General features: G+C 44.4%; 46 protein-coding genes and 2 rRNA genes (2 of these 48 only partly in view). 16 read left to right on the top strand and 32 right to left on the bottom strand.

The features are described 5' to 3' along the window. Together ON006_RS22020 and rrf are read left to right on the top strand one after the other, a co-directional pair. Nucleotides 1-614 (top strand): 23S ribosomal RNA (locus ON006_RS22020) (it extends 2,206 nt beyond the left edge of the window). A gap of 161 nt (nt 615-775) precedes the next feature. Further along, nucleotides 776-887 (top strand): 5S ribosomal RNA (gene rrf, locus ON006_RS22015). Between the two features lie 277 nt (nt 888-1,164). Here rrf and ON006_RS22010 read toward each other — a convergent pair. Beyond that, nucleotides 1,165-2,178, bottom strand: coding sequence for a LacI family DNA-binding transcriptional regulator (locus ON006_RS22010; RefSeq protein WP_244824868.1), 1,014 nt, complete (start codon nt 2,176-2,178; stop codon nt 1,165-1,167). Nucleotides 2,179-2,328: 150 nt separating this feature from the next. Here ON006_RS22010 and ON006_RS22005 point away from each other — a divergent pair, with 150 nt between their 5' ends. From ON006_RS22005 to ON006_RS21990, 4 genes are all read left to right on the top strand, one after another. Then, complete coding sequence (locus ON006_RS22005) at nt 2,329-3,744, top strand: Gfo/Idh/MocA family protein (RefSeq protein WP_244824870.1); 1,416 nt, start codon at nt 2,329-2,331, stop codon at nt 3,742-3,744. 53 nt (nt 3,745-3,797) lie between these two features. Next, nucleotides 3,798-4,565, top strand: a complete 768-nt coding sequence (locus ON006_RS22000; RefSeq protein ID WP_244824872.1) for a glucosamine-6-phosphate deaminase — start codon at nt 3,798-3,800, stop codon at nt 4,563-4,565. An 85-nt stretch (nt 4,566-4,650) separates the two neighbouring features. Beyond that, nucleotides 4,651-5,793 (top strand): acyltransferase family protein, encoded by a 1,143-nt coding sequence (locus ON006_RS21995; RefSeq protein WP_244824874.1) that lies wholly within the window; start codon nt 4,651-4,653, stop codon nt 5,791-5,793. Between the two features lie 164 nt (nt 5,794-5,957). Beyond that, nucleotides 5,958-7,112: a prolyl oligopeptidase family serine peptidase gene (locus ON006_RS21990; protein ID WP_244824876.1), complete on the top strand. Its 1,155-nt coding sequence runs from the start codon at nt 5,958-5,960 to the stop codon at nt 7,110-7,112. On the opposite strand, the gene ON006_RS21985 is transcribed toward ON006_RS21990, so the two are convergent. The 4 genes from ON006_RS21985 to accC all read right to left on the bottom strand — a co-directional run bounded on the left by ON006_RS21985 (nt 7,113) and on the right by accC (nt 11,701). After that, nucleotides 7,113-8,189, bottom strand: coding sequence for a winged helix DNA-binding domain-containing protein (locus ON006_RS21985; RefSeq protein ID WP_244824878.1), 1,077 nt, complete (start codon nt 8,187-8,189; stop codon nt 7,113-7,115). Next, nucleotides 8,186-8,857: a 2-C-methyl-D-erythritol 4-phosphate cytidylyltransferase gene (locus ON006_RS21980; protein WP_244824880.1), complete on the bottom strand. Its 672-nt coding sequence runs from the start codon at nt 8,855-8,857 to the stop codon at nt 8,186-8,188. Before ON006_RS21980 ends, ON006_RS21985 begins: the two co-directional genes overlap by 4 nt. A gap of 90 nt (nt 8,858-8,947) precedes the next feature. Beyond that, on the bottom strand, nt 8,948-9,997 hold the full coding sequence (queA, locus tag ON006_RS21975) for a tRNA preQ1(34) S-adenosylmethionine ribosyltransferase-isomerase QueA (protein ID WP_244824882.1): 1,050 nt from the start codon (nt 9,995-9,997) through the stop codon (nt 8,948-8,950). A gap of 198 nt (nt 9,998-10,195) precedes the next feature. After that, on the bottom strand, nt 10,196-11,701 hold the full coding sequence (gene accC / locus ON006_RS21970; protein ID WP_244824884.1) for an acetyl-CoA carboxylase biotin carboxylase subunit: 1,506 nt from the start codon (nt 11,699-11,701) through the stop codon (nt 10,196-10,198). Between the two features lie 186 nt (nt 11,702-11,887). Here accC and ON006_RS21965 point away from each other — a divergent pair, with 186 nt between their 5' ends. Both ON006_RS21965 and ON006_RS21960 read left to right on the top strand, forming a co-directional pair. After that, nucleotides 11,888-13,159 (top strand): aminotransferase class I/II-fold pyridoxal phosphate-dependent enzyme, encoded by a 1,272-nt coding sequence (locus tag ON006_RS21965; RefSeq protein WP_244824891.1) that lies wholly within the window; start codon nt 11,888-11,890, stop codon nt 13,157-13,159. Between the two features lie 257 nt (nt 13,160-13,416). Beyond that, nucleotides 13,417-13,596, top strand: a complete 180-nt coding sequence (locus tag ON006_RS21960) for a BF3379 family histone-like protein (protein WP_244824893.1) — start codon at nt 13,417-13,419, stop codon at nt 13,594-13,596. Between the two features lie 55 nt (nt 13,597-13,651). Here the strand turns inward: ON006_RS21960 and ON006_RS21955 are convergent, their stop codons facing one another. The 3 genes from ON006_RS21955 to ON006_RS21945 all read right to left on the bottom strand — a co-directional run bounded on the left by ON006_RS21955 (nt 13,652) and on the right by ON006_RS21945 (nt 15,114). After that, a complete protein-coding gene (locus tag ON006_RS21955; protein ID WP_244824895.1) occupies nt 13,652-14,065 on the bottom strand; it encodes a MaoC family dehydratase in 414 nt (137 codons plus the stop codon). A gap of 138 nt (nt 14,066-14,203) precedes the next feature. Beyond that, nucleotides 14,204-14,584, bottom strand: coding sequence for an HPF/RaiA family ribosome-associated protein (locus ON006_RS21950; protein WP_244824897.1), 381 nt, complete (start codon nt 14,582-14,584; stop codon nt 14,204-14,206). Nucleotides 14,585-14,811: 227 nt separating this feature from the next. Further along, nucleotides 14,812-15,114, bottom strand: coding sequence for a DUF4286 family protein (locus ON006_RS21945; RefSeq protein ID WP_244824898.1), 303 nt, complete (start codon nt 15,112-15,114; stop codon nt 14,812-14,814). 98 nt (nt 15,115-15,212) lie between these two features. On the opposite strand from ON006_RS21945, the gene ON006_RS21940 reads away from it, so the two are divergent. Continuing rightward, complete coding sequence (locus tag ON006_RS21940) at nt 15,213-15,632, top strand: cytochrome B (RefSeq protein ID WP_244824900.1); 420 nt, start codon at nt 15,213-15,215, stop codon at nt 15,630-15,632. A 110-nt stretch (nt 15,633-15,742) separates the two neighbouring features. Here ON006_RS21940 and cysM read toward each other — a convergent pair whose 3' ends face one another. The 13 genes from cysM to ON006_RS21875 form a co-directional block, all read right to left on the bottom strand. Next, a complete protein-coding gene (gene cysM / locus ON006_RS21935) occupies nt 15,743-16,615 on the bottom strand; it encodes a cysteine synthase CysM (protein WP_244824902.1) in 873 nt (290 codons plus the stop codon). Between the two features lie 59 nt (nt 16,616-16,674). Continuing rightward, complete coding sequence (locus tag ON006_RS21930; protein WP_244824903.1) at nt 16,675-17,883, bottom strand: alpha/beta hydrolase family protein; 1,209 nt, start codon at nt 17,881-17,883, stop codon at nt 16,675-16,677. 82 nt (nt 17,884-17,965) lie between these two features. Then, a complete protein-coding gene (locus ON006_RS21925) occupies nt 17,966-18,697 on the bottom strand; it encodes an alpha/beta fold hydrolase (RefSeq protein WP_244824905.1) in 732 nt (243 codons plus the stop codon). Nucleotides 18,698-18,764: 67 nt separating this feature from the next. Beyond that, nucleotides 18,765-20,483, bottom strand: a complete 1,719-nt coding sequence (locus ON006_RS21920; protein WP_244824907.1) for an AMP-binding protein — start codon at nt 20,481-20,483, stop codon at nt 18,765-18,767. A gap of 140 nt (nt 20,484-20,623) precedes the next feature. Next, nucleotides 20,624-21,070 carry a GNAT family N-acetyltransferase gene (locus ON006_RS21915; protein WP_267609905.1) on the bottom strand — a complete coding sequence of 149 codons (447 nt, stop codon included), beginning with the start codon at nt 21,068-21,070 and terminating at the stop codon, nt 20,624-20,626. Nucleotides 21,071-21,165: 95 nt separating this feature from the next. Beyond that, nucleotides 21,166-22,557, bottom strand: coding sequence for a hypothetical protein (locus tag ON006_RS21910; RefSeq protein ID WP_244824909.1), 1,392 nt, complete (start codon nt 22,555-22,557; stop codon nt 21,166-21,168). A gap of 79 nt (nt 22,558-22,636) precedes the next feature. Next, complete coding sequence (locus tag ON006_RS21905; protein ID WP_244824916.1) at nt 22,637-23,773, bottom strand: hypothetical protein; 1,137 nt, start codon at nt 23,771-23,773, stop codon at nt 22,637-22,639. A gap of 98 nt (nt 23,774-23,871) precedes the next feature. Continuing rightward, on the bottom strand, nt 23,872-24,486 hold the full coding sequence (locus tag ON006_RS21900; RefSeq protein ID WP_244824917.1) for a hypothetical protein: 615 nt from the start codon (nt 24,484-24,486) through the stop codon (nt 23,872-23,874). Between the two features lie 10 nt (nt 24,487-24,496). After that, nucleotides 24,497-25,066 (bottom strand): thermonuclease family protein, encoded by a 570-nt coding sequence (locus ON006_RS21895; protein ID WP_244824919.1) that lies wholly within the window; start codon nt 25,064-25,066, stop codon nt 24,497-24,499. A 48-nt stretch (nt 25,067-25,114) separates the two neighbouring features. Continuing rightward, nucleotides 25,115-25,516 carry a hypothetical protein gene (locus tag ON006_RS21890; RefSeq protein WP_244824958.1) on the bottom strand — a complete coding sequence of 134 codons (402 nt, stop codon included), beginning with the start codon at nt 25,514-25,516 and terminating at the stop codon, nt 25,115-25,117. A gap of 13 nt (nt 25,517-25,529) precedes the next feature. Next, on the bottom strand, nt 25,530-26,762 hold the full coding sequence (locus ON006_RS21885) for a sulfite oxidase (RefSeq protein WP_244824920.1): 1,233 nt from the start codon (nt 26,760-26,762) through the stop codon (nt 25,530-25,532). A 211-nt stretch (nt 26,763-26,973) separates the two neighbouring features. Continuing rightward, nucleotides 26,974-27,765, bottom strand: coding sequence for a ferritin-like domain-containing protein (locus ON006_RS21880; protein WP_244824922.1), 792 nt, complete (start codon nt 27,763-27,765; stop codon nt 26,974-26,976). Nucleotides 27,766-27,791: 26 nt separating this feature from the next. Beyond that, on the bottom strand, nt 27,792-28,502 hold the full coding sequence (locus ON006_RS21875) for a ferritin-like domain-containing protein (protein ID WP_374760253.1): 711 nt from the start codon (nt 28,500-28,502) through the stop codon (nt 27,792-27,794). A gap of 610 nt (nt 28,503-29,112) precedes the next feature. Here ON006_RS21875 and ON006_RS21870 point away from each other — a divergent pair. Continuing rightward, complete coding sequence (locus ON006_RS21870; RefSeq protein WP_244824926.1) at nt 29,113-29,418, top strand: hypothetical protein; 306 nt, start codon at nt 29,113-29,115, stop codon at nt 29,416-29,418. 134 nt (nt 29,419-29,552) lie between these two features. Next, nucleotides 29,553-30,926, top strand: coding sequence for a sigma-54-dependent transcriptional regulator (locus ON006_RS21865; protein WP_244824928.1), 1,374 nt, complete (start codon nt 29,553-29,555; stop codon nt 30,924-30,926). Here ON006_RS21865 and ON006_RS21860 read toward each other — a convergent pair. The 3 genes from ON006_RS21860 to ON006_RS21850 form a co-directional block, all read right to left on the bottom strand. After that, nucleotides 30,914-33,439, bottom strand: coding sequence for a hybrid sensor histidine kinase/response regulator (locus ON006_RS21860; protein WP_244824930.1), 2,526 nt, complete (start codon nt 33,437-33,439; stop codon nt 30,914-30,916). The genes ON006_RS21865 and ON006_RS21860 overlap by 13 nt on opposite strands. Before the next feature lie 210 nt (nt 33,440-33,649). Continuing rightward, on the bottom strand, nt 33,650-35,608 hold the full coding sequence (locus tag ON006_RS21855; protein ID WP_244824932.1) for a c-type cytochrome: 1,959 nt from the start codon (nt 35,606-35,608) through the stop codon (nt 33,650-33,652). Between the two features lie 28 nt (nt 35,609-35,636). Further along, nucleotides 35,637-37,424, bottom strand: a complete 1,788-nt coding sequence (locus ON006_RS21850) for a 3-keto-alpha-glucoside-1,2-lyase-like domain-containing protein (protein ID WP_244824934.1) — start codon at nt 37,422-37,424, stop codon at nt 35,637-35,639. A 240-nt stretch (nt 37,425-37,664) separates the two neighbouring features. Between ON006_RS21850 and ON006_RS21845 the strand changes: the two genes are divergently transcribed. The 5 genes from ON006_RS21845 (at nt 37,665) to ON006_RS21825 (ending at nt 42,506) form a co-directional block, all read left to right on the top strand. Further along, complete coding sequence (locus tag ON006_RS21845; protein ID WP_244824936.1) at nt 37,665-38,429, top strand: 3-keto-disaccharide hydrolase; 765 nt, start codon at nt 37,665-37,667, stop codon at nt 38,427-38,429. A 120-nt stretch (nt 38,430-38,549) separates the two neighbouring features. After that, complete coding sequence (locus tag ON006_RS21840) at nt 38,550-39,116, top strand: hypothetical protein (protein WP_244824937.1); 567 nt, start codon at nt 38,550-38,552, stop codon at nt 39,114-39,116. A 94-nt stretch (nt 39,117-39,210) separates the two neighbouring features. Then, nucleotides 39,211-40,044 (top strand): hypothetical protein, encoded by an 834-nt coding sequence (locus ON006_RS21835; protein ID WP_244824939.1) that lies wholly within the window; start codon nt 39,211-39,213, stop codon nt 40,042-40,044. A 137-nt stretch (nt 40,045-40,181) separates the two neighbouring features. After that, nucleotides 40,182-41,828: an alpha-glucan family phosphorylase gene (glgP, locus tag ON006_RS21830; protein ID WP_244824941.1), complete on the top strand. Its 1,647-nt coding sequence runs from the start codon at nt 40,182-40,184 to the stop codon at nt 41,826-41,828. A gap of 93 nt (nt 41,829-41,921) precedes the next feature. Continuing rightward, nucleotides 41,922-42,506 carry a Uma2 family endonuclease gene (locus tag ON006_RS21825; RefSeq protein WP_244824943.1) on the top strand — a complete coding sequence of 195 codons (585 nt, stop codon included), beginning with the start codon at nt 41,922-41,924 and terminating at the stop codon, nt 42,504-42,506. A gap of 4 nt (nt 42,507-42,510) precedes the next feature. On the opposite strand, the gene ON006_RS21820 is transcribed toward ON006_RS21825, so the two are convergent. The 8 genes from ON006_RS21820 to ON006_RS21785 all read right to left on the bottom strand — a co-directional run. After that, a complete protein-coding gene (locus tag ON006_RS21820) occupies nt 42,511-43,416 on the bottom strand; it encodes an SDR family oxidoreductase (protein WP_244824945.1) in 906 nt (301 codons plus the stop codon). Between the two features lie 13 nt (nt 43,417-43,429). Beyond that, nucleotides 43,430-44,137, bottom strand: coding sequence for a peptidylprolyl isomerase (locus ON006_RS21815; RefSeq protein ID WP_244824947.1), 708 nt, complete (start codon nt 44,135-44,137; stop codon nt 43,430-43,432). Between the two features lie 5 nt (nt 44,138-44,142). Next, nucleotides 44,143-44,739, bottom strand: coding sequence for a hypothetical protein (locus ON006_RS21810; RefSeq protein WP_244824949.1), 597 nt, complete (start codon nt 44,737-44,739; stop codon nt 44,143-44,145). A gap of 123 nt (nt 44,740-44,862) precedes the next feature. Further along, nucleotides 44,863-46,287, bottom strand: coding sequence for a BamA/TamA family outer membrane protein (locus tag ON006_RS21805; protein ID WP_244824951.1), 1,425 nt, complete (start codon nt 46,285-46,287; stop codon nt 44,863-44,865). Between the two features lie 188 nt (nt 46,288-46,475). Beyond that, on the bottom strand, nt 46,476-46,829 hold the full coding sequence (locus ON006_RS21800) for a hypothetical protein (protein ID WP_244824953.1): 354 nt from the start codon (nt 46,827-46,829) through the stop codon (nt 46,476-46,478). 214 nt (nt 46,830-47,043) lie between these two features. Next, complete coding sequence (locus ON006_RS21795; RefSeq protein ID WP_244824954.1) at nt 47,044-48,186, bottom strand: RHS repeat domain-containing protein; 1,143 nt, start codon at nt 48,184-48,186, stop codon at nt 47,044-47,046. 183 nt (nt 48,187-48,369) lie between these two features. Further along, nucleotides 48,370-48,663 carry a hypothetical protein gene (locus ON006_RS21790; RefSeq protein WP_244824956.1) on the bottom strand — a complete coding sequence of 98 codons (294 nt, stop codon included), beginning with the start codon at nt 48,661-48,663 and terminating at the stop codon, nt 48,370-48,372. 11 nt (nt 48,664-48,674) lie between these two features. Further along, nucleotides 48,675-49,054: the end of an RHS repeat domain-containing protein gene (locus tag ON006_RS21785; protein ID WP_267609904.1), read on the bottom strand. It continues 679 nt past the right edge of the window; 380 of the gene's 1,059 nt are visible here — the last part of the coding sequence; its start codon lies beyond the right edge, outside the window; its stop codon occupies nt 48,675-48,677.

Below are 49,054 nucleotides of genomic sequence, written 5' to 3'. Positions count from 1 at the left end.
ACGGAGGCTTCCAAAGGTCTGCTCAACACGCTTGGTAACCGTGTGTGGAGTGCAATAGTACAAGCAGGCTTGACTGTGAGACCGACGGGTCGAGCAGGTGGGAAACCAGGGTATAGTGATCCGGTGGTTCTGTATGGAAGGGCCATCGCTCAAAGGATAAAAGGTACGCCGGGGATAACAGGCTGATCTCCCCCAAGAGCTCACATCGACGGGGAGGTTTGGCACCTCGATGTCGGCTCGTCACATCCTGGGGCTGGAGAAGGTCCCAAGGGTTCGGCTGTTCGCCGATTAAAGTGGCACGCGAGCTGGGTTCAGAACGTCGTGAGACAGTTCGGTCCCTATCTGTGGTGGGCGTAGGAAGATTGACGGGGGCTGCCTTTAGTACGAGAGGACCGAGGTGGACCCACCGCTGGTGAACCGGTTGTCACGCCAGTGGCATGGCCGGGTAGCTATGTGGGGAATAGATAAGCGCTGAAAGCATCTAAGTGCGAAACTAGCCCGAAGATGAATCTTCCACATAAGGGTCGTTGTAGACTACGACGTTGATAGGCTGCAGGTGTACGTGTAGAAATACATTCAGCTGAGCAGTACTAATTACCCAACAGCTTGCACATTACACTTCTTATTTTTCTCTTCTACTTCCAATATGACATGAAATGAGCCTATAAGTTTATTAGTTCATGAGTCAATGAGTAAAGAATACTCATAAACTTTAAACTCATAGACTTTAAACTCTAACTCAAAGATATTGTTGCTAATAACCAACAAAGACCTTGTTGGTGGCTATTGGCCTGGTGTTCACCTCTTCCCATCCCGAACAGAGAAGTTAAGCCCAGAACCGCCGATGATACTTGGATCAAACCTGGTAAAGTAGGTAGCCGCCACAATACCATTATACTAAGACCATCTCACAAGGATGGTCTTTTTTTGTGTTTACCTCTTTCCACTCGCCCGCGAGCCCGGCCCGGACAGAGAAGTTAAGCGGGGCTGCCTAAGCCGGGGGCGCCCAGCCAGCGTGGCCCGACCCAGAACCGCCGATGATACTTGGACTGGGCGTCCCCGATCAAACCTGGTGAAGTAGGTCGGGCCGCGTAGGTAGCCGCCACAATACCATCTCAAAAACCGTCTCATAAGAATGGTCTTTTTTTGTATGTTTAAAGCTTATCAGAGTCTCATAGTCGATTCTCTTACAATTAGCTCTGTAGGGAGGATCAGTTCCTGAATAGGGAAACTGCTCTTTTGAATATGTCTGATAAGTAGTTCGCAACTCTTTTTCCCGATTTCGTAGGCGGGTTCCGCAATGGTTGTGAGCGTTGGAGAGATGATTTCTGAAATGGGATCATTAGTGAATCCAATAATCCCGATGTCTTTTCCAACTATAACTCCCCTTTTTCTAAGCTCCAACATTGCGCCTATGGCTTTGCGGTCATTTACGGCAAAGATAGCGTCGGGCAATTCTTCATTTGTCGAAAATAGTTGATCCAGGTCTTTTTCACCATCTGCTCGGCTAAATCCTGAGTGTATAATCCCAAATGAAGTAAGGTTATGCTTTTCAAGAGTGTCATGATAACCACGAAGCCGATTTTGTGTTAAGCCAAGTCCCGACGGTCCGGTGATGTGGGCAATTTTTTTATAGCCACATTTTATCAGATGTTCGGTTGCTATGCGGGCACCCTGATAGTCATCTTGAACCACTTTGGAGGTAAGGATGGAACTCGCGGCCCGATCAAAGAAGACCATTGGCAGGCCATCATCAATAAGCTCCTGAAAATGGCCCAAATCGTCAGTTTCGGAACTTATACAGGCCAAAATACCATCAATGCTTGTGAGTGACAATTCCCGGACAATTTTCGTTTCCCATTCAGCGGAGTCATTAGTGAGATGTAAAATGATGTTATACCTCTTTTCAAGGGCGAATTCCTGAATGCCCGTTATAACCGTGGAGAAATAGTAGTTGGTTATCGCCGGAATAATGACTCCGATCTTATGAGTGCTGCTTTTTACCAGGCCCGTTGCATTAAAATTGGGACGATACTTCATAATTGAAGCAGCTTCCAGAACTTGTCTTCTTGTTTCCGGACTCACATCATACGCGTCTCTCATTGCACGTGATACCGTTGCCACGGATATTCCGAGAGCCTTTGCAATGTCTTTAATCGTTGTATATTTTTTAGCCATCAAAATCCCAGTCGTATTTAATCGTAGCGTTTTGTTATCGATAACGTTCTCGCTACTATTTAATGTAAATATGTAGAATGGCGCTATAAAACATTGTAAAATTGTGAATGTAAGATATATATGTTTATGGCATGTAACTTAAAACGTACAATGAAAAAGAGAGAATTCTTGAAAATAGCTGGTTTTAGTGGAATAGGGCTTGCTGGTAACGGTATCGCTGTCAATGCAGGATCAAAAGAACCAATGTCACCAAGTACATCTGCCGATCGTAAGCAATATTTTAATATGAGTGGTTATGCGGCACCTAAAATTGATACAATCAGAATTGGTTATATCGGCTTGGGGAATCGTGGCGGTGGGGCTATTAAAAGAATTGTTCATCTCGAAAATGTACAGGTTAAAGGCGTCGCAGACATTGTTCCTGAGAAGGCAAACAGTGCCAGAAAGCAGCTGGAAGAAGCGGGCCATAGCCCTCAGGTTTATACGGGTTCGGCTGATGCCTGGAAGAGATTGTGCGAAAGCAGCGATGTGGACCTTATATACATTTGCACTCCCTGGAATCTGCACGCGCCTATGGCACTATATGCAATGGAACATGGCAAGCACGTGGCAGTAGAGATCCCAGCGGCGACTACTGTTGACGATTGCTGGAAACTGGTGGAAACTTCTGAAAGAACGAAGAAGCATTGTATGATGCTTGAAAATTGTTGTTACGATTTTTTCGAATTGTTAACACTGAATATGGCCCGTCAAGGCTTTTTCGGGGAAATTGTCCATGTAGAAGGAGCCTATATTCATGATATTTTCGACTCACTTTTTCAAAAGGATAAAAGATATGATCTATGGCGTCTGAAAGAGAATCAACGGAATGGGAATTTGTATCCTACTCATGGATTGGGGCCGGTGGCTCAGATTCTTGATATTAACCGGGGTGACAAAATGGATTATCTGGTTTCGATGGCCAGTAATGATTTTATGCTGGAAGCGAAGGCAAATCAGCTTGCTGCTGACGATATTGCGTTTAAGCAATTTGCCGGTAAGAAGTTCAGAGGAAATATGAATACTACCACTATCAAAACCAGGAAAGGGAAAACTATCATGTTACAGCATGATGTATCTTCGCCCCGCCCCTATTCAAGATTGCATTTGATCAGTGGTACGAAAGGTACTGCTCAGAAATATCCATTGCCTGACAATGGTATGCCAGGCAGAATATCCCATGGACATGAATGGGTGAATGAAAGTGATTTCAAGGCACTCGAAGCGAAGTATCAGCCGGAAATAATTAAAAAAGTAGGAGAACTTGCCAAGAAAGTTGGTGGGCACGGAGGAATGGATTTTCTGATGGACTGGCGATTAATCGACTGTTTGAGAAACGGACTACCGCTGGATCAGGACGTTTATGATGCAGCTTCATGGAGCGTTATTTCACCACTGAGTGAATGGTCGGTCGCTAACAAATCTAACTCCATTGACATTCCGGACTTTACAAATGGTTCATGGAAGAACAATGTACCCGTTGACATCGCATTGAAAGCAGGTGGGAATACAGGAGTCAAGTCATAGTTTCTCGTTAGATACGAGATTTTGTTTCAGTTTTGATTAAAAATTTGTAGTAAATGAAAGTAGTAATTTCAGGTACCAGCGCGGAACTAGGCCGTGAGGCTGGACGCTACGCAGGAACATTGATACGAAATGTGATCAGTGAAAAAGGAGAAGCAAACATTATCCTTGCCACAGGAACAAGCCAGTTTGAAACCATCAATCAACTGATCGCGGAAGAAGGGATCGAATGGTCGAAGGTTACGATGTTCCATTTGGATGAGTATATTGGTCTACCGTTATCGCATCCTGCCAGTTTCAGGAAATATTTAAAAGAGCGTTTCCTTGCCAAAGTACCTCAGTTGAAAGCCAGTTATCTGATCAATGGAGAAAATGATCTTGTGACTGAAACAGCTCATTTAGGAAAAATTATCAGCGAGCACCCGATTGATGTTGCACTCGTAGGTGTTGGCGAAAACGGGCATTTGGCCTTTAATGATCCTCCTGCGGATTTTGACACCGAGGAACCGTATCTGGTAGTGAATCTGGATGAACCCTGCCGCAAGCAGCAGATGGGTGAAGGATGGTTCGCTTCATTGGACGAAGTTCCTTTGCAAGCGATAAGTATGTCTGTGAGGCAAATCATGAAATCAGCTCATATTATTTGTTCTGTACCTGACGCCAGAAAGGCACTAGCGGTAAAAAATAGTCTCGAAAATCAGGTTAGCAACCAGTTTCCGGCAAGCATCCTGCAATTGCATCCAAGCTGTACTTTTTTTCTTGATAAAAATTCAGCCCAATTTCTACCTGAGCAAACATTACAGAATGAGAACTATTCAAAGTGAGCAACGGGAATATCGCGAGATTGGAATGCTAACAGGTAAAAAACAGTAACTGAGGTACTTCTATTAAAAATAAAAAGGAGAAATCATGGAAGCCACACCTGCAACTGTTCAACCTGAGATCAAAGAATTATACAAGCCTTCAAGACTGGCATCCATCGATGCATTGCGTGGGTTTGATATGCTCATGATTTCGGGAGGCGGAGCATTCATTTTCCTTTTGGGAGGGAAAACTGGTATCTCGTTTATCGATGCGGTTTCAGCACAATTTGAGCATCCTGAATGGAATGGCTTTACCTTTTTTGATTTTATTTTCCCGTTATTTCTATTTCTCGCGGGTACTTCGCTCACATTCAGTATTTCCGGAGGATTGGCGAAAGGAATGCCGCCGGGGGAGATACGGAGCAAGATTTTCAAAAGAATGCTGATCCTGATTGCACTGGGTATTCTGGACAAGAATGCTCCTATGGACATTTTTGATCCGGCTCACATTCGCTATGGCAGCGTTTTGGGTCGAATAGGACTTGCTACCTTCATTGCGGCGCTGCTTTATATGAAATTCAACTGGACGCAAAGGCTCTACATTGGGATAGGCATTCTGGTATTATACTACCTTGCTTTGATCCTGATTCCCGTCCCTGGATTTGGGTCAGGAGATCTTTCTTTTGAAGGAAATCTGGTCGGCTGGATCGATAGAAATTTTATGCCAGGTAAATTGAAACAGGGTACCTACGACGAGCTGGCTCTTATTACTCAATTCCCAGCCCTTTGCCTGACCATTTTCGGTACACTTGCCGGCGATATTCTGATGAGAACTATTTCTTCAGGCGACAAACTCAAACGATTGTTGGCCCTGGGACTCACCGGAATTATAGCCGGATTGTTCTGGAATGCGCTTATTCCAATTAATAAACATCTGTGGTCCAGTTCATTCATTATGCTTACAAGCGGAATGGCCTTTACCATCCTATCGATTTTTTATTGGATCATTGATGTAAAGGGATTCAATAAATGGGCTTTTTTCTTTCGGGTAATTGGTATGAATTCATTGGTTATTTATCTGGCGGTCAGGTTCGTGGATTTTAATGCGTCTTCAAAATTACTTTTTGAAGGAATTTATAAGCATTCTCCGGATAAGTGGCATGAAGTGTTCAATGCATTGGGTGGGTTTGTGCTGGTGTGGCTCTTTCTTTATTTCTTATACCGGCACAAGATATTTGTCAAAGTTTAGTTAACCCTATGAAACAGGAGCCTTCAAAAAAAAAGGAAGATCGAATCGCCAGAAGGCAGTTTGTTAAATCTTCTGTCTTTTCAGCATCATTACCGTTTCTGTTTAGAACAGATTTATTGACAGAAGCTTTCTTACCAGATACGAACGTAACAAATATCCCTTCGATGGCATCAGATAAAAGTCTTATAGGAGGTTACGGGCAATGGGCCGCATCGCTGCAACCCAAAGTACCAGCGCTTTCATTCAGAAATAGTAAGTGGACAAATCAGGCTTCCTGGCAAAAGGAAGCAATAAGCAAGACGACAGAATTGATTTCGAGCCCGCCCAAAACGGCTGCTCCAAAAGTTACTGTTGAAAGAAAGTATGTTTACGATGGCCTGGAAATAGAAGAAATAACCTGGCAGCTGCCTTATGGAAGGCCTACCAGAGCGGTGGTATTGAAACCACAAGGCGTTACCAAGCCGTTGCCAGCCATTCTTGGGCTACACGACCACGCAGGAAAGAAATATTTTGGATACCGGAAAATCGTCAAAACTTCGGACGATCAGCATCCCCTTTTAAAAGAACATCAGGTCACCGATTATGGCGGAAAAGCTTGGGCGAATGAGATCGCAAAAAAGGGATATGTGGTACTTGTCCATGATACTTTTGCTTTTGGCAGTCGCAGGGTGTTTTTTGAAGATGTGAAAGGTTTGGACTGGGGCGGGGTCAATACGGCTGGTAAAAGTGATGCCGATCCCGAGAAAGCTGAGAATATTGAAACGTATAACAGCTGGTCGTCGGAACATGAGCACGTGATGAGCAAATCATTGTTCAGTGCGGGTACTACCTGGCCAGGGGTGTTTTTGTCAGAAGATCAGACTGCGCTGGATATTCTAAGCAGTAGAAAAGATGTTGATCCTAAACGTATAGGCTGTGGCGGCCTCTCCGGTGGTGGCTTACGGACTGTTTATCTGGCGGGTATGGATCCGAGGATCAAATGCGCTGTTTGTGTAGGCTTTATGACGACCTGGACGGATTTAATTCTGAACAAATCCTTTAATCATACCTGGATGACCTACACACCATTGCTTCCAAAATACCTTGACTTTCCGGAGATTTTAGGTCTCAGGGTTCCTTTGCCAACATTGGTTCAGAATAATAACCAAGACGAGCTTTATACTTTGGAAGAAATGAAAAAGGCAGATGCTGTTTTGGGAGAAGTATATAAAAAGGCAAATGCTTCAGATAAATATGCGGCCAAATTTTACGACGGTCCGCACAAATTTGACGAGGCAATGCAGAAAGATGCCTTTGAATGGTTTGACAAATGGCTCTGATCAAAAGATTACCGTAACATTTCGGGAGAGATATTTTCCGTATTTTTTGGCTTCTGTTTCTATGGATTTCTTTTTCGCAAGATTCAGTTTCCCAAATGGTATTATCTCAATTTGTACGGTGTCTTTCTTCAAAACGCGTTTCCAGGTTCCGCCCACTTTACCATTGATGACGATTGTGGGCATAAACATGCCATTATTACCTGGAACAATTTTGGGAGAATGCGCAACATTGAGGATTACGGAGCGATCCGTGTATCCCAGCATATACTCATCAAAACCGGGTAGGAGATAAGCCAGATTGGGTTTTGGAGACTCGGCTGTTTCGGCAGCAAACCAGTAGGTTTTACCACCTAAATCGAAACTTTCCAGTTGTGAAGAAACCTGGTTCAGACCTTCGCGGGCGTCCGAAAGTTTTAGCCCGGACCACCATTCAAAATCTTTGATCGTCGCAGGACCATGACCTTTGAAATAGCGCAATGCAAGTTCAGCCAGTGCTTCTTTCCCTTCAAGGTCTTTGGAAACCGCTATCCATTCATCAAATAGTGCGTAAGTAGGTTGCTTTTCATTATGCATGCCATGGCAAAGGACCTGTTTTTGCGCCAGATAATTAATGATGTGGATACCACGTTGGCCGGTAGTGGCGATTCCATTATTTTCCAGTAACTGATAGACCTCATTTCGCATCAGTTGCTTTCCGCCTTCCATGGCTTTAAGCAGCAAATCCATGCTTTTGTTAAAAACGGTATCATCCAGTTCCAGTTGCCTGTTACGACCTGCCGAGCCGCTGATAATGCGCGGGGTGAGCAATCTCAACATCCAGCGAGCATCCTCAGAAGCTACAAAATGTAGCGTTCCCCGCATTGGCCAGGTACGGACAATAGACTTGTCGGCAATGGCTTTATCAATGTCAGACTCTTTGAAACCCGGTAAACGTAAACCTAAGGACCATTTGGCGCCCAGATAATCCTGCGCCTGGATCGCCCCCAGCCACGAAACTACCTGAGCGGGAGTTTTGAGCCTGGTGTCAGAAATGAGCTGGTTTTGCAGCCGTCGCGTCGTGATATCGTCAATGTTCATGGATTAAGATATATTTCTGCCCAGCGTAAATCTTCCGGGGTTGTGATCTTAATGTTTTCATAGGCCCCATCGATCATTTGAATGGGATGGCCGGCCGATTCCAGTACGCTTGCACAGTCCGTGAATACTTCCTGGTAAGATTGCGAGAAAGCAGCGCGCATCCAATCCAGCCGAAAAGTTTGAGGAGTTTGGATCAGCCTGAACTTTGTTCGGTCCTCAGCTTTGTTGCTTGTTGCGGTTTCCACGGACCGGATGGAATCTTTAAGAGGAACACTTACTACCGCTGTTCCGTATCTGGCTGCTTTTTCAAAACTGTCCGCAATGATTTCTTTGCTGATAATGGGGCGAACACCATCGTGGACAGCGACTAGGCCGGCTTGGCTATCAATGCTTTCCAAACCATTTTTAACGGAATGAAACCTTGTTTCCCCACCAGGAATCAGACTATATTTTTCTGTAAAAGAATGCTCATAACAGAGCTGATACCAATATTCAAACTGATCTTCGGGGAGTACAACAATGATATTTAGGTTTTCCGAATAAGCTCTGAAAGCTTTGATCGTGTACATCAGAATGGGCTGATGCTTAATGAGCAGGAATTGTTTGGGAATGTCGCATTTCATTCGACTTCCGCTTCCACCGGCGACAATAATTGCGTATTCCTGCATATATCAACGGATTATTAAAAAAATGGTCATTTACGCATCAGGATATAAACCCTTGACCATAAATGACCGGAATCTTGTTTTGCGCGAATGCTAGATGATCAGCATTGCGTCACCGTATGTGAAAAATTTATATTTCTCTTTGATAGCAAGCTCGTATGCTTTCATAACCAGATCAAATCCTCCGAACGCACATGCCGACATCAACAGAATTGATTCAGGAAGCTGAAAATTCGACAAAAGCGCATTGGCAATTTTGAAATCGTAAGGAGGGAAAACGAATTTGTCCGTCCAGCCTTCAACAGCTTTCAAATGCCCGCTTGCAGAAACAGAAGATTCAACCGCTTTCAAAGAAGTAGTACCAACTGCACAAATGCGTTTTTTCGAGTCAATTGCGGCATTTACAATGTCGGCACTTCCTTGTGTGATCCTGTAATTCTCAGAATCTGTTTTGTGTTTTGTCAAATCTTCGACATCCACAGTACGGAAGGTACCCAGGCCTACATGCAAAGTAACCGGTGCAAAATTGACGCCTTTTATTTCAAGACGTTTCATAATCGCTTTGGTAAAGTGCATACCAGCCGTTGGAGCTGCTACTGCGCCGATATGTTCAGCGAAAATTGTCTGAAAACGTTCACGGTCAGCAGTTTCTACTTTACGGCGTGAAATGATTTCGGGAGGAAGCGGAGTTTCGCCCAACTCGTCTACCAATTTCATAAACGCGTCATTGTCTCCATCGTAAAGGAAACGGATCGTACGTCCACGTGAAGTAGTGTTATCGATTACCTCAGCAACCAGGTCACTATCTCCGAAATACAGCTTGTTTCCAACTCTTATTTTACGTGCAGGATCAACCAACACGTCCCAAAGCCGCATTTCACGGTTGAGTTCTCTCAAAAGGAATACTTCGATTTTAGCGCCGGTCTTTTCTTTTTGTCCGTATAAACGGGCTGGAAAAACCTTAGTGTCGTTAATGGCCATTACATCACCGTCGTCAAAATAATTGATCAGATCGGCGAATGTTTTATGTTCAATTTCTCCTGTTTTTCTGTGAACAACCATTAGGCGGGACTCGCCGCGGTCTGAAGGATGAAGTGCAATTAAACTTTGGGGAAGATCAAACTTAAATTCGGATAGCTTCATAGCTGGATAATCAGTGAATATCTTTAGTCGTAGGACAATATGTCAATCTGCAAGTCACTCTAATGAAAGAAAATGTAATACCAGGAATACTTGCATACGGGTTCCAAATTCTGTAATTTTTATATAATTGACATTACAAAAAATTAAGACCGCAAAAGTATGAAATTTTTCCTGAAAATCCAATAGTGCCGACGGGTTTTACTGCCCATGAAACCTGCGGTTTTTCCATTTCGACGCATTTTCTGCTATTGGCTCATTCAGAACGGGTTCTATTTCTTTTTTATTCTTTGTTAACATCGCTGAAATGACAGCTGCCAGCTGAATCTCGTCTTCATTTGCATTGTTTTTTAACTTTTCAGGATCAAAATAGCTGGCCACGAAATTGGTATCAAACCTCCCGGATGTAAATTCCTCATGATTCATTACAAACCGGCAAAAAGGAAGGGTAGTTTGAACACCTGAAATATGGTATTCGTCAATGGCACGGACCATTTTGGCGATAGCCTCCTCTCTGTTTTGACCATAGGTAATGAGCTTCGCGATCATGGGATCATAATATATAGGTATGTCCATGCCCTGTTCAAAGCCATCGTCGACCCTCACGCCATTCCCATCAGGCTTTACATAAGTATGCAATGTTCCTACATCTGGTAAAAAGTTATTGGTAGCATCCTCTGCGTATACCCTTATTTCAATGGCGTGGCCATTGATAGCCAGGTCGTCTTGCTGAATTTCCAGCGCATTGCCCTCTGCGATCAGGATCATTTGCTTCACCAGGTCTATGCCTGTAATTTGCTCGGTCACCGGATGCTCTACCTGTAATCGGGTATTCATTTCGAGAAAGTAAAAACCCCGGTTTTCGTCCATGATAAATTCCACCGTTCCCGCGCCATAGTAGCCGCACGATCTGGCAACATCGACGGCGCAACGGCCCATTTCCTTCCTGATTTCAGGACTGATGGAGATAGACGGAGCTTCTTCCACTACTTTCTGATGCCGCCGCTGGATCGAGCATTCCCGTTCGAATAAATGAATGATATTGCCGTGGTGATCTCCCAGAACTTGTATTTCAATGTGTTTTGGAGAAGAAATGTACTTTTCAATAAACACAGACCCGTCGCCAAAAGAAGACAATGCTTCACTGACAGCCCGGTCCATTTGTTCATCAAATTCGCGTTCATTGTTCACCACCCGCATTCCTTTTCCACCACCTCCGGCACTTGCCTTGATAAGGATCGGATAGCCTATTGCTCCGGCTATTTCCTTGGCCTGCTGCCGGTCTTCGATCGCTTCCGCAGTACCGGGTACCATCGGGATATTGTAGCGAGAGGCGGCTTGTTTGGCGGCCAGCTTGCTTCCCATTACTTCTATTGCTTCCGGTGATGGACCAATGAAAATAAGCCCTGCATCCTGTACCTTTTTTGCGAAAATAGCATTCTCGGACAGAAACCCATATCCGGGATGTATTGCGTCCACACCGAGGTCTTTGCATACCTGAAGAATCTTCGGCATATTCAGATAAGATTCTGACGAAGGCGCTGGGCCAATGCATACTGCCTCATCAGCATAGCGGACGTGTGGCGACTTCCGATCGGCTTCGCTGAAAACGGCTACCGTCGCAATATTCATCTCCCTGGCGGTACGCATAATACGCAAAGCAATTTCCCCGCGGTTCGCGACGAGTATTTTTTTGATTAAAGACATGAAATAAAATCCTGATTAGTGGTACACTGTCCAAATGATGTCCGATAGTAAAAGTGCTAATTTTATTATTTTACTAACTTACAACCAGGGGCAAGGGTAGGATTGTATTAAAGTAAGCTTATTTTTTTTAATTTTGCATTTATCTAACATTTATAACATTGGTTACCCAACATTAAATAAAAGAGAGTGGATATTTTCGAGAAATTGCGCAACAACTCAGGCCCGATCGGGACTCCTGCCAAAATGCTGAATAGTCATCACTATTTTTCTTTTCCTATGCTGGAAGGAGAGTTGGGGCCGCGCATGAGATTTATGGGTCGTGAGGTGTTGAATTGGAGCCTTAATAATTATCTGGGGTTAGCCAATCATCCGGAAATAAGACAAGTTGACGCTGAAGCTGCGGCGAAATGGGGACTGGCCTATCCAATGGGAGCCCGCATGATGTCAGGGAACTCTACTTTGCATGAGACATTTGAAAAGGAACTGGCGGAATTTGTCGGTAAAAAAGACGCCTTTTTGTTGAATTATGGCTATCAGGGAGTGATGTCGGCCATTGAGTGTCTTTGCGACCACCGCGATGTGATTGTTTATGATGCTGAGTCTCACGCATGTCTGATTGATGGTATCCGTCTGCACAAAGCCAAATTAGGGGAGTATTACAAGTTTAACCATAATGATATGGCTAGCCTTGAAAAGAACCTGATCCGCGCGACCAAGCTTGCCAATGAAAAGGGTGGAGGTGTACTGGTTATTACCGAAGGTGTTTTTGGTATGTCAGGTAAGGTGGGTGATCTGAAGGCGATTGTCGAATTAAAGAAAAAATATGAGTTCCGGTTATTAGTGGACGACGCACACGGTTTTGGGACGATGGGCGAAACAGGTGCGGGAGTTGGTGAGCTATTGGGCGTTCAGAAAGAGGTGGATCTTTATTTCTCCACTTTCGCGAAGTCAATGGCTGCTATTGGAGCATTCATTGCCTCCGATGATCCCGAGATCATCATGTTCCTAAAATATAATATGCGCTCTCAAACCTACGCAAAGGCTCTTCCGATGCCGTACGTAGAAGGATGCCGCAAACGTCTTGAGATGATCAAGACTATGCCGGAACTTCGCTCTAAGCTTTGGGAAAATGTAAAAGCAATGCAGGATGGTTTGCGCGGACGTGGATTTAACATCGGCGAAACCGAATCTCCAGTGACGCCTGTTTTCCTACATAGCGAGGGTGGTGTACCGGAAGTTACCCGCATGGTGCGCGATCTACGCGAGAACATGGGCGTTTTCTGTTCGATCGTTGTATATCCGGTCGTGCCTAAGGGGCAGATCATGTTAAGGATCATTCCGACAGCTTCTCATACATTGGAAGATGTAGAATATACATTGAATGCATTTACTACTTTGGCTGAAAAGTTGAAGAATCGTGTGTACCAGGCAGAGGATGTACAGGAAGAGGTAGAATAGCAATAATCGGCATTATGTGCTTTCAGAGGGCTTTTTCTAAAAAAGCCCTCTTTTTTTGCTTTCTTAATAACAAATTAAATTATTGTTAAATGTTTGATAATCAGTATTTTATGTATTTGCAAATAATTAATTGCATTTTAGGAGTGTTTTTTTTTGTTTTTTCGGTTGCGTAAATGCTTTTAATTACTAAATTTCGGTCAAAACATGCGTTTTTGGCGTGTTTGAGGCATTTTTAAACTAAAAAACTGATAACAAAAATGGCAAGATTTGATGAAGTTAAAGATTTGATCCTTTCGCTAGAAGGCGATTTCGATAAGTTTTATGCAAAAGGTAACCAAGCAGCTGGTACGCGTGTTCGCAAAGGCATGCAGGACCTTAAAACGTTGGCTCAGGATATTCGTGCGGAAGTTCAGAATAAGAAGAACACAGGCGAATAATTCAGAAGCACACAGAAAATTTTCGAGCCCGGGTTACATAACCCGGGCTTATTCTTTAGAATTTCGCCTGGTTTATCATCGTTGCTACTCCCCTGGTAACCACTTTTTTTGTAGTCACATCCACAACCTCAGTTGAAATTTCAGCAATGTGCTTATCCGGATTAATTGACTGGATCTTGAAGACGGCTTTGTAATCGGTCTCTACGAACATGGGCCTCAAAAATTCGAGCGTTTGTTTCAGATATATAGAGCCGAAACCCGGAAACTGGGTACCCAACACTTTGGTGAAAATCGTCGCTCCCAGCATTCCATGAATGATCGGCCTTTTAAAAGATGTGGTTGCAGCGTACTCCGCATCGAGGTGAATAGGATTATTATCTCCCGTCAGGTCTGCAAAACGTTGTACTTCTTCCTGCGTAATTTTGAATGGTTCCTCAAATGAGGCACCGATAACCGGTTCGATATGCATAGCAAAATGGATTACTGTTACTGATTGTCAAAATTCGCTGAATTATATGATTGATACAAACCTGCCGGAATGGTCGGCTTTATAAACAAAGAAAGCCGACCTTTCGGACGGCTTCCAAGTTACAATATCTATATCTGATTATTCTTCGGTTTCTTCGGCCAGAACTGTAACGCCTTCTTCTTCCACAACCGCCCCATCAATCGTTTTGGGCGCTCTGGCGTTGTTACGCTTGTCTTTAAATTTTTTAACCTGCATTTTGAGTGTATCTACTGCTAAGTCAGTCGCTTCTTCAAATGTCGTCCCCTGTTCTCTCACAAACATGGTTCCCCCGGGAACATAAAGTTTAACTTCCAAAAGTTTAGTATGTAACTTGGCACTATCACTTTTATCGAGCTTAAGGAATACCTCCCCACTGGTAATACGGTCATAAAACGTATCTAGTTTATCTAATTTTTGTTGAATGAAAACCAACAACTTGGGATCGGCATCAAAATGAATTGCTTGCATTTGCAGTCTCATAAGCACTTTGTTTTAAGGTAAAACATATTTCCACCCGTCTCTCACAATATTTATGCCGGAAGTTTTGTTCAGTTTCGAATTCATTAAAATTCCAATAATTTGACGCCCGCTTCCGCTAAATCAATGTTAACGGTATATTAAATAACAGTAAATATTAAGTTAATGTCAAGTAAAAGGACTTGTTTTTACAGATATTTCTTTTGACCTAAAACAAAGGGAAAAAGGCATTATGCCTCCTCCAAAAGTGTCCTGAAGGAAACATATTGGCCATTAAAAAGAGCATGGTGCCGTTCCAGAAATGGATCCTGATGGTGAGTCTGGTAAGCCAGAAAATCCTCCATTGTCCTGAATGTAAACTGGCTCGTGTAGGTGGCTCCCTCGTTTTCGATTTCAGTGAGCAGGCGAAGCAGCCGACAGTCCATTACTGCGCTAATCAACAGTATTTCAGGAATGTGGATAGTTTTCATATAATGAAGCCAGTCCTTTTCAGCTTCATAACTGATATTGATCGTGATGTTATAGATGATCATGGATTTAAAATTTATTGACGCTTGATCCGGCAAATATCCGGTTTAATCTCGATTGGGCGTTACATTTGCATACTTATTCACCATAAACAGTTTTAAGCATGAATATTCTTCTACGTGCCCATTCGGGCCTTCGTTACGTGGTATTAGGATTATTAATTGCAGCCATAGTCGCAGCTTACTCCAACTGGCAACAAGCTAAACAGGGAGACAGCAAAATTTATCTTTTCGCACTCATTGCTACTCACACCCAACTTTTGATAGGGCTGATACTTTATTTTATGAGCCCAAAAGTGAACTTTGACCTCATCAGCGAGAAAGTGTTCCGTTTTTATTCCATCGAACACGTGTTCATGATGATCATTGCCATTGTACTGATCACATTGGGAAGGGTTCGCTCGAAAAAATTGAGCGGGGCCGACAAGCACAGAACGGTTTTGTTCTTTTACGCTTTGGCTCTGGTTATTATTCTCGTGGCTATACCCTGGCCTTTCAGAAACCTGGGATCAGGGTGGTTCTAAGTTGGCTTTCGGCTATCAGCAGTCTGCCGTCGGCTTTCAGTATTTAATTGACAGCCGACGACTGACTGCCGATAGCCAGTTTGGATAGCCGAAGGCCGATTGCCGAAAGCCTATCCAAACAACTCACTCGAAAGATAGCGATCGCCGCGGTCGCAGATGATGCAAACAATCACTCCTTCTTTCAATTCTTTGGCAAGTTCAATGGCTGCCCAGGTTGCCCCGCCGCTGCTCATTCCCGCAAAAACGGCTTCTTCTTTTGCCAGTTTACGGGTCATCAGTACTGCATTGTCCTGAGTCACCTCCATAACCCTGTCCACGCGGGCACGTTCAAATATTTTTGGTAAGTATTCAACAGGCCATTTCCTGATCCCCGGAATGCTCGAACCGTCGGTAGGTTGGCAGCCCACAATCTGTATGCCGTCGTTTTGTTCTTTCAAATACCGGGAAACACCCATAATGGTGCCTGTGGTGCCCATTGATGACACAAAATGGGTGATCTGCTGATCAGTATCTCTCCATATTTCGGGACCGGTAGTGTTGTAATGCGCTCTCCAGTTGTCAGGATTTGCAAACTGGTTCAGCATAAAATAGCTGTTATCTGCCGCCTTTTCTTCCGAGAGATCCCTGGCGCTCTCCATCGTTTCAGTCAGTACTACTTTGGCACCGAAAGCTTCCATGGTCAGTACCCGCTCTCTAGTAGAGCTTTGGGGCATGATGAGTTCTATTTCAAGATCGAAGAGGCGTGCGATCATGGCCAGTGCGATACCGGTATTACCGCTGGTAGCCTCCACCAATTTCATTCCGGGTTTAATTTCACCCCTGTCCAGGGCACCTTTAATCATACTATATGCAGCCCTGTCCTTTACGCTTCCTCCCGGATTGTTACCTTCCAGCTTTCCGAAAATTCTTACATTAGGATTGGGATTTATTCTTTTTAGTTCAACAAGGGGTGTATTACCGACCAGTTCAAGAAGTGAGGACATTGGATTAGTTATTCGTGGTGTTTACTATAACAATTTAAAATCGCTATAGTTTTCTGATGCTACTTGGTGGCTTGAAAAAATTCGCGTGTACCGAGCAAATACAACGGAAGAGATGATGAATGATCACCTCCTGCAATTGGTATAAGTTCAACATTAGTCGCACCGGCAGCTTTCATTGCTTTGTAAGCGTTTTCGGAATTGAAATAAAATACCAGTTTGTCATTATCACCATGGTACAATCTCGTAGGCGTTTTGGGTTTCCAGTTGTACACATCATTGTCTCCGATCGCGTCAATAAATCCTTTGTCGGTACCATCATTCAGATCTTTTTTGAATGAATCATTGAGTATCGTGTTGAAACTCTGGTTAATGGTCACATTGGCCCCAGAAGTGGCGATCCGCGACGTATAAGGTTCTTTGAAATAATAACTGGCGGGACGGTTAAGTTTGTAAATGCGGTCATAAGTAAGCATTACCCACAGATACAATGTGTTATAAGAGGAAATGCCATGCGTGGGGGAATTGATAACATACTCCATAAAAGCAGTTTTGTCATAAGCACCTGCGCCACAGCTTGATGCACGCAAATCAAACTCTGAAGAAGCCTCCTCTTCAATTTTCTTTTGGAGAGACATTGTGGCATATCCTCCCTCGGAATAACCTGCGACATAAAGTTTGTTGTCCCATTTCACACCACTCTGATCTCTCAAAAACTCCTTTGCTGCCCGCAACATATCCAACGAAGCCGATGCAAGGCTCGCCCTGTGCTCGTAAGGGTGGGGAAGGTCTTTAGATGCTCCGTAACCAATATAATCCGGGTAGGCAATGATATAACCCATAGACCCAAATAGCGAACCGAAAGAAGCGGCTTCGCTATTATCACTAAAATTGGAAGGCGCAGAAGAATCGTCACGAATGGTCCCGTGCTGTACGCTGATCATGGAAACGGGCTGATCAGTAACGGGAAGTATCAATGCGCCGGAAGCCGTGATTTCTACTCCATCTGTATTTTTTGTTTTGTAAGTCAGCTTGTACACTTTCACGTCGTTCTTAACATAACCTGAGACGAACGGAGCCAGAGAACTAACCTGTTGTATAATCTTGTCTTTGGAAAGCTCCGTGATGACATTGCTTTCTTCCAGATACTGATTTTCCTCAACAGGCGGGACCGGATTATTGTCGGTCTTACAGGCATTGAGTAACAGGAGACTCCCGAAAAGAAGAAGGGTATATTTTCTGAAAAAGGCCAGGGAAGTAAATTTTTGCATATTTAGTGTAAACAGGTCAGCTTTCAATAATACATAACGAAAGCTGACCTGTTTTTGATGACAAGATTGAGTTTTTTCTGACTTAAATTTTGCCCATGTACCAGGTGATCATCCGTGCCGTCGCATCCGGTCGTTCGACCATGCCCAAATGGCCTGCTTCGGCCAGAATGAATGGATAGCTTTGTTTCGGGAATTCGGAAAGGCTGATGAGGCTTTCGAAAGGTATTAGCTTGTCCTGCATACCAATGATAAACAATATTGGGAAGGGCATTGAGTGAAGGACGTGCGTTCTGTCGGGACGGTTACGCATGGCAACTATACCCGCTATGAGTGCGTCAGCAGGTAATTTTCCGAAATAGCTGATATGTTCTTTGATCCTCTCTGGATAGAGTTCTTTGTATCGCTCGCCAAAAAGGTTACCTGCGGTATTTTTAATGAATGTTTCGGCCCCGTGATTTTTCAGCAGCTCGATCATCTGGTTTCGCTGATGTTTTTTTGCTTCGTCGTCGGCATAAGCTGTGGAATGGAATAGCGCGAAACCTTCCAGCATTCCCGGATATTTTTCAGCGAAAGCGAGTGCAATGTAGCCGCCCATGGAGTGGCCTATCAGCGTGCATTTGTGGATATTAGCGTTGGTGATAAAGCGATGAAGTTCATCGGCATAATCTTCTACGGACTGGCAGAATGTGAAGAGCGAAATGTTCGGCCTTACTATTGTAAAATACTCATTTAGTACTGCGTCGAGATTGTCCCAAATCGTATCATCTATGCCATGTCCGTGTAATAATACCAAAGTTTTCCGGTGTAGATTCATATATTCTGGCTTTCAAGGTTGAGAACTTGTTCGCCTAAATATACATAAACCTAATTCCAGATTGCCCTTATTTGGCAACTTTCGCCATTTCTTCTTCCCGGAGTGCGCGTCGGAGTATCTTCCCTACATTGGTCTTAGGCAGCTCCTTGCGGAACTCGATTTTCCGAGGACATTTGTAGCCTGTGAGGTTTTCTTTGCAAAAAGCTTTTACTATTTCTTCGGTGAGTTCGGGGTCTTTTTTGACCACAAATATCTTTACCAACTCTCCTGATTTTTCGTCCGGCACGCCCACACACGCCACCTCCATTACACCAGGACATTGTGCTACCACGTCCTCTATTTCGTTCGGATATACATTAAATCCTGATACGAGGATCATGTCTTTTTTGCGGTCAACGATCTTGAAAAAACCATCAGGGTCTTCAATTCCGATATCTCCCGTTTTAAACCACCGGCCGCTTTCATCTTCCAGTATCACTTTCGCAGTTTCGTCCGGTCGATTGTAGTAGCCCAGCATAATTTGCGGACCTTTTGCACATATTTCGCCTCTCTCACCAGGTGTAGCCCAGGTTTCATCATCCCTCAAAATACGCATTTCGGTACTTGGGAAAGGCAAGCCTATAGTGCCTGGTTTGTGATGTCCGTCCAGCGGGTTTACAGACAAAACGGGAGAAGTCTCGGATAATCCATATCCTTCCACCAGTGGGCAGCCAGTAGCTTTTTCCCAGCGCTCCGCCACGATTTTTTGCAACGCCATTCCGCCTGCAATGGTGATTTTGAGATCCGTGAAATCGACTGTGGCAAAATCAGGATTGTTCAACAGGCCATTGAAAAGTGTATTCAGGCCGGGAAAAATATTGAAGCGGTGTTTTTTTAACTCTTTTACAAAAGCCGGGATATCCTTAGGATTGGTGATCATGACATTCAATGCGCCCCATTTGATCCCGCACAATCCATTGATCGTCATTGCAAAAACGTGGTATAACGGTAATGCGGCAATTAATGTAAGCTGCCCGGTTGTTTCTGATTTCCTCATTTTGGACATCAGCCATTCATTAATACCCTCCACATTAGCGATCAGGTTTCGGTGGTTGAGCATGGCACCTTTCGATACGCCGGTTGTTCCGCCGGTATATTGTATAAATGCAGTATCCAGGCCGGAGACATTTGGTCGCTTATAGGTAACGCCGGAACCAATGGACAGCGCGGTCGAGAAGCTGACAGCGTTTTTGATATGGTATTCCGGTACCATTTTCTTGATGTACTTCACTACCGCGTTCACAATGAGCTTTTTAGGGAAGCCCAGCAAATCGCCGATCTCCGTAATGATCACATGCTGAATATTGGTATTTTCAATGATCTTTTCGAGGTTAACAGCAAAATTGGCGAGGATCAGTATGGCTTTCGCCCCGGAGTCTTTAAACTGGTGCTGCATTTCACGCGGAGTGTACAGCGGATTGGTGTTAACAATCACCAGCCCGGCACGCAGAGCACCCATCATTGCCACCGGATATTGCAGCATATTGGGCATTTGTAATGCAATGCGGTCGCCCTGGTTCAGTCCGATACTTTGCAGATAAGCCGCAAAATTTCTCGATAGCTCATCCAATCTGCCAAAAGTCATCTCCTTACCCATGTTGACATACGCAGCCTTTTCAGCATTGTCCCTGAAACTGATTTCCATCATTTCAAGCAGCGAAACGTATGCGTCGGGATTTATTTCATATGGAATGCCTTCCGGGTAATTTTTCAGCCAGGGATAGGTATCCTTTGAGATCGCAATCATAGTGTAAGAGACAAGGGTGTGGATTTATTGCATTCTGAAAATTAAGGTAATCAATTAAGCCAAAACTTTATTAATCCAGTGCAATTATTTTTTAATTACTAAGATCCGTTACAATAGGACTAATGTTCCACCTGAAATCATTATTTCTTTACAATTTCCCAACGCCAGAGCTGGCCGTCTTCCGGGTCATTGACATCCTCTGTCTGTGCAAAACCAAGCTTTTCAAGAATATGTGCGGATGCATTTTCTTCCGCCAAAGTATGGGCTATCACCCTCCGGACAGCGCTTTGTTTGAGCGCGTGATCCAGTAATCCCCGGGCTGTCTCAGTACCCAGGCCTTTCAAACGATGAGAGGGCATGATTTCATAGCCGATCTCTACCATACCGTTAGCATCGGGTTCCCCTTTGTAGCCGCAGGAGCCGATTAGCTGATTGTCAGGAACGTAAATAATGAGGTACACCCACCAGTCACGAAGAGGAGGGTGCGCTTTCCAGCGATGGTAGGAAGGGGTGAATGTGTCCCGGAACTCGGTCCACTTTTTGGGGACGTTTACGCCCATAACGCGGGCCAGTGTATTATTACCCATGCGTATCGCATCAAATAGTGTGTCGTCACAGGGTACAATTCTTAAATGGGGGGTTTCAATCATATTATTCAGATATCAGCCCCCAATTTAAGAAACTATGAATTGTTTTCGTCAAAACGATCTGTAATTGCTTTCCGGATCGCCTGGTGCGGGCGCATCCCATTGCTCTTTGTTCTCGGCACCGCCCGGTCCGAAGCTGCATTGGATTTGGCACGTAACGCCAGGTTAGAAACGGACAGATGACTATTGCGCCACGAGTCATATTCCTCTTCTCCCATCACATCCCGACTCACCTGTCCATGCGCGTAACCATCTCCGAATGACTGGATACGGCTATTGGTCAGCGCCTGCTTGCGTTCGTTTTCAAGACTTTCGATTTCGGCTTTAATTTTAGCTTCTTCTTGTTTCAGCTCTTCTAACTTAGGCAATACGGCGATATCATTTTCAAGAATACTTTTTTGTGTCAAATGTTGTGTCAATGCTTGCTGCAACGGCTCCATTTGTTTCAATATTCTTTTTCTTCGGCGTCGTAATCTCCATAACTTCGGATCGACTTGCAGCCATCGGTACCAGAAACCCTGCAGAACGGGTAATGCCATACCGAGTGAAACTGCACCTGCGATTGCGAAAAGGACCCCGCTCAATACAAATGACAAAAGTGCCCACGGGCTGTTGACCAGGTCAAGGTTCAGCTGGTCTGAATTACGCAGTGCCTCCTCAATTTTATTGGTCAGCTCCGGACTGTTTACTGGTGCGCCTGTCAATGGGTCAACAGCGTTCAATTGCAGGTTTTTAACCGATTTATTGATCGCTTCCTTCAATTTGTCTGTCCGGTAGGCTTCATACCTGAACCAGCCAAGCACGATCAATGTAACGATCGCAAAAATGGAAAGCACCAGTTTAAAACCAGCGTACCGTGATTTTGCCTTCGGTGAATCGTCTTTATGGTAAGGCTCTTCAACCAGGCGGTCATAGGCGGGTTTCAACAGAATAGATAACATTGCCAGCCCGATCGCAAATGCCCAGGCTTCATTGGAATTTCTAATATTCAGCGCATATGCTACAATTTCATGCGAAATAATAAGGTCACCCGCAATGAAAGAAATACCGGCGGCTAAGAATATCAGCCCGGCAATCAATGAGTATGATGGTGCTTTGTCGGCACGCCTTTCTTTTAGCTGCTCGGTGGTGGTGTCAATGTCAGCGATTGAAGTTTCCAGGTCCTTCATTTGCTTCGCAGCATTGTTAAGGCCCATTACTTCGCTTTGCAGTCTGTCGTAGGCCGTCTTATGCTCGCGAAGTGTGTCTTGGTGCCGGACTTTAACGGACGAAAGTTCCGCGCTTTTAGAGGTGATCCGATCCTGGATCCAGTCATGGTTGACATTACTGGACAAATATGATTCGTAAACCTGACGGTCAATTCCCTCCATCCCACGGGTGTAGCCGTGTTGGTAATCGCCGTTTTCGTTTGGATTTTGCTCGTTCATAACCTAAATTTTTGGGTTGATCGAATGATAATATTGTAAAAACCAGGCCACCAACGTCGTTGATAGCTGATTGAAAAAGCTATTTGCTGCCTTTTTGAATTAGATTAAGCTGACGGGTCGTCAGTTCATTTTTCATTCGTCTGGCCAGATAAAACTCGCTTTCAAACAGTTTAATCAGCATATCTCGCTTAGCATTGAGGCGATCGCGTTCTGTTTCTGCATTGCTTTGCTCGCGGAGTACCTGCCATTTTTTCACCCTCAACTCGTCGATTTCTTCCTGTAAAGTGTGGCATTCCGTTTCCCAATTGTAGTGATTGTCAACAGAATCCTGGCGGTCTTTACGGATGTTCAACCAGGCTTGCAGGTCATTGCGTAATACTGTAATGTTGCTGAGCAGCAGTTTTCCGGCGAAAAGAAAGAGGAAGAATACAAACACAAACAATGCAAACGCCTGCCACCAGGTTTGATGCGTGATCACATTGGCAAAAACAAATAGCGCAGCCGCAAAAGGCAACCCTATTTCTTCAAGTAATGCTTTCCAGGTCACCCGTGATTCGGTGTCATGAAACAGAGAAATTCGTCCGAAAAGACTGAACATACCCGCCAGAAATACGCCGAGGGCGATCCAGGAATTATCGGCAAACACAGGTTTTAATGATTCCCGGATCAGGAAAAAGTTACCCACGCACATGGCGACGCATAGTGTAATGCCTATCAGCGTACGAGGCAAATGGTGCTCTTTTTCAGAACGGTCAGCAGGGTTTTTAAGCTTTTCCTGCAGTTCCTCGATCCGGTTATTTTTCTGGCCAATGAACAGGTTAAGTTCCTGTATCCGCTCATTGTGCTCCTCAATGTTAGCTATGTGACCGGCTGCCAGATTGGAGAAGTATTTTTGGATTATATCGGTTTTCTCGTGCGGGTCCGACTCCGAAAGTCCGAACAAAACACCCTCGTCCCGCAAGGTATCCTCGTCTTCCAGCCAGTAAGGAATCTGTACTTCAATTTTCGGGATTTCGATCGGCTGCGGGGTCAGTTGTTGCTCAGCTACCCGGGCAACCGGTGCTTCCACCGCCTGGATATATCTGTTTTCTGGAACAAATTCGGCAGGTCTCGTGACGCTTTCCTGGACCTCAACAGGTTCATCATCATAGTATTGATTCTCGTCGGACTCCTTCGGACGAAACCAGTTCGCAATGTATTCAGTCAATTTGGCCATAAGTGTATCATGGATTAGCCTGCGATTATCCATGAAAACAGAGAATATCCCTACATTATTGTGATGATCGGCTATTAAAAAAGGTAAGCTATTGGGAATTAGGACATTTCAAACATCTTCTGTAATGCTTGCCAGAGTTTTTTCTTAAGATTACGGTCAGCTTCGATGACGACCAGCGGATCGGTGAGCAGGAACCAGATGCCGTCAACCATTTTTGGAGTGTAAGGCATTAATAGTAAGTCCAGTTGCAGCTTAATGAGCGGTACTCCGAATGTGATAAAGAAGTTTGTACTTTTCTCGGCAAGTACAGTCCTGGCGTCTTGTCCGGGAAGGAAACTGAAATTAAGAATATCCGAGGTTTCCGTAGAATGACCCACGGCTTTTAGAATATTATCCAGAAACAACGATTCCGAAACGATCATTTCTTTTTGTTTCGGCTCATCGATCAGGATCAGTACCGAATGTTTCAATGCCGGGAAACTGGCGGATACAGGTGCTGGAGGGGCTTGTACTGGTGCTACATTCACGTTGGCAATAACGGGAGTTTCTAAAACCGGAGATGCAACTGCGGTTTTAGAAACAGGGGCGGCTGTTTCTTTGACCTCAGGTTCGTTAATCGCGACTTCTGCAACTGGCTGCACAGGATATTCTCCCAAATGAAAAAGCGTTTCATGCTGGTACAAGATCTGATAAAGCGCCGCCGACGAACTCATTGACTTTTAATTATAGTTTACCGAAAAAAAATCCCTGCTGGCTCCATATGCCCAGTTTTTGCTTCCTGGCCTGAATTTCCAGGTTAGAGTATTCAGTACTGCTCGAATATTTTTTAAAATGTACGGCCAGCCCTTTTTTGACAAGTTCCTTATTTAAAACCCTCCCATCAGGCAAGATCACCTCGCCGAGCAACCGACCATATTTGTCAAACTCGCCGGTGTGCCTGATACTAACCATTTTACGAAAGCATTTGTCGCTTGTAAATTGTTTGGCAACCTTGTAATACGGCTTGCCACGTTCCGGGCAGTTAACATGCAGGAACCGGATCCTTACCGGTTTTCCCATGCGATGCCCCGCCTTTTTTCCGGTGTATAAAAATTTCAGTTCAATGGTATCTCCATCCTGAATGCCGATCACTTCTGCTTTTAATGGATTGGGTAAATCACTACTCTTTTGAATATGCCTGTCGGGCTTAATGAGTGGTTGGCTTTGTGCAGAGGATACGACTCCCAGCGCCAGCATTGCAACAAACAGGTAATGAACGGGTAAACTTGAAGTGAGGAAACGAAAACTAAACACGCGGAAAATTCATAACATTTGAAACGATAAATATAAAGATTGTTTCCCTCATTTCTGTTCCAGCTTGTACCATTTGATGTCTTTCAATGGTGCCCTTCTGGCCACGGCAGCGGTAGGAGCGTAGTATTTTTCCAAATAGTCGAGCACTTGCTTTTCGGTATCTCCCAAGTTCCAGAGGTTGTGATTGGCCTGCATCCAACGGATTTTTTGCTTCCAGCCGTCTCTGGTAAACCGGTTCTGAAGAATCAGTTTCGACGAATGACAGCTGGTACACTGCGCTTTGACCATATAAAGGTTTTCATCCTCGATCAAACCTGTCTGAGTGTCCCTCTTCAATGTGTCCATGGCGACCACGAGACCACTGCCGACGGAGTTTGTTGATTCCGGTTTTTGGGTAAAAATATTGGAAACCATGCCCAATGCTGCTACCAGTACTAATAAGATTTTCATCATTTGCAGATTGTTAACCGACTTTCACCGCAATTCTTTCACATGCATTGTTGAGGTAGCCACCCGGATTCCAGGCGGGAGATACCATGGGCTGTGCAACACCATTATTGTCGGTAGCCCGTACCCACACTTCGTAATATCCTTTTACAGGAAATTTTAGCCTGGTATTCCAATGTTGCCACGCGAGCCGGTTAACAGGCAGTTCCAGTTTGCAATCCTTCCAGGTAGCGCCGAAATCGATGGAAACTTCCACTTTTTTAACGGAACGATCTCCTGCCCAGGCATGTCCGCGTAAGGCCAGCTCGGTTTCCGCCGTGATCATTGCACCGGATTTGGGATAAGTGATCAATGATTTCACCGGCATTGACTCAATAATCTTGAAGTACTGATCAGTCTGCGGTACTTCTTCTCCCGGAGCCACCGGGTTTCTTGGGATTCTATAGCTATGCCCGTCCATTTTGGCACCGTCGTGTACTTTATTGCGCACCGAAATGCCACTGAGCCATTTACCGGAAACCGATGCAGGCCAGCCACCGATCACAAGCCGGAGCGGATACCCATGAAATTCGGGAATATCCTGACCATTCACCTGCCAGGCCAGCAATGTTTCATTTTCCATTGCTTTACTGATCGGCACGCCGCGCGAAATGGATTCTTTCTTTGGGTCGCGGCTCAGGTGAATATCTTTGGAATGATAGCCAATGTATACGGCATCATCTTTAATGCCCACATCCGCGAGAATGTCTTTCAATCTCACACCGGTCCAGGAAGCGCAATGTACGGCACCCTGGCCCCATTGATTGCCCGAAGTCTGCGGTTGAAAGCCCGAGCGGCCGTTTCCGCCACATTCGAGAACCAGCTGGTACGTATAAGTTTTGAATCGCTTTTTCAGGTCTGCCAGTGTATAGGTTTTCGGTGCCTTGGCCGATTCTCCGTCTATAGTAAGCGTCCAGTTGCTGACGTCGATCTTTTCAGGGACCAGGCCATTGTTACGGATAAACATTTTGTCTACGGGGGTAATGCGGTCGTCGAGCAGGTGCACCGGTGATTCCACGTTCCAGGGTTTGTCACCTTGCACTATCATTTCAGGGCTTTTTCCTTTTAATGCATCGCCTTCTTCCAGTAGCACCGGAATATATCCTTTGGGTAAATGATCAGCAAAAACAATGTCACTACCGAGCGCCGCCACGAGGGCTGTGAGGCTGCCTGTTTTTAAGAAATTTCGTCTGTTATGTACAGAATTCATATGAAGGTCCAGGAAATTGGTCTGATTGTTCAACGATCAAATTTACATAAACCATGTTGTGAATCATTCTAATTTGATAATTACATACCATTTTGAGCAAAAAAAGAGGTTACCGTACGGCAACCTCTTGTCAAGAATAGTGTGTCATAACACTTCGAACATTACTGTCACTCAAAAAAGTGTATGTATACGTTCACAGGGGAGAATTTACTTATTTCGTTATGAATGGTCCTGCAATCGCAAGAACCGCTTCCTTCGTTAACGGCTCGTCAAATGCCTCTGTAATAGCAGCATCAGATTTGGATGCAAGTCCTTTCAGATCCTTGCCACCCTGGGTCATATTGTCTTCACCCACGTAGATCGCGGGAACAGCTCCTTCTTTTCCGGTAATCCAGCCTTTCATCGCAGGGTTGCTGGTAACCGTTGCGGCCAGCCTGCGAACCACTGCCGCGTGCCGTGCTTCAACAGAGTGTACCTGCAATGCATATTCAAGGATTTGCGGATCAGCCAGTAGTTCGCCAGCCTGACCTTTGTAGGCACGTACACCGGTGTCTTCCAACGCGCTCGAAACAGTTACAAAAGTTTTGTAGTTGGTGAATACATCACCAAATGCACCGCCATATTTGAAATCAAATGTGGGTTTAGCAATCGCTTTGGCTCCCAAAGCCTTTACAAGAAATGCAACGTGCTGTGTTTCGTGCTTACCGATCTGAGTAAAAATCGCTTTATCAGACGCCGGGATCAGGCCCGCAGCTGCATTACCAGCTTTGTAAAATTCGTCTTCCAGGTATTCCAGCGTCAATGCATAGTTAAGTACGTCAATAGCTTTGGCCGACTGTGCATATGCCTTGTTCACGATGGAAGCGAAGGCCGTAGGAACTGCAACAGCAGCAAGCTTGCTTCCGATTTTGCTCATAAAATGGCGACGCGTAGCATATTCAAGACGACCTGCTACATCCCCGTCGATTTTTTGAAACTCATCTATTATTTTGAAAATATCCATTGTTTCTGATCAAATTAAGTTGAAAATTATTTACCTACGTTCGCACCTGTGATGGTATCCTTCACGTAACCTTTTACAGCTGTAAGGATGTCTGCGGGCGCAATCGCCTTGTCAAATCCGTCCCCGTTGATAATGTCATCACCAGCGAAATCAGCTGATTTTGGATTGATAAGATCGCGGATAACAGCTGCGTGACGGGCTTCAACGGATACGATTTTACCTGCAAGAAGTAGGTAACCAGGGTCTTTGATCAACTTACCGGCACCGTTATAGGCAGCAACTCCGGTATCTTCAAATAATTTGGCAGCGCCAAGTACAGCGTCTCTTTTTGTAAAATCAATGGCAGCGAAATTGGGAGTAAGTCCTTTGATCGCCTTATCGCCCAGCGCGGCTTTGAAAAAATCGCGGTGAACAACTTCGTGGTCACGAATGTCTGTAAGAATTGCTTTTTCAGCGTCGGTAATGCCTGTGTAAGGCGTTGCAACGACTTGTGTGTAGAATGCTGCTTCTAATTGTTCAAGAGCGTATGCATAGTTTAATACACCAATATCACCTGAGCCAAGATCTACTGCGTCACCTGTTCCGGGAATCATTGGATCAGGATCGTCATCACTGCACGCCGCACCCAACACAATAGTACCCAATGAAGTGGCTAGTCCGGCAGAGCGTAAAAACAAACGTCTGTTCACTACTGACGTGATTTCCCCTTCTTCCTTTCCGGAGTTTTTTGATTTCATTATTTTGTTCATAGCAATAAAAGGTTACTGAGGTTCCTTTCGTTCGTCGAAAAGACTTTTGAGAGACCTACGACCTTGTTTTTGCTTTAGATCAAATGAATGGAAAAAAGAGAAGGAGGCGTAATGGGATTGTGGGAGGTATTATTAAACAAAAAGAGCCTATTGCTAGACTCTCAGTGCTTTCAGACTAACCGATGGGAAAATAGTAACGTTGAGTAAAAATGCCGGAGCAAATATATATTTTAATGAATGTATAGCGCTATCGTATTGTTGGGTGTGTAGTTAAAATTCTACAAATCGGTTATTAATAATTACTACGCAAATATAAGCGAATATGTTCTTAACAAAAGAAGTTTCCCAAAAAATAATTTTGAATTTTTTTTAGTTACATGGATAGTCTAATGCGATGGAGACATTTTCATTGGTAAAATTTTGTGTGGTTGCTGTTTATTTCTACAAGATGTGGGAACCGACCTCATGATGTTTTTTAAGGATTGGCGCTTTCAAATTTGTTTATCACTGATAATCACCCTTTATTGTGAACGATATTTGGTGGTATGAAAATCGTATCCCCATATGTTACTATTCAAGAAAAACTGCTTGCCAAACCATGCGATACCTCATTGTTATTTTCTGTCTGACCGCACTCAGCGGATACGCTGCCGGAAGCGAAATGTCATTATCCGGAGTTCCTCATTCAATCAACGCTGTGCAGGGAAAAGTTTCAGTACGTCCTGAAGATTTGCCGGAAGCGGTTAAAGCCACGATGGCCGGAAATATGTATGCAGACTGGAAAATCACCAGCGCTTACCTGGTTACGAGAGACGATAATTCACAATATTACGAGATCAATATCAAAAAGGAAGCCGAAACGGCAGTTGTCAATCTAGATAAATACGGCAAGAAAATTGATTAAAATTCTCTGCTGATGCATTTTAAGGGCCTTGACAGGAAAAGCCGGAGATTTCTCCGGCTTTTGGCGTTTGTTTTTATAATTTTACATTTTACCTGCTCGTTAGTTAGTATTTATTTTGAAATTTTTGAAACCCTATGGCTCACCTGCTCCTCGTAGAAGACGATACTACATTTTCGAAACTGCTTAGTAATTTTCTTGGTAAGCATGGTCACCAGGTTAAGGTTTGCTCAAATATTAAAGAAGCCCGCGAAGCCATCGCAAATGGCGACGAAGATGGCCCGTATGAAGTGCTGATGCTGGATTACAGACTGCCCGACGGGAATTCGGTCGATTTTCTGAAAGCGTTGAGGAGTGAAGGAAACCGCACAGCTGCTTTTATCATGACGAGTTTTCATGATGTGAGAACAGCTGTAACGGCCATGCAAATAGGCGCGTTTGACTACATTACGAAGCCCGTTAATCCCGAAGAGCTATTGATGGTACTGGGAGAAGCGCTGAATAAAGGCGAAGTGACTGGTGTAAAAGCGGTACCCAAAGCGAAAGCGGCAGTGAAGACCGAAAGATCTGGATTAGAATATATTGAAGGGAAAAGCAAAATTTCCAAGCAGCTTTATGAATATGTGAGGCTGGTGTCGCCTACGGATATGTCCGTTATCATTCAGGGCGAAAGTGGTACAGGTAAAGAGCATGTAGCCAAATCCATCCATAAACTGAGTAAACGTGGTAAGGGACCGTTCGTCGCGATTGACTGTGGTTCGCTATCCAAAGACCTCGCTGCCAGTGAGCTTTTTGGCCACAAAAAAGGAGCATTCACAGGTGCCTTGCAGGATAAAATGGGTCAGTTTGAAGCTGCTGACGGAGGTACATTGTTTCTCGACGAGATCGGGAATTTAGGCTATGACGTACAAATCAAGCTGCTGCGTGCATTGCAGGAAAGGATTATCGTCCCTATCGGAGCAACCCAGCAAGTGAAGGTGGATGTCCGCCTGATCGCCGCTACCAATGAGGATCTGATGACCAGCGCTGCCAATGGTGATTTCAGAGAAGATTTATATCACAGGTTGAATGAATTTAAAATAGAGGTGCCTCCACTTCGCAAAAGAGGGGAAGATCTGGGCATTTTTATTCAACATTTTGTGGACAAAGCAAATCAGGAACTGGGAAGGAATGTCCGTGAGCTCTCCAAAGAAGTAATGGACGTATTCCAAAAATACGACTGGCCGGGTAACCTTCGTGAATTGAACAATGTGATCAAGAGACTGGTACTGCTTTCGAAAGAGGAGGTAGCTACATTGAGCGCCCTCCCGGCTGAAATGATCACCGCCATGGAAGATCAGCAGAAGCCGGCAGCAGGTTCGGACCTGAAAGCTTTACAGGAAACGCACGAAAAAGAAATGATCGAAAGGGTATTGCAGGAAGTACGCTATAATAAAAGCAAAGCCGCAAAACTGCTTAATATCGACAGAAAGACACTTTATTATAAAATTGAAAAGTATCACATCGAATAGGAAAGCGCTCGTTCGCCAACCTGTTCGATGACCGACACCGCGCTCGCCACGACGTCTTTCATTTCGGCGACAGATACCCGGGAGGAATCCTCACGCAATGCGATCTCCAATGCACGGAACCGTGCAGAAAGTTCTCTGGCACCTATCTGGCCGGTTCTCCCGGCCATTCTGTGCATGATTTCCTGCACTTTTTCCAACTCCCGGGTTTCAATGTTAATGTGCAAAGCTTCGATATCATTGCGCGAATCTTTGACAAACTGGTCAAGGATCTCCCTGATCATTCCCTCGTCCCCGAATGTCATTTCATTCAGCATGGAGAAGTCAAACTCGGTACGTTCTATCGGCTTTTGCGGCTCTGAGGGCGAATAATTTTCGAGCAATTCCAGTAACTCAGTCGAGTGGAACGGTTTCATCAGATAGCCGTCAAAACCAAGGCTGAGCAGGTTTTCCCGCTCTTCGGGTAGTGCCTGGGCGGTCAATACGAAGAATTTGACATCCTCGGGAGTGGACCTGCGAAGCCGCTTGCACAGTTCAGCGCCATTCATACCTGACATTCGCATGTCGGTCAGGACAAATTTTACCTGATTATCCCAAGGCCTGTTTAATACCTCCTCGGCCGAGGAGAACGAAGTGTGTGGAATGCCGTTCAATTCGAGAACGGATGAGCACCATTTCAATATAAAAGCATCATCATCAACCAGCCAGACCTTTCCGGTGATGTTATAATTCTTTTCTGGTGTTTCTTCTGTCATTTCCAGTGTTTCAGCTTTTCTCATGCTGGCGTGCACAAAAAAAGTCGTGCCTTGACCCGGCGTACTTTTTACATTGACAGTACCGGCCAAGCCTTCGACCAATGCTTTTACAATGCTGAGTCCCAGACCAGTACCACCATACCGGCGCGAGATAGAAGGGTCGGCCTGCTCAAACTGATTAAAAACACGCTGCATCTGCTCTTTTGAAAGACCAATACCGGTGTCCGAAACCTGAAACTCCGTGTTAACCTGGCTGCCGGCCTCGATACCACTTGCTTTGAGCACAACTTCCCCCGTTTCGGTGAATTTAATAGCATTGGTCAGCAGATTATAGAGAATTTGCCGCAGCCTGAAAGGATCACCATTGAGATACAAATTGGGAGATAATGAATTTTCCAGGCGCAATATCAGCCCTTTTGAAAGTGCAGTGGGGCGTAACACCTGAATTACTTCATTCAGCAGCGGACTAATTGCAAAGACACGGTTTTCAAATGTAAAGCGATCGGAAATGATCCGGCTGTAATCCAGTACCTCGTTTACAAGGTATAGCAAGTGTTCCGAGGCGGAATGTAGTGTTTCAAGGTCTTGCTTTCGCGGCTTTTCATCTTTTTTCAATGCCTCCGTATAGCCAATGATCGATTGCAGCGGTGTCCTGATCTCGTGGCTCATGTTGGACAGAAACCGCTGTTTGGCCATACTATGATACTCAGCTTCCTCTTTGGCTTCTTCAAGTTGACTGCGGTATTCATTGCTTTTAGTAATGTCTGCGAATATGAGATAGGACAAGAGGGCTATCACGAAAAAGAACCCTAGCATAACCCATTCAAGTCCGTTGATGCTTTTCGCAACAATGTTTTTAGTAAGAGAACTTTCTTTGTTAGACTCTCTCAGAACCTCTCTTTCTACCTTCTGCATCACGTCCAACAGTTGCTGTACCAGTGAATTGCCTGCTGATGCTAGCTCCTGTTCGCGATCTATGAAACTAGTCGTCCTTATTTTTTGTGATTTCTCAATGGCATGTACCGCCTCGCCGACCCGTTCAATGGTGCTGTCTTCCTGCGCAACGGTGATCGTATCGACCTGTATATTCACCTCCTGCTTTTGCACTACCTTAGCAGGTTCAGGCAATGGGGCCTTTTTGTTTTTCTTTGAGCCTCCGCCAAACACCCTGTTGAAAAAGCCTTTCTTCTCTGCTGCTTTTTGGGCAGTATCAGGAAGCTCGGTGTAAACGGTGGTAGTAGTCGTTCTCTTTTCAGTTTTGACCACCGTGCTGTCCGGCTTTAACTTGGTGGTGATCAGGCCGGAGATTTCTTTAACTTCATCTTCTAAATCCTTGTTATTGACCAGTTTGGAGCGCACTTTGACATAGCTTCCGTAAATCTTTTCGCGTTGTTTCAGCAACTGCTTCATGGAGTCGATACGAATCATTTGCATTGGGTCACCATAACTCATAGCACTCAGGGAGTCGAGTGTGGCTATCAACTCTGCGGACTGAGCTAGTACCTGGTCGTCTTTTTCTTCGCCTTTCAATGTTCCGGCATTCTGTAAATGATCGAGCTGCAGAATGTTTTTGAAGATTTTATTAACGAGCCTGAGCTTGTCATTCGGCGTGGAGAGTACTTCCAGCTTATTCAGCATATTCGTAAAAGCAAGCCGGGTGATCATCCAGGATGCCCCAAGTGCCAACGAAGCGATGAAGAAGCCCAGCAGGACTTTTCCCTTGACAGACTTAAATAAAAACAGGTCGCGTAAAGCTGACATAATGCATTGATGTATTGATACTAACTAACGCATTTTCAATCACTAATGGTGCAATTGAGAGATATTTGTCCGATTCGTGATGTGAATATAATGCATTAAAGTCAATGTTGGTATGTGGTGTAAAAACCAAAAAAAGGCTGTCTCTTTTGCTGAGACAGCCTTTTTATTAATTTAATCTTCTCAAAACCGGCGGTTACCGGCAAGCGGGAATTATTTGCCTAATGAATTGATCCATGCAGCAATTTTAACTGCATCTACCTTAGGAACCTGAGGCATCGGTGCCATTGGAGTCGCGTAATCCGGCCAGTTTTCAGGCTTAGGATTGTAGATCAGGTTCACGATTTGCTCGTTGGTATACTTACGTTTAGCAACGTCCGCATAGCTCGGCCCAACTACTTTTTTGTCAGCAGCATGGCAGGCCAGACAGGTGTTTTTCTGTAAAAGAGGTTTGATCTCGTCGAAGGTTGGTGCTTTCGTAATGCCAGCTTTGGCAGCCGCTGGTTTACCTTTTCCATCCGGAGATACGTGCTCTTTTTCAACAGCTTTGGTTGTCGAAGCAGAAGCACTTGCAGAGCTAGTCGAGCCTGAACGCGTGGTTTTCAATTCCGAAACTTTCAGTTTTTCGCCGTCAGGAATATTGTTCAATGTATAGTAAGCATCCGTGTGAACCAGTGACCAGCTGTTAGTAGCAGCGCGAACGCCCTCCAGCTGGATCTTGTGCACATAATACTGACGCATGTTATCCAATACGATGCGCACTTTTTTATTGTCGTCAGAAACTTTCACGCCCGTTATTTTTACCTCTTCGGTATTGATCGGAGGACTTCCATATACAGGATAATGCTTGTAGAGGTAGCTGCTTACTTTGTAAGAATCCAGATCCTCGGCAGATTTACGGTCAACAGGCATGGTGAATTCAATTTCGAAACCGTCAGGCTGTGCTTTCACGGTGTACATTTCGAAAGGCATTTTACCATTCCATACCAAACGCTGCAAGCCCTGGTTGGCATCTCCGGCCGATCCCCATCCGCGGTTAGTCTCACCTACGAACATGGAACCGTCTTTGTCAAACGCCATACGCAATACTCCGGACTGGAAACCGCTACGGAAACCAATGCTGGCTCCCTGGTATTCACCCTTTACTTTTTCCAAAACCACACGCATAATGTTGCTTTGTCCCTGGTCTCCTACGAAAACCTGCCCTGTAAATGGTCCGAAATCGCCTTTTGTATTATCCATGATCAGCTCAGAAGTAGATACTCCGTGAACACCATATGGGAGCCAAACAGCTGGCAATTGTACCATATCGTACTTTTCTTTTAGCTGATACAAGAACTGCGGGGCCTCATTACCAGTGTTTTCTGGCTTGATCGCCCGACCTTGTGCGTCTTTGTGCTGGCGGTTATCACGCTCAGCGAAGAATTGTTTTTCAGTCAGCTTAACAGGAGAGTTTGGAAGCCCTGCCCATTTCAAACCAGCCGGGTGGCCCATAAAACCTCCTTTTTTAACCTGGAAAATACCACCTGTACCCATCCAGTCACCTTGGTTGTCCGTGTAAAACAGCTCGCCATTCAGCATGCTGATGCCAGCCGGGGAGCGAACTCCCGTTGCGTATGGTTCGTACTTTCCGTCATTGGTAATGTGGAAAATCCAGCCACGGCCTGGTACACGGCTTTCGCCTCTCCACCATTCTTCATCACCAAAAGCTACGTTACCACTGACAAAAAAGCTTCCGTCCGGTGCCAGTTTAGGACCGAAAGAATACTCGTGGTAATGTCCTGACAATGGCCAAGCGTATACAGTCTCGTAAACATCTGCTTTACCGTCGCCATTCTTGTCGACCAGCTTGGTAAGCTCTCCGCGTTGTGCGCAATACAATGCACCTTCCTTGTAAGCGAGGCCCAGGATCTCGTGCAAGCCTGTCGCGAACTTTCTGAAATAAGGCGTACGGCTGGTAGGGTTATCGACGATCCAAACCTCTCCGCGGCGTGTAGAAATAGCGAGGGAACCATTTGGCAGGGTAGTCAATCCACCCACTTCCAGTATAATTCCTTCCGGGATCGGCGGAGTGATGATCTTGTAAAAATCTTCTTCTTTCGGAGACTCCTGTGCTTTCAGCATCGTGAGCGTTGCCAAAAGAGCAAATGCTATGTGAGCAATTTTTTTCATTATATAATAAGGTATGATAGGATTAAAATCAGAACAAGATCGAATACTTAACTTCACCATTGGTCACCGGAACCAGTAGTTCCTGCAAACCGTTAGCGCTTCTGATTTCAGGTTTAACACTTTTATCAGCCAGCTGAATGTAGTAGGACTTGTTGTCCACCGCGTACAGGCCATCGGAAATTTTTTCGATTGAAGAACCATCCGCCAGTCTCGCAACCAGGTCTTTCGCAGGATTATTTACTTTAATGATGCGTTCGAAATACTGATTGTTCACAACAGAAATGTAATCCGTTACAGCTGAGCCAAATGCCTGGTATTGGAAAGTAGGAACATCCTGATCGTCCAATACATAACCTTTCGGGCGGTAGCCGCTTCCGGTAGTATCTCCTTCCCATTTCGCTTTTCCTGATTTGCCAAGGATCATATCATCGCCTAGCAATGTCACACTTCCTCTCGGACGTGACGAGCCATCGCCGCGATCATGCCACATGGGGGTAGCGTCCAGGAACTCCCCGCGCCAAACCTGCAATACCGTTCCTTTGTCCAGGTCATAAGTATAATGCAGGTTGGTAGGGCTGCCTACTGAAACTGCATGCACTACACGTTGTCCTTTGGATTTGGGGTCTTTTTTGAAATCCATGAAACTGCGGGTAATGGTATTGGTACCGGCAGAAATCAGGATAGGATCATTGGATCCGCCTGCAATGGCAGAGCTTTTGGTATGGTAAGCCACTTCACGGAATCCCGGGCCACTTACCCAAAGGCCTAATGCCGGACGCATCCAGCCATCTCTTTTATTGTTGAATATTTCAATGGTATGGTCGCCAGCTGTAAGCTTAGCGGTTCCCTGGCGGAAATCGTTGTTGGTTTTCCATTGCGCATCAATGACGAATTTGCCATCGATTTTCAGGTAAGAATTCCCCGAAGCCTGCAATTTGAAATTATAATCTCCTGCGGTAGGCGCATTGTATCGGCCTGTATAAAGGTAGGAGTAGTTGTTGTTTTCTTTCAGGATCTCCCAGCTCAATGCTTCCGATTTGCCGGTTTCAGCAGGAGTAAGTTTGGACAGGTCTTCGGTTTCGCTCAAACCGCCGTAATATGTTTTGTAGGTAAGCTCCGACAGCGTACCTGGTTTTTTATCAAAATTGTTGATCACAATGTTTTTGATCGCCAGAGAACCGTGGTCACCCTGGATACGGATCGGGCCCATTGCCACGTCGTCCGCAGTTAATGATCCACGGGTAGGGCCGCTCACTTCCACATTTTCATGAATGGTTACGCCATTCAGGACAATAGATAGGAATACTGCATTGGAAACCTTTTTACCATTAGCGTCAAAACGGGGAGCCTGGTAAGAGATCTTGATATTTTGCCACAAACCCGGCGCTTTCGCTACATTGAAACGTGGCGCATAACCTTCGTAGCCTTTTTCGCCCTCGGGTTTAGAGTCATTCCAACGTTCGTAAATTCCACCATTGTCATTGTACTTGGCAGATTTTTTACCCCAACTGTCGAAAAGCTGTACCTCATAATTTCCTTGCAAATAAATACCTGAGTTCGAGCCTTTGGTAAGCATGAAATCCAGTTCAATGTCCAGATCGCCGTGTTTGAAATTGGAGATCAGCTCATACTGGTTGCCATACTTGCCTTTTTCGTGGGTGCATGCCAGTACACCTTTTCCAGGCGTAGTGATCAGCACATTTTCCTTCGAAATGTCGGCAGACGCATTTCCTACGATTTTCCAATTGTCGGATTTCGTAGTAAATGCACTAAGGTCGTTAAGAGGGATGGGCTGCTGGGCATAAGCAGATTGCATAGCAAAAGCTGCAATGCCACAAGCAATTAGTTGTAGAATTGAACGGTTAATTTTAAACATACTTGAAGTAAGCTTGTCGGTTTTAGATTAAAGCGCCGCTTTGGGCGGTGCAAATTACGTGATAAGATTTGGGAAAATTACATTTAATTAGATGAGAATCGAGTTTGTTAATGCTTTTTACCTAATGTTGTGTTTTGATATTATTTCAATGTGTTATTAGACTAAAAAGTACTTCCTAAAATGAAAAAATTACTTCTTACCGCGGTCAGCCTTGCATCGGCTTTTGCTGCACATGCCCAATTGCAACCCGCTAAGCAAACGCCCGAATCCAGCGAATCATGGAGCCCGGTCCCTCGTGTTGTGACGCCCGGTAAAATCACTCCTGCCCTTTCCGGTTTTACTGCCCCTTCCGATGCTATCGTGCTATTTGATGGTAAAAACCTGGACGCCTGGGTTTCCGGTAAAGATGGAAAATCGGCTGCTCCATGGACGGTTGGTGACAATGCGATCACGGTTGCGCCGAAATCAGGGGACATCCAAACTAAGCAGACTTTCGGTGATTATCAGCTTCACATCGAATGGCGTACTCCTGCGAAAGTGGAGGGTAGCAGCCAGGGACGTGGTAACAGTGGTATCTTCATGCAGGGTGTCTACGAATTACAGGTACTAGACAGCTATAACAACCCAACTTATTCGAATGGTCAGGCAGGTTCTATTTACAAACAAACCATGCCTTTGGTAAATGCTTCAGTAGGCCCGGGAGAGTGGCAGGTTTATGACGTTATGTACACTGCGCCTCACTTCAATAAAGATGGCCAAATGACACATCCGCCATACATTACGGTGATACACAATGGCGTGCTGGTTCAAAACCATACCGCAATCCAGGGGACAACTCCTTATGTAGGCCAGCCGGTAATCGAGCCTCATGGAAAAGGCCCGATCAAATTGCAGGACCACAACAATACAACCAGTTTCAGAAACATCTGGATCCGCGAATTGTAAGATTCAGAGCGTAAGCAGGTATAATAATTTTAAAGGCTTAATTGACTGAAAACGTCGATTAAGCCTTTTCTGTTTTGCTATATTTATGTTTGATTATTCAATGCAAGCCGAGTGATTACCATGCAGGAGATTGAGCCTTATTACAATTGGGAAAAACATTATGTGGCAAGCCACGACGAACGGTCGCCATTTTATGGAAGGACCTATAACCTGGATCACTATGAAAATGCGATCTATGGTTACTATATACACCCGCTTTGGGACGAAATAGGCTCTGAAACACTTTATGTAAAGATCCTCTACGCTGATTACAACAAACATTATGCAATCATTGAAATGTTTGGAGAATGGAATGACGCTTTACACAACGATATCATGTTTTTCAAACGCCAGGTCGTGGATCCGCTGGTGGACGAGGGCATCAATCAGTTTGTCCTATTAGGAGAGAATGTACTGGATTTTCACGGCAATGAAGACGACTACTATGCCGAATGGTTTGACGATATTGAAGATGGATGGATTGCTGCGGTGAGCTTTCGGGAACACGTGGAAGAACAGTGGAAAAAATTCAGGCTTGATTATTATATCAATTTTGGCGGTACGCTCCATCTGAACAACTGGCGTACTTTGCAGCCCGAGCCCTTTTATGAATTGGTTAAAAATTTGATGATTAGAAGGTTAGAGTAGAGAAAAGGTGGCTCAATTGTTTGCAACGTTGCCAACTCCTTTGTAGATTTCGAATTCATGTCAATCAACTGTTCTTACCTTAAATCTGTTCCCAATGGCCGAAAATGATCAACCTATACCAGAAGATGCGAAAGAATCACTGGAAAATAAAGCCGAAGAGCTGAATGATGCTGCTGCGGATGCAAAAGATGAAGTTGTGGAAAAGGTAGAGGAAATCGAGGCAGAAGGAGTAGCGGTGGCCGACGGAATCAAGTCGGAGGTGTATGAAACACTGGACGATCTGAAAGCCGAGGCCGAAGAAAAGACGGATCTGACCAAGGATGCCGCATTGGAGATCGAAGAGAATGTGGCTGATAAATTGGAAGATCTGGAAACCGAAGCGGAAGAGAAGACTGAGGAGGTAAAGGCGGTAGCGGAAGAAAAGGCAGAGGAAGCCAAAGAAATAGTAGCGACTATCAAAGAAGAGGCGGCGGCAAAAACAGAGGAGGTGAAGGAAGCAGCAGCCGAAAAAGTGGAGGAAGTGGAAGAGGAAGTTGTTGAGAAAGCTGAGGTTGTGGCAGAAAAAGCAGAAGAAGTTAAATCAGGCTTCGCAGTGAAAGCGGAACAACTCCAAAATGAGGTGGAACTGAACATTGCCGCCGGAAAAGTAAAAGCAGAGGAGATTATCTCTGACCTTACTGAAAAAGCAGGGGAGTTGAAAGAGGTAGCAACCGAGAAGTTTGAGGATTTGAAAGAAGATGCAGCGGAGGCATTTGAAGATGTTAAGGAGATAGCAGCTGAAAAATTGGCGGAAGCCCAGGTGAAAGCAGCTGAACTAAAAGCAAAAGCTGCCGAAGAAATAGAGGAATTGAAAGAAGTAGCTTCTGAAAAGTATGTGGAAACAAAGACCAAGGCAAAAGGTTTCTGGGCACGCCTTTTCGGTAAATAATAAATAAAATCGTTCCGGACAGGGCCTGATGAATGTGTTCGTCAGGCCTTTTTTGATAACTAACCTGTTGATTTATATCCTTTTCATTGGCCTGATTTTTTAGGCCATCCATTTGTTCTTCACTAACAACTGCACTAATGTCACAACAAACGTTTTCGCTTCCTTATCAACATCCATTTACTCCGGAGAAGAAATACAAAAAATCAGTCGCTTACTTTTCAATGGAATTCGCCGTCGACCAGGCGTTGAAGATTTATTCCGGCGGGCTCGGATTTCTCGCAGGCTCACATATGCGGAGTGTATATGCATTGAAACAAAACCTGATTGGCATAGGTATGCTGTGGAAACACGGTTATTATGATCAGGGAAGGAAAAAGGACGGTAGTATGCAACCCGAATTTCGTGAGAAAATGTACTCATTCCTGACGGATACCAACATTCGTTTTCAGATTCCCGTAATGGGAAAAGATGTTTGGGTAGCAGCTTATTATCTGGCCCCGGACGTATTTCAGTCTGCGCCACTGTTCTTGCTCACCACGGATACAGACGGTAATGATGAAGCCACACGTGCGATCAGCTACTCATTATATGATTCAGATGTGAGCTACAAAGTGGCGCAATGCATGATTTTGGGAATTGGTGGCGCGAGGCTGTTGGAGGAGCTGGGTTATGAGCCGCAGGTTTATCATCTGAATGAAGCGCACGCAGTGTCAGCTATTTTTCATTTGTTCAAAAAATATAAAAAAGTTGCCGAGGTAAAGAAACGGGTCGTTTTTACAACTCATACGCCTGAGGAAGCTGGGAATGAGAAGCACGAAATCCATTTTCTGGAAAATCTTGGCTTCTTTTCAGGGCTCGATCTGGAAACGGTCAGAAAAATCAGCGGGACAAAAGATAACATTTTCAATCATTCGCTGGCAGCGTTAAGTCTGAGCAGAAAGGCCAATGGTGTTTCCAAACTACATGGCGAAGTTTCGCGCCAAATGTGGAAAGCGTATCCGAAGATTGCTGCAATAGACCACATTACCAATGCGCAAAACAAAACTTACTGGGTCGACAAACAGCTGGAACAGGCCAGGGTTGAGAAAGATTTGGCTAAAATAGCTGCACGTAAAAAAGAACTGAAAGCTGTATTGTTCAAAACAGTCGCAGATCAATGCGGGAAAATCTTCAATCCCGAAGTGCTCACGATTGTGTGGGCGCGCAGGTTCGCAGCCTATAAAAGACCCGATATGCTGGCGTGGGACCTGGAACGGTTTGGTAAATTGATGAGCAATGTAAATCAACCTGTGCAGGTGATATGGGCGGGGAAACCTTATCCGAAAGACGAAGGGGCCATTAATACATTCAATCATTTGTTTTACCTGAGCCATCTTTTTCCAAATGTGGCAGTGCTGACAGGCTACGAGCTGGCACTTTCCAAGTTACTGAAAGATGGCTCGGATGTGTGGCTTAATACACCGGTCGTAACCCGCGAGGCGTCAGGCACGAGTGGTATGACGGCGGCAATGAATGCTTCCCTGAACCTATCCACATTCGACGGCTGGATTTGTGAGTTTGCAAAAGATGGCGACAATTCTTTCCTGCTTCCCGTTGCCCAGGGTGAAAATATCAATAAGCAGGACTGCGACGCATTGATGGAAAAACTCGAAACCACGGTCATTCCAACCTACTATTCAGATCAGGCGAAATGGCAGAAAATGGTACTCAACAGCATGAATGATGTCAATGTAGCGTTCAATTCCGACCGCATGGCGCGGGAGTATTATGAGAAATTGTATTGATATTAGCGCACATTTTAACGGCTTGAAAATGATTTTTAATTGGTAAATTGCTTTCTGAAAAACTTCCGTGATCAATAATAAATATTATCATTAATGAATATGCCGGTAACCATTAAAGTTGGGGACATCATGAGTGAAGAGGAATTCTTTCGGTTCTGCCGGATGAATGACATGCTTGACTTTGAGCGGGATAGTAACGGAAACATTATTTTTATGTCACCAACAGGAAGTTTTACAGGGAGCTTTAATTCTGATATTCTGGTTGAACTGGGCGCGTGGCTGCATAGTCGCAAAATCGCTGGTAAATTATTCGACTCCTCCACCGGCTTTACCCTTCCCAATGGTGCCGTACGGTCTCCTGACATTTCCTGGGTAACAAGAGAAAAATGGGACAAATTATCTAAGGATGACAAGGAGAGGTTTGCACCCATTTGCCCCGATTTTATTGTGGAAATACGGTCCAAGTCAGACGATTTAAAATATCTGAAAGACAAAATGGACGAATACATGGCTAATGGATGTCAGCTAGGATGGCTGATCGACCGGTTTGACGAAAAGGTATACATTTATCAGCCTGATCGTAACATTGAAGAACATAATGGATTGGATGTCCGACTTTCGGGAGAAGCGCTTTTTCCCGGGTTCGTACTCGATCTGAATACGATAGAAAAGTCCTGACCGACTACCCGATCTGTTTTTCAACTAAGGCAATTCCTTCCCGGAAAGTATGTGGCTCGTAGCCTAGTACTTTTCGGGATTTTGTTAAATCGAAACCGGTGCGTGGCGGACGTCGCGCGGGTTGCGAAAAAGCGGAAGCGTCGGTAGGGGAAATGAGCGATTTATCCAGCGAAAAATAATCCGCCGCCATAATAGCCATTTCGTAAGGTGTGAGAAAGTCTTTTCCCGAAATATGGAAAATTCCCTGTGCTTGCTGATCTGCAATCAGGAAACATCCCAATGCAAGATCCTCGGCCAACGTTGGCGTCCGGAACTGGTCAGTCACTACTTTGATCGAATTGCCTTCTTCCAGTGACTTTTTAACCCAAAGAATAATGTTACTGCGGCTCATGTCGTGCGCAATGCCGTATACAAGCACGGTCCGCGTGATGGCCCATTGAATGTCGGAGCTCATAACCGCCTTCTCCGCAGCATACTTGCTCCATCCGTAAAAACTGACAGGATTAGGAAGGTCTTCCTCGCTATATGGCCCCGAGGTACCGTCAAAAATAAAGTCAGTAGACAGGTGTTCGAAGAAAATGTTATACTTTTTGCAAGCCGCGATCAGAATTTCAACAGCTGTTACATTGAGCTTCCAGCACGCATCCTTCTCCATTTCACATTGATCCACATTCGTCATCGCTGCGGTGTGAATGATCACATGGGGACGGGTTGCTGCCAGGACGTGATCCACATCGGCAGGATTCGTAATGTCCATTTCAAGGTACTGATATCCCTCATGAAATGGCAGCCGGTTTTCGCCCCGGGCGGTAGCAATTGTCTCGATGGAAGGTTTTTCAACCAGCATCTCAACCAGTTTCTGACCCAAAAGACCATTCGAGCCGGTAATCAGTATCCGTTTCTTTTCCAATTCGGGGAATGCTTTAAGCCTCGTATTTCCAGCCGTATTTTTTGGTGATTTTCTTCTTCTTCATCTTTTTGACAGACATTTTCATCGAAACGTCTTTTTCAGGACGGTCCCTTTCATCCTTTTCCACAGCCCCGATTTTGTCGATCACCTCCATTCCGTCAATCACCTGACCAAAAACGGTGTAAGCTCCATCCAAGTGAGGGGTACCTCCAATGGTTTCATATACTTTTTTCTGATCATCCGTCAGTTTTCGTGCAGCTCTCGCCGCCTGTTTTTCCAGATCGAGTTTTCCCCATTTTCTGCCCTGGACAATGTAAAACTGGCATCCGCTTGATTCCTTTGCCGGATTATTGTCTCTTGCCGCAGCTAATGCGCCTTTCTGATGGAAAAGTTTAGGGTTAAACTCAGCAGGTATTTTGTAACCATTATCGCCCTTGCCGAGGAAGTCATCCGGTTTTGCATTTTTTGAATTAGGGTCGCCGCCCTGGATCATAAAATCATCAATCACGCGATGGAAAAGCAGATCGTCGTAAAATTTATCATTGACCAATTTGATGAAATTAGCCTTGTGTTTAGGCGTTTCATCAAATAAAATGAGTTTCATCGTTCCCATGCTTGTGGTAATGGTCACGACCTCGTCTTTTTTAGACTTTTTCTGTGCAGAGACTTGTAGGGAAAAAAGGCAGATCACTGCCAGCAATATCGAATTTTTGGTTTTCATAGGTGTTAGTTTGCAGCCAGTACGTTTTTATCCGTAGAAAAGAACTGGAATTTTAGTCCGTAATCTTTCCCTTCCGAAACATCTTCCATGTTTACCCTGACTGATTTATTGTTCCATATTATTTTCTTTGCTTCTTCCTTGGGAGCAGCATAAAGATCGGAGAAATGCTGTTTGCCTGCATTCCAGAGCTGTTTTGTTGCTTCCGGGCTGTTGAGGTAAACGTCAACTGTGATCCTGTTCACCTTTTTGTCTTGCGTCAAAAAATACTGAACGTCGATGGTTTCCAGCTGCGCGGTTTCAGAAGTATATCCGAGATGGTCGGGCGTTTCTTCAAACATTTCGAATGTTTCCGAAGCCTTCACTTTGGCTATTGGGTCGCCAAATGAAATCCCGCGTAAGACCGCACCTTCCGGTGTTTTCTCGCCAGGTCCTATAATTGTCTGAAGCAAGGCGGATTGATCGCTGTTTAGTTCGGCAGGGGCAGGTTCTGACAGTACACCAGAGTCGGACACAGCTTCCGCTTTTTCGTTGGTTTTGCTGTCACAACCGGATCCAATGATTGCGAGCAGCAACATAACAGTACCATATTTTAAAGATTTCATTGATGTAGAGGTTATTTTCATTCAGTTATTGATTGTGTTGATAAAATAGTCATGCCCCGGGTACAAAAACCATGTGGTCAGTAATGCAATTTAACTATAATTCCATTTTTTGCGGAAACGCTTTTAAAATTCCCTTGAAATGTTAAAAAAGAACCTCCTTTCGCCTTTTGCATTTAATGTAAGGTTGAAACGAGCGAGTATATTATAAAATGTTACCAGATCAAGCCCGGCTCCTGCGCCGTACAACATTGAGTTTGCAAGCCTTGTATTGTTGAATTCGGGATAGTTGTTTTTGACATAGCCAGCGTCCGCAAAAGTATTGATATAGGCAGCCAGCGGAATGGTATTAAACTGCCTCACGGGGATAAATGAGAAGTGTTTTTGAAATGAGAACAATTTGTATTTCAATTCGTTTTTGATCAAAGCATAATCCTGGCCGTCGACCACATACAATTCGTAGCCCCGCACCAAATCGTTCCGGTAACCCAGCCCGATAGTTTGCAGGTAAGCCTGGCGCTTTGGAAATGACAGTCTTCCGCGGAGCCCTGTGTTGAAAAACCACCTTTTGGTCAATGGAATATATTTGCGGTAAGACCCATAAAAATACAATGTGTTCACGTCGTCAGAGGGTAGTAGGCCAATTTTGGAAATCTGCAATGCAAAACTCTGACCACGGAGCGCATATTGAACATGATCCCTCTTGTCGTAGCTAAACGTATAGGTTAATTGCAAGTACCGCTGTATTTTCCGACCGTTCAGCAGGTAATTTGGGTTGAGATAAGCGATGGTGTCAGAAATTTTGCTGTAACTCCACCGAAGGTCGGCGGTGTGAAATGTGTAATACTTATTCCTGCGTGTCACGCTGACATACGTAATCGATCTCTCGCGGTTTATATCTTCGCTATTCAGGTATTGGAGTTTATCGCGCCAGGTTCTGAATGCAGTTGTTTTATTGATTGAGTAGGACGTTCCGATGGTAATCCCGGTTTTTTGGGCCTTGTCGAGATAAGGAAGCGTGTAAGCAAGCTCGAATTTGGGAATAAAGCCAAATTCAGCTAAAAAACGCAATTTATCTGCCCGGCCAGTCACATTTCCATAGCTGAGGTAAACGCCGTAAATTGTCCTGGAGAGATCACGTTTACGTTCGTACCACCATTCATTAAAATTCCGGTCAGCAAGCTGAAATACCGGCACAGCGATGAGGTACCAGCGTTCCTTTACCACGATACGGATGTCAGTCCGCACAGAATCGATATTAGGCTGGGTAAGCAGGTCGACGGTCACAAACAGGTTGGTGTTAACGACCTTACGCCGATCAATTTCCAGTTTCTCTTTCAAAATTTCAGCCGTCAGGGTATCCCCCGACCGGATCGCCATTTCGCGCAGGATTATGCTTGTGCGCGTTTTATGGTTGCCTTCCACCTTGATATCACCAATTACAATCGCCGCACTGCTATCCATTACGGCAGTCTGCGAAAGAGCTGGTAGAGAGGTCAATACAATAAAAAACAGAAAGTAAATTTCCTTATAGCACTTAGTTGGGTTCATTCTTCACTGCCCGGTTTCGGTATAGAAACGATACTTTCCATTAATATGATAAACTTTTGGCAAAAATAAGGGAAGTGGGTGAAGATGTGGGGAAATAATGGTTTTTGTGTTTTTTTGGTGGCTTTGGATGGCTGGGAGAAAGGTATTGACAAGCCTACTGGCAGGTCAGTACTTTTCTCCCAGCCAAATTAATCAAGCGAGACGGTTCGCAATTTGTCGATTAAATCACTGTCAGGGGAATCTATTTTCATTTCTGTGGGCACTATTTGTATGTTGTAGCGCCCAGTTGCGTCGAACTGTTTGTAGATAAAGTACGAGGACTTCGAATAGGGCGTGTACTCTCCGAGCATAGCAATGGAGAACTGTAAGAACCGCCTATCTCCTTCAATAAATTCAACGGTGGAAACAACTTTTTCGTCTTTGATAAAGATCAGAAGTGAATTTTCCTCAGTAAGTATCCCCAATCCCCCACTAAACTCCCAAGGTATGCCAATTTGGTTTTCAATCTCTCTTTTCAATACATTGCCTGGAATCGAATACATCTTGTCCCACTTAAATTTCGTCAATGTGTCGAGCCTAAAAAAAGCACGCTCGCCTTTTTTTAGTTTTAGATCGGCTTTCTTGACGACTTCGTTTAGTGCTTACTTAAACTGCATATCTTCGATAGACTTGTATGTTCGCACGTCCGAACAGGCACCCAGTATCAGCATCACTAAGAAAGTTGATGCTACCAGTACTCTATTTTTGATTCGATTATTAATGTTTGAAATCATTTTCCTGTGCCTTCATTTTTTTAATAACATCCCTAATCTTTGATACTTTACTTTCATACTTTTTATCTGACAGATTTACCTTATTCGCGGTTGGATCATTGGTCTTATCAAAAGTAACGATTGTTAACTCACCGTTGAGGCCAGCTTCCAGTACTTTACTTAAAACGTCGGAATTGGAAGCTGTAAAGGACAAGTCTTCTCCGATTTCAATCCCAACCTGGTTATTTGCTAAATCCATGTCAAGAAGTGGGTCTTGCTTTTGGGTCGACTCATTTAAGTTTGCAATTTCGTTGCCGTCCAATTTGCCAACCCGCATGGAAACAAGGGCCGATGCAAATGCATGCTTCACTGCATTTTTCACTCCTCCGTCATGAGGGGATTTTGTTTTATTAGTAGTTTCTCCATTCATCCCGGGACCATTCCCCAGTTTTGCTTCTAGGCCTTCACCTTGCCCTATTACCTTCTGAGCTACTAAAGCATTAATGGGGTGCTTCCTGGCATAATCTTTAAAATGCTCTGGAATTTTATTCCAATCAGATCTCTCCTTTATTGACTCTTTGATTCGATTCCAGAGCCCTTGTCCTGGCCACATTCCATCGGGATCAATAAACCGCATGGGATTATTAAAACCGTATGCATATGGACTCCATCGCCTTCCTTTCTCACTCATGGGATCCATCACTCCCCACCTCCAAACCTCCGGCATATACATCCTAGCACCATAATCCAGCAGCCCCGTCCCAACCTGCAACTCCTTCCCATTATAAAGAAACCGATTCACATTGTTCCTAGCCGAAGGCGTCTGCACCGGAGCATTCCGATCAATCTCCAACCCAAAAGGATAGTAATCCGTCCGCTGCAAAATCCTCCCCCTCTCATCAAAAACCACCCTCACATTACCCAAATAGTCTTTCAGGAAATAATCAAAGCGGATCGTGTCCTTTCGGTACACTGCCTGTCCGTCACTGATTGCCAACCGCTTGAACACATTGCTTTGGTTATATTCAAAATCCCCCGCATATTTAGCAGTCAATGTATCAGCTACATATTTGTGCTTTGTACCGCTGGCATCGTAGTCATAAGTTAGTGTTTTGCCGCCAATCGTTACTGTTTTGCGAAGATCCAAATGATCCTCCGGTTCATTCCTTCGTTTGTCATTGAACCAAAATAGAAACCTGTTAAAGCGTAATATAACAAGTAAAGATATTTAGCGAACGCCAAATATCTCCCCGAACACCTTGCAATTAATCCATTGAAAAGCACTTTGTGTAGATTTTGTAGCTAAAAATGGGAATTTCTAATTAAGGTATTAGTCTCCATAAAAAGCAATATAACAATGATTATCACTCTGGCATTTTTTGGCTAATTCAATTATGAGATTTATCAATTCATTATTTTGTTCAATTCCTTTTAAATAGATCAAATCAGAAATAAGATCTGACATTTGCAAATTGTTAAATATAGTATCTCCATATGGATCAAGATATTTTAGCAATTTAAATGTTTCTTTTTCTGAATTATTTAAATTGACCATTGAAAATTCCTGCTCCAATAATTCTATATCATTTTTATTCTCATCTTCTAATATTACTGTCCAAGCCATGATTTTTAATTTTAAGGTTTACCTGGGGAAGCTGTTACTAAATCTCCAATTGCATTGGTAATAACTGTATAGATTGAGGTTGCTTGTCCGCTAGCTCTATCTGTTCCAATTAATTTACCAGCATCAACAACTCTGGCGTAATTACCATTTGGTTGTCGTAACATTGGTTGTTGGGTTGCTTTTATAATTAAATCCTGAATCTCCGATGCATTAGAAAACTTGCTTTTATTTAACCATTTAGTAATTTGATTTATACTATGTCTATCCAAAGTGTGAGCTAACCCTCTTTGCGTGATATTAATTTTTGGATTTAAGATTCTCGTAATTAAACTCAATTTACCAAAACCAACATCTGGTGGTGTACCAGTAATTGGTGCTACATTGGCGGTAA

The sequence above is a fragment of the Dyadobacter pollutisoli genome (assembly GCF_026625565.1).
Lineage (GTDB): Bacteria > Bacteroidota > Bacteroidia > Cytophagales > Spirosomataceae > Dyadobacter > Dyadobacter pollutisoli.
This window is presented reverse-complemented; position numbering and strand designations above follow the sequence as displayed.

Bases quoted from the DNA above. Each gene is read 5' to 3' on its own strand.
- ON006_RS22000 (WP_244824872.1), top strand. From the start codon at position 3,798: ATGAAAGTAGTAATTTCAGGTACCAGCGCGGAACTAGGCCGTGAGGCT.
- cysM (WP_244824902.1), bottom strand. From the start codon at position 16,615: ATGTCCTCACTTCTTGAACTGGTCGGTAATACACCCCTTGTTGAACTA.
- ON006_RS21930 (WP_244824903.1), bottom strand. From the start codon at position 17,883: ATGCAAAAATTTACTTCCCTGGCCTTTTTCAGAAAATATACCCTTCTT.
- glgP (WP_244824941.1), top strand. From the start codon at position 40,182: ATGTCACAACAAACGTTTTCGCTTCCTTATCAACATCCATTTACTCCG.
- ON006_RS21855 (WP_244824932.1), bottom strand. From the start codon at position 35,608: ATGAAAAAAATTGCTCACATAGCATTTGCTCTTTTGGCAACGCTCACG.
- ON006_RS22010 (WP_244824868.1), bottom strand. From the start codon at position 2,178: ATGGCTAAAAAATATACAACGATTAAAGACATTGCAAAGGCTCTCGGA.
- ON006_RS21880 (WP_244824922.1), bottom strand. From the start codon at position 27,765: ATGGATATTTTCAAAATAATAGATGAGTTTCAAAAAATCGACGGGGAT.
- ON006_RS21810 (WP_244824949.1), bottom strand. From the start codon at position 44,739: ATGAAATCTTTAAAATATGGTACTGTTATGTTGCTGCTCGCAATCATT.
- ON006_RS21960 (WP_244824893.1), top strand. From the start codon at position 13,417: ATGGCAAGATTTGATGAAGTTAAAGATTTGATCCTTTCGCTAGAAGGC.
- ON006_RS21865 (WP_244824928.1), top strand. From the start codon at position 29,553: ATGGCTCACCTGCTCCTCGTAGAAGACGATACTACATTTTCGAAACTG.
- ON006_RS21950 (WP_244824897.1), bottom strand. From the start codon at position 14,584: ATGAGACTGCAAATGCAAGCAATTCATTTTGATGCCGATCCCAAGTTG.
- ON006_RS21840 (WP_244824937.1), top strand. From the start codon at position 38,550: ATGCAGGAGATTGAGCCTTATTACAATTGGGAAAAACATTATGTGGCA.
- queA (WP_244824882.1), bottom strand. From the start codon at position 9,997: ATGAAGCTATCCGAATTTAAGTTTGATCTTCCCCAAAGTTTAATTGCA.
- ON006_RS21925 (WP_244824905.1), bottom strand. From the start codon at position 18,697: ATGAATCTACACCGGAAAACTTTGGTATTATTACACGGACATGGCATA.
- ON006_RS22005 (WP_244824870.1), top strand. From the start codon at position 2,329: ATGAAAAAGAGAGAATTCTTGAAAATAGCTGGTTTTAGTGGAATAGGG.
- ON006_RS21980 (WP_244824880.1), bottom strand. From the start codon at position 8,857: ATGCAGGAATACGCAATTATTGTCGCCGGTGGAAGCGGAAGTCGAATG.
- ON006_RS21990 (WP_244824876.1), top strand. From the start codon at position 5,958: ATGGCATCAGATAAAAGTCTTATAGGAGGTTACGGGCAATGGGCCGCA.
- ON006_RS21955 (WP_244824895.1), bottom strand. From the start codon at position 14,065: ATGCATATCGAACCGGTTATCGGTGCCTCATTTGAGGAACCATTCAAA.
- ON006_RS21835 (WP_244824939.1), top strand. From the start codon at position 39,211: ATGGCCGAAAATGATCAACCTATACCAGAAGATGCGAAAGAATCACTG.
- ON006_RS21985 (WP_244824878.1), bottom strand. From the start codon at position 8,189: ATGAACATTGACGATATCACGACGCGACGGCTGCAAAACCAGCTCATT.
- ON006_RS21920 (WP_244824907.1), bottom strand. From the start codon at position 20,483: ATGATTGCGATCTCAAAGGATACCTATCCCTGGCTGAAAAATTACCCG.
- ON006_RS21890 (WP_244824958.1), bottom strand. From the start codon at position 25,516: ATGAAAATCTTATTAGTACTGGTAGCAGCATTGGGCATGGTTTCCAAT.
- ON006_RS21845 (WP_244824936.1), top strand. From the start codon at position 37,665: ATGAAAAAATTACTTCTTACCGCGGTCAGCCTTGCATCGGCTTTTGCT.
- ON006_RS21995 (WP_244824874.1), top strand. From the start codon at position 4,651: ATGGAAGCCACACCTGCAACTGTTCAACCTGAGATCAAAGAATTATAC.
- ON006_RS21800 (WP_244824953.1), bottom strand. From the start codon at position 46,829: ATGTATTCGATTCCAGGCAATGTATTGAAAAGAGAGATTGAAAACCAA.
- ON006_RS21805 (WP_244824951.1), bottom strand. From the start codon at position 46,287: ATGAACCCAACTAAGTGCTATAAGGAAATTTACTTTCTGTTTTTTATT.
- ON006_RS21910 (WP_244824909.1), bottom strand. From the start codon at position 22,557: ATGAACGAGCAAAATCCAAACGAAAACGGCGATTACCAACACGGCTAC.
- ON006_RS21790 (WP_244824956.1), bottom strand. From the start codon at position 48,663: ATGGCTTGGACAGTAATATTAGAAGATGAGAATAAAAATGATATAGAA.
- ON006_RS21825 (WP_244824943.1), top strand. From the start codon at position 41,922: ATGAATATGCCGGTAACCATTAAAGTTGGGGACATCATGAGTGAAGAG.
- ON006_RS21940 (WP_244824900.1), top strand. From the start codon at position 15,213: ATGAATATTCTTCTACGTGCCCATTCGGGCCTTCGTTACGTGGTATTA.
- ON006_RS21860 (WP_244824930.1), bottom strand. From the start codon at position 33,439: ATGTCAGCTTTACGCGACCTGTTTTTATTTAAGTCTGTCAAGGGAAAA.
- ON006_RS21905 (WP_244824916.1), bottom strand. From the start codon at position 23,773: ATGGCCAAATTGACTGAATACATTGCGAACTGGTTTCGTCCGAAGGAG.
- ON006_RS21850 (WP_244824934.1), bottom strand. From the start codon at position 37,424: ATGCAATCTGCTTATGCCCAGCAGCCCATCCCTCTTAACGACCTTAGT.
- ON006_RS21870 (WP_244824926.1), top strand. From the start codon at position 29,113: ATGCGATACCTCATTGTTATTTTCTGTCTGACCGCACTCAGCGGATAC.
- ON006_RS21900 (WP_244824917.1), bottom strand. From the start codon at position 24,486: ATGAGTTCGTCGGCGGCGCTTTATCAGATCTTGTACCAGCATGAAACG.
- accC (WP_244824884.1), bottom strand. From the start codon at position 11,701: ATGTCTTTAATCAAAAAAATACTCGTCGCGAACCGCGGGGAAATTGCT.
- ON006_RS21945 (WP_244824898.1), bottom strand. From the start codon at position 15,114: ATGATCATCTATAACATCACGATCAATATCAGTTATGAAGCTGAAAAG.
- ON006_RS21915 (WP_267609905.1), bottom strand. From the start codon at position 21,070: ATGGGTAATAATACACTGGCCCGCGTTATGGGCGTAAACGTCCCCAAA.
- ON006_RS21815 (WP_244824947.1), bottom strand. From the start codon at position 44,137: ATGAAAACCAAAAATTCGATATTGCTGGCAGTGATCTGCCTTTTTTCC.
- ON006_RS21885 (WP_244824920.1), bottom strand. From the start codon at position 26,762: ATGAATTCTGTACATAACAGACGAAATTTCTTAAAAACAGGCAGCCTC.
- ON006_RS21875 (WP_374760253.1), bottom strand. From the start codon at position 28,502: ATGAAATCAAAAAACTCCGGAAAGGAAGAAGGGGAAATCACGTCAGTA.